Annotated in this window: 55 protein-coding genes and 1 other RNA gene (1 of these 56 only partly in view); 26 read left to right on the top strand and 30 right to left on the bottom strand. The window is 61.2% G+C overall.

Going from position 1 to position 55974, the window contains the following annotated elements:
* On the bottom strand, positions 1-64 hold the 5' end (the start) of the coding sequence (locus OEZ49_RS18685; protein ID WP_263389719.1) for a DUF2182 domain-containing protein. It extends 707 nt beyond the left edge of the window; only the first 64 of its 771 coding nucleotides appear in the window; the start codon lies at positions 62-64; the stop codon falls past the left edge of the window.
* A 126-nt stretch (positions 65-190) separates the two neighbouring features.
* On the opposite strand from OEZ49_RS18685, the gene OEZ49_RS18680 reads away from it, so the two are divergent.
* The 6 genes from OEZ49_RS18680 (at position 191) to OEZ49_RS18655 (ending at position 4611) form a co-directional block, all read left to right on the top strand.
* Positions 191-937, top strand: coding sequence for a FadR/GntR family transcriptional regulator (locus OEZ49_RS18680; protein ID WP_263389718.1), 747 nt, complete (start codon positions 191-193; stop codon positions 935-937).
* Positions 938-992: 55 nt separating this feature from the next.
* Positions 993-1342: a transfer-messenger RNA gene (gene ssrA, locus OEZ49_RS18675) on the top strand.
* Between the two features lie 73 nt (positions 1343-1415).
* On the top strand, positions 1416-1877 hold the full coding sequence (locus OEZ49_RS18670) for an ester cyclase (RefSeq protein WP_263389717.1): 462 nt from the start codon (positions 1416-1418) through the stop codon (positions 1875-1877).
* A gap of 140 nt (positions 1878-2017) precedes the next feature.
* Complete coding sequence (locus OEZ49_RS18665; RefSeq protein WP_263389716.1) at positions 2018-2833, top strand: sulfurtransferase/chromate resistance protein; 816 nt, start codon at positions 2018-2020, stop codon at positions 2831-2833.
* Positions 2830-4077: a chromate efflux transporter gene (gene chrA, locus OEZ49_RS18660; RefSeq protein ID WP_263389715.1), complete on the top strand. Its 1248-nt coding sequence runs from the start codon at positions 2830-2832 to the stop codon at positions 4075-4077. Before OEZ49_RS18665 ends, chrA begins: the two co-directional genes overlap by 4 nt.
* An 81-nt stretch (positions 4078-4158) precedes the next feature.
* Complete coding sequence (locus OEZ49_RS18655; protein ID WP_263389714.1) at positions 4159-4611, top strand: SspB family protein; 453 nt, start codon at positions 4159-4161, stop codon at positions 4609-4611.
* Positions 4612-4671: 60 nt separating this feature from the next.
* On the opposite strand, the gene OEZ49_RS18650 is transcribed toward OEZ49_RS18655, so the two are convergent.
* Entirely contained in the window at positions 4672-5235 is a 564-nt protein-coding gene (locus OEZ49_RS18650) for a hypothetical protein (RefSeq protein WP_263389713.1), read from the bottom strand.
* A gap of 178 nt (positions 5236-5413) precedes the next feature.
* Here OEZ49_RS18650 and fumC point away from each other — a divergent pair, with 178 nt between their 5' ends.
* From fumC to OEZ49_RS18620, 6 genes are all read left to right on the top strand, one after another.
* On the top strand, positions 5414-6808 hold the full coding sequence (gene fumC, locus OEZ49_RS18645; protein ID WP_263389712.1) for a class II fumarate hydratase: 1395 nt from the start codon (positions 5414-5416) through the stop codon (positions 6806-6808).
* Positions 6808-6984: a DUF4169 family protein gene (locus OEZ49_RS18640; protein ID WP_263389711.1), complete on the top strand. Its 177-nt coding sequence runs from the start codon at positions 6808-6810 to the stop codon at positions 6982-6984. Before fumC ends, OEZ49_RS18640 begins: the two co-directional genes overlap by 1 nt.
* Complete coding sequence (locus OEZ49_RS18635; protein ID WP_263389710.1) at positions 6981-7202, top strand: ribbon-helix-helix domain-containing protein; 222 nt, start codon at positions 6981-6983, stop codon at positions 7200-7202. Before OEZ49_RS18640 ends, OEZ49_RS18635 begins: the two co-directional genes overlap by 4 nt.
* Before the next feature lie 66 nt (positions 7203-7268).
* The gene (locus OEZ49_RS18630; RefSeq protein ID WP_263389709.1) at positions 7269-7844 is read left to right on the top strand and encodes a TetR/AcrR family transcriptional regulator; all 576 of its coding nucleotides are present in this window, start codon (positions 7269-7271) and stop codon (positions 7842-7844) included.
* A gap of 12 nt (positions 7845-7856) precedes the next feature.
* Positions 7857-8156 (top strand): YciI family protein, encoded by a 300-nt coding sequence (locus OEZ49_RS18625; RefSeq protein WP_164132523.1) that lies wholly within the window; start codon positions 7857-7859, stop codon positions 8154-8156.
* Positions 8153-8761, top strand: a complete 609-nt coding sequence (locus tag OEZ49_RS18620; protein ID WP_263389708.1) for a DNA-3-methyladenine glycosylase I — start codon at positions 8153-8155, stop codon at positions 8759-8761. Before OEZ49_RS18625 ends, OEZ49_RS18620 begins: the two co-directional genes overlap by 4 nt.
* A 45-nt stretch (positions 8762-8806) precedes the next feature.
* On the opposite strand, the gene OEZ49_RS18615 is transcribed toward OEZ49_RS18620, so the two are convergent.
* From OEZ49_RS18615 to OEZ49_RS18600, 4 genes are all read right to left on the bottom strand, one after another.
* Positions 8807-9688 (bottom strand): fructose bisphosphate aldolase, encoded by an 882-nt coding sequence (locus OEZ49_RS18615; RefSeq protein ID WP_263389707.1) that lies wholly within the window; start codon positions 9686-9688, stop codon positions 8807-8809.
* 68 nt (positions 9689-9756) lie between these two features.
* Positions 9757-11109 carry a cytochrome P450 gene (locus OEZ49_RS18610; RefSeq protein WP_263389706.1) on the bottom strand — a complete coding sequence of 451 codons (1353 nt, stop codon included), beginning with the start codon at positions 11107-11109 and terminating at the stop codon, positions 9757-9759.
* On the bottom strand, positions 11106-12338 hold the full coding sequence (locus tag OEZ49_RS18605) for a hypothetical protein (protein ID WP_263389705.1): 1233 nt from the start codon (positions 12336-12338) through the stop codon (positions 11106-11108). Before OEZ49_RS18605 ends, OEZ49_RS18610 begins: the two co-directional genes overlap by 4 nt.
* Before the next feature lie 156 nt (positions 12339-12494).
* Positions 12495-13247 (bottom strand): cytochrome c biogenesis CcdA family protein, encoded by a 753-nt coding sequence (locus tag OEZ49_RS18600; protein WP_263389735.1) that lies wholly within the window; start codon positions 13245-13247, stop codon positions 12495-12497.
* A 125-nt stretch (positions 13248-13372) separates the two neighbouring features.
* On the opposite strand from OEZ49_RS18600, the gene OEZ49_RS18595 reads away from it, so the two are divergent.
* A complete protein-coding gene (locus OEZ49_RS18595) occupies positions 13373-13606 on the top strand; it encodes a sulfurtransferase TusA family protein (RefSeq protein ID WP_263389734.1) in 234 nt (77 codons plus the stop codon).
* Positions 13607-13641: 35 nt separating this feature from the next.
* Here OEZ49_RS18595 and OEZ49_RS18590 read toward each other — a convergent pair whose 3' ends face one another.
* Positions 13642-16533: an Rne/Rng family ribonuclease gene (locus tag OEZ49_RS18590; protein WP_263389733.1), complete on the bottom strand. Its 2892-nt coding sequence runs from the start codon at positions 16531-16533 to the stop codon at positions 13642-13644.
* 455 nt (positions 16534-16988) lie between these two features.
* Here OEZ49_RS18590 and OEZ49_RS18585 point away from each other — a divergent pair, with 455 nt between their 5' ends.
* Positions 16989-17741 (top strand): alpha/beta fold hydrolase, encoded by a 753-nt coding sequence (locus OEZ49_RS18585; RefSeq protein WP_263389704.1) that lies wholly within the window; start codon positions 16989-16991, stop codon positions 17739-17741.
* Here the strand turns inward: OEZ49_RS18585 and OEZ49_RS18580 are convergent.
* From OEZ49_RS18580 to purC, 6 genes are all read right to left on the bottom strand, one after another.
* Positions 17732-19066 (bottom strand): sigma-54-dependent transcriptional regulator, encoded by a 1335-nt coding sequence (locus tag OEZ49_RS18580; RefSeq protein WP_263389703.1) that lies wholly within the window; start codon positions 19064-19066, stop codon positions 17732-17734. The genes OEZ49_RS18585 and OEZ49_RS18580 overlap by 10 nt on opposite strands.
* 13 nt (positions 19067-19079) lie before the next feature.
* The gene (locus OEZ49_RS18575) at positions 19080-20852 is read right to left on the bottom strand and encodes a sensor histidine kinase (RefSeq protein WP_263389702.1); all 1773 of its coding nucleotides are present in this window, start codon (positions 20850-20852) and stop codon (positions 19080-19082) included.
* 36 nt (positions 20853-20888) lie between these two features.
* Positions 20889-21557, bottom strand: coding sequence for a phosphoribosylformylglycinamidine synthase subunit PurQ (gene purQ / locus OEZ49_RS18570; protein ID WP_263389701.1), 669 nt, complete (start codon positions 21555-21557; stop codon positions 20889-20891).
* A 12-nt stretch (positions 21558-21569) separates the two neighbouring features.
* On the bottom strand, positions 21570-22613 hold the full coding sequence (locus OEZ49_RS18565; RefSeq protein ID WP_263389700.1) for a zinc-dependent alcohol dehydrogenase family protein: 1044 nt from the start codon (positions 22611-22613) through the stop codon (positions 21570-21572).
* 3 nt (positions 22614-22616) lie between these two features.
* Entirely contained in the window at positions 22617-22847 is a 231-nt protein-coding gene (purS, locus tag OEZ49_RS18560; RefSeq protein WP_263389699.1) for a phosphoribosylformylglycinamidine synthase subunit PurS, read from the bottom strand.
* 84 nt (positions 22848-22931) lie between these two features.
* Positions 22932-23690: a phosphoribosylaminoimidazolesuccinocarboxamide synthase gene (purC, locus tag OEZ49_RS18555; RefSeq protein WP_263389698.1), complete on the bottom strand. Its 759-nt coding sequence runs from the start codon at positions 23688-23690 to the stop codon at positions 22932-22934.
* Between the two features lie 160 nt (positions 23691-23850).
* Between purC and OEZ49_RS18550 the strand changes: the two genes are divergently transcribed.
* The gene (locus OEZ49_RS18550) at positions 23851-24171 is read left to right on the top strand and encodes a DUF1476 domain-containing protein (protein ID WP_263389697.1); all 321 of its coding nucleotides are present in this window, start codon (positions 23851-23853) and stop codon (positions 24169-24171) included.
* Positions 24172-24422: 251 nt separating this feature from the next.
* Complete coding sequence (gene bmt, locus OEZ49_RS18545) at positions 24423-25439, top strand: betaine--homocysteine S-methyltransferase (RefSeq protein ID WP_263389732.1); 1017 nt, start codon at positions 24423-24425, stop codon at positions 25437-25439.
* 2 nt (positions 25440-25441) lie between these two features.
* Here bmt and OEZ49_RS18540 read toward each other — a convergent pair whose 3' ends face one another.
* From OEZ49_RS18540 to OEZ49_RS18495, 10 genes are all read right to left on the bottom strand, one after another.
* On the bottom strand, positions 25442-26995 hold the full coding sequence (locus OEZ49_RS18540; protein WP_263389696.1) for a S1 family peptidase: 1554 nt from the start codon (positions 26993-26995) through the stop codon (positions 25442-25444).
* A gap of 49 nt (positions 26996-27044) precedes the next feature.
* Entirely contained in the window at positions 27045-27821 is a 777-nt protein-coding gene (locus OEZ49_RS18535) for an enoyl-CoA hydratase-related protein (protein WP_263389731.1), read from the bottom strand.
* A gap of 76 nt (positions 27822-27897) precedes the next feature.
* Positions 27898-28350: a cytochrome c-type biogenesis protein gene (locus OEZ49_RS18530; RefSeq protein WP_263389695.1), complete on the bottom strand. Its 453-nt coding sequence runs from the start codon at positions 28348-28350 to the stop codon at positions 27898-27900.
* Complete coding sequence (locus tag OEZ49_RS18525) at positions 28347-30311, bottom strand: heme lyase CcmF/NrfE family subunit (protein WP_263389694.1); 1965 nt, start codon at positions 30309-30311, stop codon at positions 28347-28349. The genes OEZ49_RS18530 and OEZ49_RS18525 overlap by 4 nt, the downstream gene beginning before the upstream one ends.
* 75 nt (positions 30312-30386) lie before the next feature.
* Entirely contained in the window at positions 30387-30965 is a 579-nt protein-coding gene (locus tag OEZ49_RS18520) for a holin family protein (protein WP_263389693.1), read from the bottom strand.
* Positions 30956-31567, bottom strand: coding sequence for a holin-associated N-acetylmuramidase (locus OEZ49_RS18515; RefSeq protein WP_263389692.1), 612 nt, complete (start codon positions 31565-31567; stop codon positions 30956-30958). Before OEZ49_RS18515 ends, OEZ49_RS18520 begins: the two co-directional genes overlap by 10 nt.
* Positions 31568-31700: 133 nt before the next feature.
* A complete protein-coding gene (gene ccmE / locus OEZ49_RS18510; RefSeq protein ID WP_263389691.1) occupies positions 31701-32144 on the bottom strand; it encodes a cytochrome c maturation protein CcmE in 444 nt (147 codons plus the stop codon).
* Positions 32145-32317: 173 nt separating this feature from the next.
* Positions 32318-33127 carry a glutamate racemase gene (locus OEZ49_RS18505; protein ID WP_263389690.1) on the bottom strand — a complete coding sequence of 270 codons (810 nt, stop codon included), beginning with the start codon at positions 33125-33127 and terminating at the stop codon, positions 32318-32320.
* A 9-nt stretch (positions 33128-33136) separates the two neighbouring features.
* A complete protein-coding gene (locus OEZ49_RS18500) occupies positions 33137-34015 on the bottom strand; it encodes a lysophospholipid acyltransferase family protein (protein WP_263389689.1) in 879 nt (292 codons plus the stop codon).
* Positions 34016-34094: 79 nt separating this feature from the next.
* Positions 34095-37514, bottom strand: coding sequence for an indolepyruvate ferredoxin oxidoreductase family protein (locus OEZ49_RS18495; RefSeq protein ID WP_263389688.1), 3420 nt, complete (start codon positions 37512-37514; stop codon positions 34095-34097).
* Positions 37515-37685: 171 nt separating this feature from the next.
* On the opposite strand from OEZ49_RS18495, the gene OEZ49_RS18490 reads away from it, so the two are divergent.
* The 5 genes from OEZ49_RS18490 (at position 37686) to grxD (ending at position 44308) form a co-directional block, all read left to right on the top strand.
* On the top strand, positions 37686-38591 hold the full coding sequence (locus OEZ49_RS18490; protein WP_263389687.1) for a LysR family transcriptional regulator: 906 nt from the start codon (positions 37686-37688) through the stop codon (positions 38589-38591).
* 280 nt (positions 38592-38871) lie between these two features.
* Entirely contained in the window at positions 38872-41133 is a 2262-nt protein-coding gene (locus tag OEZ49_RS18485; protein ID WP_263389686.1) for a mechanosensitive ion channel family protein, read from the top strand.
* A gap of 207 nt (positions 41134-41340) precedes the next feature.
* Positions 41341-43500: a phosphoribosylformylglycinamidine synthase subunit PurL gene (purL, locus tag OEZ49_RS18480; RefSeq protein ID WP_263389685.1), complete on the top strand. Its 2160-nt coding sequence runs from the start codon at positions 41341-41343 to the stop codon at positions 43498-43500.
* Positions 43501-43607: 107 nt separating this feature from the next.
* Positions 43608-43844, top strand: coding sequence for a BolA/IbaG family iron-sulfur metabolism protein (locus OEZ49_RS18475; protein ID WP_164132548.1), 237 nt, complete (start codon positions 43608-43610; stop codon positions 43842-43844).
* Between the two features lie 101 nt (positions 43845-43945).
* Entirely contained in the window at positions 43946-44308 is a 363-nt protein-coding gene (gene grxD / locus OEZ49_RS18470; RefSeq protein WP_263389684.1) for a Grx4 family monothiol glutaredoxin, read from the top strand.
* 141 nt (positions 44309-44449) lie between these two features.
* On the opposite strand, the gene OEZ49_RS18465 is transcribed toward grxD, so the two are convergent.
* Positions 44450-44845 carry a cell division protein ZapA gene (locus tag OEZ49_RS18465; protein ID WP_263389683.1) on the bottom strand — a complete coding sequence of 132 codons (396 nt, stop codon included), beginning with the start codon at positions 44843-44845 and terminating at the stop codon, positions 44450-44452.
* Positions 44845-45702, bottom strand: a complete 858-nt coding sequence (locus tag OEZ49_RS18460; RefSeq protein WP_263389682.1) for a hypothetical protein — start codon at positions 45700-45702, stop codon at positions 44845-44847. The genes OEZ49_RS18465 and OEZ49_RS18460 overlap by 1 nt, the downstream gene beginning before the upstream one ends.
* A 252-nt stretch (positions 45703-45954) precedes the next feature.
* Here OEZ49_RS18460 and tkt point away from each other — a divergent pair, with 252 nt between their 5' ends.
* Positions 45955-47976, top strand: a complete 2022-nt coding sequence (gene tkt / locus OEZ49_RS18455) for a transketolase (protein ID WP_263389681.1) — start codon at positions 45955-45957, stop codon at positions 47974-47976.
* Positions 47977-48030: 54 nt separating this feature from the next.
* On the opposite strand, the gene OEZ49_RS18450 is transcribed toward tkt, so the two are convergent.
* A complete protein-coding gene (locus OEZ49_RS18450; RefSeq protein WP_263389680.1) occupies positions 48031-49002 on the bottom strand; it encodes a DUF808 domain-containing protein in 972 nt (323 codons plus the stop codon).
* Positions 49003-49186: 184 nt separating this feature from the next.
* On the opposite strand from OEZ49_RS18450, the gene gap reads away from it, so the two are divergent.
* On the top strand, positions 49187-50188 hold the full coding sequence (gap, locus tag OEZ49_RS18445; protein WP_164132554.1) for a type I glyceraldehyde-3-phosphate dehydrogenase: 1002 nt from the start codon (positions 49187-49189) through the stop codon (positions 50186-50188).
* A gap of 75 nt (positions 50189-50263) precedes the next feature.
* A complete protein-coding gene (locus OEZ49_RS18440) occupies positions 50264-50407 on the top strand; it encodes a hypothetical protein (protein WP_263389679.1) in 144 nt (47 codons plus the stop codon).
* A 17-nt stretch (positions 50408-50424) separates the two neighbouring features.
* Here OEZ49_RS18440 and coaD read toward each other — a convergent pair whose 3' ends face one another.
* From coaD to OEZ49_RS18425, 3 genes are all read right to left on the bottom strand, one after another.
* Complete coding sequence (coaD, locus tag OEZ49_RS18435) at positions 50425-50922, bottom strand: pantetheine-phosphate adenylyltransferase (protein ID WP_263389678.1); 498 nt, start codon at positions 50920-50922, stop codon at positions 50425-50427.
* A gap of 93 nt (positions 50923-51015) precedes the next feature.
* Complete coding sequence (locus tag OEZ49_RS18430; protein WP_164132556.1) at positions 51016-51450, bottom strand: CBS domain-containing protein; 435 nt, start codon at positions 51448-51450, stop codon at positions 51016-51018.
* 61 nt (positions 51451-51511) lie between these two features.
* The gene (locus tag OEZ49_RS18425; RefSeq protein ID WP_263389677.1) at positions 51512-52414 is read right to left on the bottom strand and encodes a LysR family transcriptional regulator; all 903 of its coding nucleotides are present in this window, start codon (positions 52412-52414) and stop codon (positions 51512-51514) included.
* Positions 52415-52519: 105 nt separating this feature from the next.
* On the opposite strand from OEZ49_RS18425, the gene OEZ49_RS18420 reads away from it, so the two are divergent.
* On the top strand, positions 52520-54019 hold the full coding sequence (locus OEZ49_RS18420; protein WP_263389676.1) for a CoA-acylating methylmalonate-semialdehyde dehydrogenase: 1500 nt from the start codon (positions 52520-52522) through the stop codon (positions 54017-54019).
* 87 nt (positions 54020-54106) lie between these two features.
* Here the strand turns inward: OEZ49_RS18420 and OEZ49_RS18415 are convergent, their stop codons facing one another.
* Positions 54107-54805 carry a VPLPA-CTERM sorting domain-containing protein gene (locus OEZ49_RS18415; protein WP_263389675.1) on the bottom strand — a complete coding sequence of 233 codons (699 nt, stop codon included), beginning with the start codon at positions 54803-54805 and terminating at the stop codon, positions 54107-54109.
* Between the two features lie 501 nt (positions 54806-55306).
* On the opposite strand from OEZ49_RS18415, the gene OEZ49_RS18410 reads away from it, so the two are divergent.
* Complete coding sequence (locus tag OEZ49_RS18410) at positions 55307-55903, top strand: L,D-transpeptidase (protein ID WP_263389674.1); 597 nt, start codon at positions 55307-55309, stop codon at positions 55901-55903.
* Positions 55904-55974 lie beyond the last annotated feature (71 nt).

Below are 55974 nucleotides of genomic sequence, written 5' to 3'. Positions count from 1 at the left end.
CGAACAGGAGGATCCAGTGCCCCCCTGTCATCGACCTGATCCGTTCGGCAACGATGGCCTTCATTCCGCACTCCAGCTATCAGCTTATGCGACTCACGCGTTGACACTTAAATGTCAGACTTTTAAATGTCAGACAAATAAAATGTTCCAACCCCGAAGATCCGCCAAACCAGGACCCCAGGAACGTGCCATGAAAATCGACCCCAACAGTTCCGCCGATCTCTCGGCTCAGATTGCCCAGGCGATCAAGGATGCCATCGTCGAAGGCCGGTTGATCGTGGACGAGCGCCTGCCGTCTGAGGCGGAACTGGCTGACCAGTTCCAGGTCTCACGCCCCACCGTGCGCGAAGCGCTGAAACGCTTGGCGGCGCAATCGCTGATCCGCACCCAGCGCGGTGCGTTTGGCGGGGCCTTTGTCAACCGGATCAGCTTCGAGGATGCCTATTCCCAACAGATCACCACCTCGACCCTGCTCTTGTCGATGAACGCGGTCAGTTTCGATACCGCTTGCGAGGCACGCTTTGCGCTGGAGCGCGCCTGTGCTCCGTTGTCGGCGCGGCGACGCACGCCGGATCACCTGGCCACCATGCGAGCCGAGATCGTGCGTCAGAGCCAGCCGGGGTTGAGCGACGAAACTTTTTGCGCCTCGGACGTGACATTTCACAGGGCATTGGTGGATGGCGCCGGAAACCCGGTGCTGTCCTACCAACTGGCCGGAGCCGTCGAGGCCATGCAGCCGCTGATGAACATGATCACCTTCACCGCCCGCTCGCGCGAGGTGATCGTGGGGCTGCATACGCGCATTGCCGACGCGATCGAGGCCCGCGATGCCGCGGCCGCCGACGCGGCCCTGGTCGAACTGACCACCTATACGATGACACTCAAGGACAGCGTGATGGCCGCACGCGCTGCGGCACGTGAAACCCTGGGCGGCTGACATCGGCCCATTCAGATCAAGCCGCAAGCACGAATTCCGTCCCGGCAGGTCGGGATCCCGTTGCACTTGCGCACCAAGCGATTATATTCGTCGTGTTCCCTCGGGGACTATGGACATAAACGCGCTCGTAATAAGCGGATCGGACCCGGGGGCGGTACCCGGCGGCTCCACCAGATACCCTCGTTGGGGGACAATGGGGCCGAAATAGGATCGACGGACGTCTAAAGGAGTTTGCTTTGTCTCGGCGGGGTACCACCGTTATCGGTCCGTAAAGCATAATTGCCAACGACAATCGTGCTCCGGTTGCTCTGGCTGCGTAAGCAGTCCGAAAAACCGAAACTTAAGCCCTTGCGCCTAGCAGCGTAAGGCGGGGTTCGCAGGTACCTGGCAACAGAAACCTGCATTTTCCTTTCATATGTTTGTACTTTTTTTGCTGCTTGTGCCGCTTTTGTTCAGCTTTCATTCACCATTGCCCCCAATGCTGTACCTGACAGCGATGGAGGATCAGATGGACAAATCCGAGTTGTTGAAAGAATGGTATTCCCAGGTTTGGGAGCAAGGAAATATCGACGCGATTGATGAGTTTTTTGCGGCCGACACGATGGCCGACGGGCTGATCCCAGAGATGCAGGTAGGGGCTGACGATTTCAGGGATTTTGTTTCCGCCTTCAAGTATCATCTGGGCGAGATCCGCGTGGATATCCCAAAGATTATCGAGAACGGCGATTGGGCCAGTGCAATCTTGCATGTGCACACGTCAAGGGCCGACAACGGAGCGCCAATCGAGGTCACGGGTCAGGTCATGGTCCGGTACAAGGACAACAAGATCGTCGAAGCCTACAATCAGTTCGACCTGATCTCGCTGTTCGAGCAACTTGGCCAGATGCCGGCCGACACGTTGCCAATCTGCATGACGGGTCAGCGCCTCGAATGGGCCTGATCTGTTGCGGCGACGCCTGACTGGTGCATTGACACCCCCTGCCCTGTTGCACTAGCGATAGGGTCATGGGGTCGCTTGCGAACGCCCCGTGAGGCTCCGGCCCAAGTTTCGCATGTATCCTTTGACGAGAGGAGCATGCCATGGCTGCGCCAAATGAAATCACTGTACCCCAGTTGCTACGCCTGATCGGCACACCGAATTGCCCGGTTCTGGTGGATATCTCGATCGACGCGGATTTCGCAGACGATCCGTTCCTGATCCCCGGCGCCTTTCGCCATCCACACACCGACTATGACGGGCTCGTCGCGCGTCTGGCCGGGCGGCGTTGCATCGTCATCTGTCAACAGGGCTTCAAGCTTAGCCAAGGATTGGTGGCTCGCCTTCGAAACGACGGGCACCTGGCCGAATACCTTCAGGGCGGCAACCATGGCTGGCGCGGGAACCCGGACGCCCCCTGCATTCCCGCGACAGCGATCCCCGCATCGGTTCAGGGTGCCACGCTCTGGGTCACTCGCCACCGACCCAAGATCGACCGAATTGCATGCCCCTGGCTGATCCGGCGTTTCGTGGACCCCTCGGCAAGGTTTCTTTTCGTTTCACCCGACCAGGTCCAGGGCGTCGCCGAGTGGTACGGTGCGACACCTTTCGACGTGGAAAACGTCTTCTGGTCACATCGGGACGACAAATGCACCTTCGACACCATGCTTGATGAATTCGGTTTGCGAACCGAGGCGCTTGACCGGCTGTCCGTGGTTGTACGCGCAGCCGACACCGAACGGCATCAGATTGCGCCACAGGCGGCGGGGCTGCTGGCGATTTCAGTTGGTTTGTCGCGCCAATTCCGCGACGATCATGACCAACTGGCCGCCGGCATGGTGCTCTATGACGCGCTCTACCGATGGGCGCGCGATGGGCATGGCGAAGGCCACGACTGGCCTGAGGGCCGCAGATCATGACACCTTCGCGGTCGGAACTTGTCCGGGTTTTTGGGAGAATCGGGCTGCTGTCCTTTGGCGGGCCAGCGGCCCAGATCGCCCTCATGCACAGGGAGTTGGTCGAAACCCGCCTCTGGCTGGATGAAACGACATTCCTCCGCGCGCTTTCTCTGTGCATGTTACTGCCCGGCCCCGAAGCCATGCAGTTGGCCACCTATGCGGGCTGGCGACTGCGGGGGGTGCCAGGCGGCCTGATCTCGGGAGGTTTGTTCGTCTTACCCGGTGCGTTGGTGATCTCCGCTCTTGTGGCGCTCTATGTCTTGTTTGGCGATTTACCGCTGGCTCATGCGGGCTTTCTGGGGATCAAGGCCGCGGTTATAGCCATCGTTGTGCAAGCATTGCGCAAACTCAGTTCCAAGACACTGACAAACCGTTCAGCCTGGGTGATTGCCGGTCTCTCCTTTATCGCAATTTTTGCGTTTGCCCTGCCGTTCCCCCTGATTGTCTGCGCCGCTGGCTTCTGGGGATACCTATGTGCCAAACCGGCCGATGCTCCCCTTCCCCGATCCAAGTGGCAATACCCGGCGCCCGGAACGATGATCCCCTGGCTGGTGCTCTGGCTTACCCCCATTTTCGGACTACATTTCCTTGGGCCGACCCTGCTCGCGGACCTCGGCTGGTTATTCGTCAAGCTTGCGGTGGTCACATTCGGCGGCGCCTACGCGGTCTTGGCCTATATGACGCAGACAGTCGTTGAACATCATCAATGGATTTCGACCACACAGATGATCGACGCCCTGGGTCTGGCAGAGACCACACCCGGGCCATTGATTCTGGTAACGCAGTTCGTTGCAATGCTGGCCGGCTATATGGCCGGTGGTCCGGCAATGGCCCTGGCCGCCGGTGTGGTCGCGCTTTGGGCAACGTTTATTCCCTGTTTCCTTTGGATCTTTTCGACGGCACCCATCCTGGACCAAGTCGCCGGTCGCCCCAGACTCGCGGCCGCACTCAAAGCAATTACATCCGCCGTGGTCGGAGTGATCCTGAACCTCTCCTTATGGTTCGGAATGCATGTCCTTTTCGGAGAGGTCGCTTTCTTAAGCCTTGGACCAGTGGCTTTCTGGTCTCCCGTCTGGGCCAGTTTCGACCTCTTGGCGGCATCCTTGTCTGCGTTTGCAGCGACCTTGGTATTCGTCCTGAACCTCGGGATTGGGGTGACCCTGGCGCTCATGATTGCAGCTGGCATGGCCAGCTATTTCTTCTGACCGAAAATAGCCGCGTGCAATCTCTTTTGTTTCCGTCCGAATCTTTTATGCTGAAGCTCAATTTCGAATTGGGGACACAACATGTCGCGAGGCATCGACTACGGAAATCTGATGCATACCGCCATGCGCGGGCTGATCAAAACAGTCCTAGGCGACGTGGAACACAAGGGGCTCCCCGGAGCTCATCATTTTTTTATCACCTTCGACACCAGACATCCCGATGTCGGTCTCGCTGATTGGCTTTCAGATCGATATCCCGGCGAGATGACGATCGTAGTGCAACATTGGTACGAAAACCTCCATGTTGACGACGATGGGTTTTCCATCACGCTGAACTTCGGTGACACGCCTGAGCCGCTTTACATCCCCTTCGACGCCATCAAGACCTTTGTCGATCCGTCCGTTGAGTTCGGTTTGCGCTTTGAAAGCCCGGACGCAGATGAAACAGACGATGTGGATGAAGACGAAGAGGACGACGAAGAGCGGCATTCGGATGCGGAAGTCGTTTCCCTGGACAGCTTCCGCAAGCACTGATACCGGGACCTGTTCGGAATAGGTTTAGGTTTGGCTGGACTCTACCAGTCGGTGCTGTGGTTACTGCTTTTGCAGAAAAGTCTCGACAGAGCGCTCCATCACGCCATTCTTTAGCCGAGAAAACTCCAGCATCAATCCGCCATCGACCAAAGTCCGGTCGAATTGCTGCATCTCGTATCCGCCGTCGTCTGACACGAAGAGCGAATAGACCGTCATGGTATCGCCAACGATCCGTCCCCAAACATAGGGTTCGCCTTTCATCGGGTCGAGTTGGACCACATGACCAAAGACGTTCCGCGTCATCGCTGCTGAATAAATGCCCTCTCTGGCGCTGGGAAGAAAATCGACTGAATAGTCGCTCTCCTTTATCCTGCCGTCAGGTTTCTGGATCGTCGTCGACCAACTGACGTTGAATCCATCCTTAGTTTCTTGAATAGAGACGCTCATATCTCGCGGTTCGGTACTGCCATCGGCCCGGATAAGGTCCGCATTTCCTTCGTATTCGCCCACGAACTGCTCAATATCTGCTGCGCTGACCGGATTAGTCAAAAGCAAAACAGACAAAAATAAGAACGAAAACAGCCATATCGCACGGGACGGAAGGCTAAGGATCGCGATACGCATTGAGGCCTCCAATGACTGACTTGTGTTGTTCATATTACCCGGCTGCGCGCAGGTAACAACGCATGAGTCTTCTATGGCTGATAAAAACTATGTTCTGATCGGAAACGGAGGCCCAATCCCTCTTGCACCGACGGGGCGACCGGTCAAATCTGAGGCCAACCGGTGAGTGGAGGCATACATGGCAGGAACACGCATAGAAACTGACAGTTTTGGCCCACTCGACGTACCTGCCGACAAGTATTGGGGGGCGCAGACCCAGCGCTCGATCCAGAATTTCCCCATCGGGTGGGAGCGTCAGCCCGTCGCCATCGTCCGCGCGCTGGGCGTAGTAAAAAAGGCCTGCGCCCTGCGCAACCGCGAAACCGGCGCGCTGGTCACGGAGCTGGCCGACGCGATAATTGCCGCCGCCGAAGAGGTGATCGCGGGCAAGCTGGACGATCACTTCCCGCTGGTGGTCTGGCAAACCGGTTCGGGGACCCAATCGAACATGAATGCCAACGAGGTGATCGCCAACCGTGCCATCGAACTCTTGGGCGGCCAGCTAGGCAGCAAGGCCCCGGTGCACCCCAACGACCACGTGAACATGGGGCAATCCTCGAACGACACCTTTCCCACCGCGATGCATGTGGCGGTGGCGATGACCGCGCGCGACGTGCTGCTGCCCGGGCTGCGCGCCCTGCTGGCGGGGCTGGAGCAGAAGGCCGAGGAATTCCGCGATATCATCAAGATCGGCCGCACCCATACGCAGGACGCGACGCCGCTGACCCTGGGACAGGAGTTTTCGGGCTATGCCCACCAGACCCGTATGGGGCTGGCCCGGGTCGAAGCCGCCCTGCCTGGCATCTATGAACTGGCTCAGGGCGGCACCGCCGTGGGCACCGGCCTGAACACACGCGAAGGCTGGGCCGAGGCGGTGGCCGCCAACATGGCCCGGATCACCGGCCTGCCGCTGGTCAGTGCGCCCAACAAGTTCGAGGCGTTGGCCGCCCATGACGCGATGGTGTTCCTCTCCGGCGCGCTGGCAACGGTGGCGGGCAGTTGCTACAAGATCGCAAACGATATCCGCTTTCTGGGTTCTGGCCCCCGCTCGGGCCTGGGGGAACTGATCCTGCCCGAAAACGAACCGGGCAGTTCGATCATGCCGGGCAAGGTCAACCCGACCCAGGCCGAGGCGCTGACGCAGGTCGCCGCCCATGTGATGGGCAATGACGCGGCGATCAAGTTCGCAGGCTCGCAGGGGCATTTCGAACTCAATGTCTATAACCCCATGATGGCCTATAACCTGTTGCAATCCATGCAGCTTCTGGGCGATTCGGCGGACAGTTTCACACAGCGGATGCTGCTTGGCATCCGCGCCAACACCGCCCGGATCGACCAGTTGATGCGCGAAAGCCTCATGCTGGTCACCGCGCTGGCGCCGACCATCGGCTATGACAACGCCACCACGGTCGCAAAGACCGCGCACAAGAACGGCACCACCCTGCGCGAAGAAGCGGTGCGGCTGGGCTTTGTCGACGGTGAGACCTTTGACCGGGTGGTACGCCCCGAACAGATGATCGGGCCGCGCGACTGATGGGAAAGCCGGTCAACCTCAACCAGTTCCGCAAACAGAAGGTGCGCGCCGAGAAAAAGGCGCGCGCGGACGAGAACGCGGTGAAGTTCGGCCGCAGCAAGGCCGACAAACAGCTGGAGCGCGCCCGCGCCGACAAGGCCCGGCGCGATCATGACGGCCACGAGGTCGAGGAATGAGCGGCCGCCCCGTCAAACGTTCGCTGACGCTGCGAGGGCACCGCACCTCGGTCTCGCTCGAGGATCCGTTCTGGCGGGCCTTTCGCGCGATCGCAAAGGAGAAAGATATACCAGTCAATGTTCTGGCGGGCGATATTGATGCCGCGCGCGACCCCGAGACCGGCCTCGCCTCGGCCATCCGCGTGTATGTTCTGGGCTGGTATCAGAGCAGGCGGTGAACCCGGGTTGACAGCACTAGGACGCCTGACCTACAAACTCTAGGACACGCATCCTAGAGGTTGGATATGGTACAGGCACAGACTCGCGACCAGATCGTCGCCGCCGCCGATGACCTGTTCTACCGGCAGGGATTCGCGCAGACCTCGTTTGCCGATATCGCAGCGGCTGTGGGCATCTCGCGCGGCAATTTCTATTATCACTTCAGAACCAAGGACGAGATCCTGACCGAGGTGATCCAGTTGCGATTGGCCCGCACCGCGCAGATGCTGGCGGAATGGCAGGGCGACGGTGACACCCCCCGTGCCCGCATCGCCAGTTTCATCGACCTGATGATCATGAGCCGGGCCAAGATCACCCGTTACGGCTGTCCCGTGGGCTCGCTCTGCACCGAACTCAGCAAGCTTGACCATGCCGCGCAGGGGCAGGCCAACGGGCTGTTCACCCTTTTCCGCGACTGGTTGCAGCGCCAGTTCGCCGAGGCGGGTCTTGGTGCGGAGGCGTCCGCACTGGCGATGCATCTGCTGGCCCGCAGCCAGGGCGCTGCGACCCTGGCGCAGAGCTTTCACGACGAGGGGTTCCTTCGCACCGAGGTGGCGGAGATGCACCGCTGGCTGGATGACACACTTTCCCGAACAACTTGAGGACACAAAGAGATGTTTCTGATCTTGCTGAAATTCTCCACCAACAAAGCCCGGGCGCCCGAATTCATGGCCAACCATGTCGATTGGCTGAAACAGGGATTTGATGATGGTGTCTTTGACCTTGCGGGCAGTCTTCAACCTCAGCTAGGCGGCGGCATCCTCGCGCGGTCCGCCTCGCGCGCCGAGGTTGAGGCCCGCGTCGCCGCGGACCCCTTTGTGGTCGAGGATGTGGTGACCGCCGAGGTCCTGGAGCTTACGCCGTCGCGCGCCAGCGCCGATTTCACCTTCCTGCTGCCCGAGGCTGCCGTATGAGCGGCACTGTCCCTGGCCCCGACGGCCAGCCGCGCTGCCGCTGGTGTCAGGCGGCGCCGGAATTCTTCGACTATCACGACCGCGAATGGGGCTATCCGGTGGATGACGACCGGCGCCTCTTCGAGAAGCTCTGCCTTGAAAGCTTTCAGTCCGGCCTCAGCTGGCGCACCATCCTGGCCAAGCGCGAGAATTTCCGCGCCGCGTTCGACGGGTTCGACTGGACCCGCATCGCTGTCTATAACGACACGGATGTTGCCCGCCTGCTGGGCGATGCCGGTATCATCCGCCATCGCGGCAAGATCGAGGCGGTGATCAACAATGCCCGTCGTATGGATGATCTGCTGGCTGAGCATGGTAGCCTAGCCGCCTATGTCTGGTCCTACGAACCCAAGCCCGAGGACCTGCCCGAGCCGCAGACTGCCAGCATCATCCCCGCCTCGACCGCGATGTCGAAAGATCTGAAAAAACGCGGCTGGAAATTTGTTGGCCCCACCACGGTCTTTGCCTTCATGCAGGCGATGGGGTTGGTCAACGACCACGCGCGGGGCTGCGCCATGCGCGACAAGGCGGCGCGGCTGCGGGCCGAATTCACGCTGCCCAAATGAAAACGGGCCGCGATATCGCGGCCCGGTTCCCGATCTGCGCCCGATTTACAGCGAGGCGCGATAGATCTTGTCGATATTGCCGCCTAGGGCTGCGTTGAACTCGGCATCCGACTGCCGTTTCGACAGACCCTCGGTCAGCGCACGCGAGAACGAGGCAATCATCTTGCCGTTCCGGCTGAGCAGATCGCAGGCCTGATCGGTGGAATAGCCACCCGACAGCGCCACCACTCGCACCACACGGGGATGATCGGCTAGAGCGTCATAAAGATTGGCGGTGCTGGGAATGGTCAGTTTCAGCATCACATCCTGCCCATCGGCCAGCGTGTCGAGATGCTTCAGAATTTCCTCCTTCAGCATCTCTTCGGCCTGCGCCTTGGTGGTCGAGTGAATGCTCACCTCGGGTTCGACGATCGGCACCATGCCGGCGGCGACGACTTCGCGTGCGACGTCGAACTGCTGCGCCACCACGGCGGCAATGCCTTCGGCATTGGCCTCGTGGATGACCGAGCGTTCCTTGGTGCCGAACACGCCTTCGGCCTTGGCCAGGGTCGCGGCCAGGCCTGGGATCGGCTTCATCAGCTGCACGCCATTGGCCTCGTCTTCGAGACCCTTGTCAATCTTGAGGAAGGGCACCACACCTTTGACGTTCCACAGGTAATCGGCCACGCCACGACCCTCGATGCTCTCGCCCAGGGTGCGTTCGAACAGGATCGCGCCGATCACCTTCTTGCTGGTGAAATCGTCGGCCAGGATGATCCGGGCGCGCATGCGCTGGATCTCGGCGAACATCTCTTCCTCGGATCCGTATTGCGCCGCGTCCACACCATAAAGCGCCAGCGCCTTTGGGGTCGAGCCGCCGCTCTGATCCAGGGCCGCAATGAAGCCCGCGCCATTTGCCATCTGTTCGCGCATTTGTGCCTTGGACATATGTCTTTCCCGTCTAAATGATTCCGCTTGGCACCGCATACAGTATGGCAAACGCGGATGGTAGGATGTTAGCGCTCAACCACGCGCAGCCAGATGCCATCCGCGGCCCGCACGGTCAGATGCGCCACCGGAACCGGCTCGCGCCCCGCGATCCGCTCGAACCGGAACCGCCGCAGCAGCATCGACAGGATCAGCGGCCCCTCGACCATGGCAAACCCCGCCCCGGTGCAGACGCGCGCGCCCGCCGAAAACGGCATATAGGCGCTGCGCTGGCAGGTCTTGCCATTCTCGGTCTGCCAGCGGGCCGGGTCGAAGTCGTCGGGCCGCTCCCACAGGCGCTCATGCCGGTGCAGGTGCCAGGGGCTGAGCACGATCTGCGCGCCCCTAGGCACATCGCGGTCGCGGAACCGCTCGGGGCAAGTCGTTTCGCGCACCATCATCGGCACGGGCGGGTACAGGCGCAGCGCCTCGCGGAACACATCGCGGCTGAGGCGCAGTTTCGACATTACGCTGAAGTCCGGCGCACGGTCCAGCGCCCTCGCCTCTTCGGCCAGCCTGTCCTGCCAGTCAGGATAAAGCGCCATCAGGTACAGCGTCCAGGCCAGCGCCGAGGCGCTGGTTTCGTGCCCGGCCAGGAAAAAGATCGCCACCTGATCGACCATCTCGTCGGTGTCGAACCGGTCGCCTGTCTGCGGGTCGGTGGTGGTCATGATCTTGGTGGCCAGGTCATCGGGCGCGGTGCCGGCGCGGATCTCCTCCATCCGGGTATTGGTCAACTGCCGGATCAGCCCCCGGATTACCGCCGCGTTCCGCCGGGTTTCGCGCGAATGGAACCGGGGCACCCAGCGCGGCACCGGCACAAAGGCCGCAAGGTTCAACAGCGGCTGCGCCCGCTGATAGGCCCGGAACCGGGTGAACACCTGCGCCGCCACCTCATGTTCGATCGGGATCGAGAACAGGGTGCGAAAGATCACATCCGCCGCCGCGTGGCTGGTGACCTCTTCGATCTCGGACTCCCGCCCGGCCTGCGCCGCCAGCCGGTTCACCGCCGCCTCGGAGGCCGCCCACATGGCAGGAAAGGTATCGCGCAGGCGCCCGCCTTCGAATGCCGGGTCGATGATGCGCCGCTGGCGCTTCCAGGTCTCGCCATTGGTCAGAAAGACCGAATTACCCAACAGCGGCCGCAACCCCTCGCTGATGCGGTTCGACTTGGGGAAATCATCGGGACGCCCCTTCAGCACCGTGTCCACCAGATCGGGCTGGTTCACCAGATACGAGCGAAAGAAGGGCGTGCGGAACTCGGCCATCCAGGCGCGGTACAGCCGCGCGGGCTGCGCCGACAACAGGTCCTGGCGGAACAGTTTGAGATAGCGCCAGAGCGAAACCTTGTCCGGGCGCGCGGGGGGTTTGGGCGGGATCATGGGGCGCCCATATCGGTATATTTGCTCACCGCCCGGTCGATCCGCGATTTCGACGGCGCCCGGTCGCGATAGCGCGCGGCCAGCGTCTGCGGCCCGGCGGTGATGCGGAAATAGTCATAGTCCCCCACCTGATCGAAGGCGCAGAGATACTGGAAATGCAGCCGGAAGAAACGCCAGCGCAGCTCGGCCCAGCGGGCCGGGCTGAGCGTCTGGGTAAAGGCCGCCGACAGCACCAGCGGCCAGCGCTTGCCCGTCGCTGGGGCAACCCCGCTGACCGCCACCGGATCACACAGCGCGAAGGCACAGCCATCACCCGGCGCCGAGACATCGACCCAAGACAGCTCGTCGCGCGCGCAGAGATAGTGCAGATCGGCGCGCAGCCGCTGCGCCTCGGGCAGGAACGACACCATCGGCACCACCTGCCCCAATGTCAGAAACCCCAGCGCCGGACCGTCCGCGGGCACCCTGCCCGCGCGGATCAGATCGGCCAGCACCGACACGCCCACATGCGCGCCCGAGGAATGGCCCACCACCAGCACCTCGTCGGCCTCCCCCGAAAGGGCCTCGGCGATCCGGTCGGCGAAATCGCCGATCCGCGCCTCCAGCTCGGGCGGATTGGCGCCGCGCCAGCGCGCCGAATAGGCATAGTCATGCATCAGGTAATAGGCAAAGAAGGTGCCGTCCTTGACCCGGAACCAGCGCAGCAGGTAGACCGCCGCGCCCGCGCCCGCGCCCATCCCGGCCAGCGCGGCAAGCGGCCATCCGGTCAACCCACCCAGCCGCCAACCCAGCCAGACCAGCAAGAGCGCCGCCAACAGCTGCGCCAGCAGCATCCCCACCGGGTAAAGCGCCGCAATCACCGGCCCCTTCCGCAGCCGCATCAGCCGCCAGAGCACGCCCGAAGCGATATAGGTCCAGGCGGTGCGCGCCAGCTGCGCATAGGTGGCCGGGATCGAGTTCGACATGCTGCCGCGCACGATATCCGACCAGACCAGCACCTCGACATCCGCCTCAACCGCCTCCCCCTCCTGTTCAGAGCTGACATGCCAGCCATAAGGGCCCTTGGTGGTCTTGGGCTTGAGCGTGACGGAATAGCCCGAGATCCGCGTCTGCTCGGCGCTTTCCTTGCGATATAGCTCGCGATAACGGCGGGGATGAATCGGGTCGTAGCCGGGGATATAGAACACCCGGCGTCGGCGCACCTGACCTGCGGATGGGACACTGCTCATGGCTCGACCTCTTTGGGCCAAACCTAGCGCATCACTGGGACAAGATTAAGCCCAAGCAATGACAATCCTTCTGCTTCTTGCTGGCTGAAGATACTCTCGGGTGGCGTCGGGCCAAGGGCCCGGCGGCGGGGGGAGTAGACAGCGCCCCGGACCTGATTAGCCCAGCACCGCCATTGCCGGGAAGGTCTCCAACAACCACCAGCTGAACTGAGTGAACAGGCCGGTAACCAGCATGATGCCGACAAACAGCAACAGCCCGCCCATCACCTTTTCGATCAGCCCCATATACGGCTTGACCCGGTTCATAAGCGCCATCGAGCGGCTGAGGAACATGGCCGCCAGCAGGAAGGGAACCCCCAGCCCCGCCGCGTAGACACCCAGCAACAGCGTGCCCCGCGCCACCGAGGCCTCGGACGCCGCCAGCGACAGGATCGCACCCAACTGCGGCCCGATACAAGGTGTCCAGCCAAAGGCAAACGCCAGCCCCAGCACATAGGCCCCAAACACCGACCCCCCCGCGTCACCGGTCTGCATCCGCGCTTCACGATCCAGCAGCGGAATGCGAAAGACGCTCAGAAAGTGCAGGCCGAACACAATGACCACCACGCCCGAGGCCTTAGCGAACAGCTCCTGATTGGACAGCACAAAGGCGCCAAAGGCCGAAGCCGTGAACCCCAACAGCAGAAAGACGGTCGACAGACCCAGCACAAAGAACAGCGCCGCCAGCGTCGCCTTGCGCCGGGCGGCGGCCTGGTCCTGGATCTCGCCCAGGCTCACCCCGCTCATATAGGCCAGATAGGGCGGCACGATGGGCAGCACACAGGGGCTGAGAAAGCTGACGATCCCGCCAAGGAGCGCCACGAACATGGCGGGTAAAAGCCCCGCGTCGATGATCTCTATTCCAAACATGTCCTGCACATAGGTGATCGTGGGAGCCACGTCACGGGGCCATGCGGTCACATCCTCGTGGCCCTGTTGTAGCAATGTCGCGCCGGGCGCTGGACAGGCGCGCGGCCCGGGCGTATCTGCGGGGCATGACCAACGATTTCGAGACCCTCGACGCGCTGGGGCTGCTGTGCCCTCTGCCCGTGCTCAAGGCCCGCAAGCGGCTGAAGTCCATGGCGCCCGGCGCGGTGCTGCGGCTGCTGGCCGACGATCCGGCGGCGGTTGTGGACGTGCCCCATTTCTGTGCCGAGGCGGGCCATGCGCTGATCGGCCAAGAGGACGCCGCCGATCACCAGATTTACCTGATCCGCCGCACAAAATGAAAAAGGCGGGTTTCGAGGAGCCCGCCTTTCCATTCTTATTGACCCAGCGACCACCACCCGCGCCGTTTGGGTTTCGGCGGGCTCTCGGGTTCAATATCTGCCTCGGCCACAACCAGTTCTGGCTCAGCCTGTTCCTCTTGTGCCACGACCGGAACTACCGGAGCTGCGGGGATACCTTCGTCTGGCCTGACCGAATCTGCCTCAATGGCTTCGGCGGAAGCAGCGACGGCTTCATGTGCTGGTGCCGCTTCGACATTTGCAGCAACGTGTTCAGTTGTTTCTACAGCGGCGTCGACCATCGGCTGTTCGGCGGCTTCAGCATCACCCGCAACGGCTTCGGCCACGGCAGCTTCGACCACGGCGTTTTCTTCGACACCCACGGTTTCCGAGGATGCCCCGTCTGTCACGCTGGCCTTAGCGGTATCCGTATCAGCCTCCGCCTTCTTGCTGCGACTGCTACTGCGCGGTTTGCGCGGCTTGGCGGTTTTTTTCGCGGGCTCGGGCACGGCCTCTGATTCGACCTCGGTCTCGCCTACAGCCTCAACAACCACCACTTCCGTTACCGCCTCTTCAATGGTGCCTTCGGCCTTGGCCGGTTTCTTGCGGCTGCGGGTGCGCTTGCGCGGTGCCTTAGTCGCGCTCTCCGCCTGGGCATCCTCTGCCTCGGTCGCGGTTAAAACCACGGCCTCCGATTCAACCGTATCGTCTACGGCTTCGGCCGCGCCTTCATCGCCGGTTTCATCATCGCTATCGGCCTCACGTGTGCTGTCCTCACCGCTATTGCCACCACTCTTGCGCCGACGCCGCCGACGACGTTTACGCTTGGGCTTGCCTTCACCGTCCCCGTCGCCTGGGATTTCGGTGCGCACCTCGTCGGTCTCGTCTTCTTCCTCGGCGACCTCGTCGGCATCGACCTGTTCCATCAGACGAGTATCGACCGAAACCACCGGTGCCTGCACCTGAGGTACCGCTCGCGTCGCAGTCTTGAACTTCTCAAGTTGGAAATCCGGGCTTACCAGATGCGGATCGCCTTCAATACGCACGGACATGCCATAGCGTGCCTCGATCTGCGCGATATGTTCCCGTTTCTGGTTCATCAGGTAGTTGGCAATGCCCACTGGGCAACGAACCAGCACCTCGCGCGAACGGCGGCGCGTACCTTCCTCCTCGATCTGGCGCAGGATGCTCAGCGCCATGTTGTCATCCGAGCGGATCAGGCCAGTGCCGTGGCACGAGGGGCACGGCTGGGTGGTAGCCTCGATCATGCCGGGGCGTAGGCGCTGGCGGCTCATTTCGAGCAGGCCAAAGCCCGAGATCCGGCCCACCTGTATACGGGCGCGGTCGGATTTCAGCTTGTCCTTCAGACGCTTTTCGACGGCGGCGTTGTTCTTGCGTTCGTCCATGTCGATGAAGTCGATCACGATCAGGCCGGCCAGGTCGCGCAGGCGCAGCTGACGGGCCACCTCTTCGGCGGCCTCGAGGTTGGTCTTGAGCGCAGTTTCCTCGATCGAGCCTTCCTTGGTGGCGCGGCCAGAGTTCACGTCGATCGCCACCAGCGCCTCGGTCACGCCGATCACGATATAGCCGCCGGATTTCAGCTGCACCGTCGGGTTGAACATCGAGTTCAGATAGCTTTCCACCTGGAAGCGCGCGAACAGCGGCAGCTGGTCCTCGTACCGCTGCACGTTCTTGGCGTGGCTGGGCATGATCATCTTCATGAAGTCCTTGGCGATGCGGTAGCCACCTTCGCCCTCGACCAGAACCTCGTCGATGTCACGGTTGTAAAGGTCGCGGATCGAGCGTTTGATCAGGTCGCCCTCTTCATAGATCTTGGCGGGCGCGATGGATTTCAGCGTAAGCTCTCGGATCTGCTCCCACATGCGCTGAAGGTATTCGTAGTCGCGCTTGATCTCGGCCTTGGTGCGCTTGGCGCCGGCAGTGCGCACGATCAGTCCGGCACCCTGAGGCACGTCTATCTCGGCGGCGATCTCTTTCAGCTTCTTGCGATCGACTGCATTGGTGATTTTACGACTAATTCCGCCCCCACGCGCCGTGTTTGGCATCAGCACACAGTAGCGGCCTGCCAGAGACAGGTACGTGGTCAGCGCAGCGCCCTTGTTGCCGCGTTCTTCCTTAACCACCTGCACCAGCATGACCTGGCGTACCTTGACCACTTCCTGGATCTTGTACTTGCGCGGACGCGGCTTGCGCGTCGGACGCAGGTCTTCGGCGTCATCTTCTTCGGCAATGGATTCGATGCTGTCGTCTTTCGACGCCGCGTCCGAAGGCAACTGTTCTTCTTTGTCTTCAAGATCCGAAGTGTCGTCATCTTCGGCATCATCGTCGTCGGTATCTGATGCCGCCACTTGGGCAGCATCAGCCCTTGTTACAGACTCTTCGGGTTCTTCGACAGGTGTCTCGGGGACACGTTCCATTGGCGAAAGAGCCTCGGGAAAATCGGCCTCTTCCCCATCATCCGCGAGCAGATCAATGGTCTCCATACCACTGATTTCCGTCTCGGTTACTTCCAGGACTTCTATCGGATCGTCCAATTTTGCGGCAGCGGCCTTGCTGCGCGAGCGGGAGCGGCTGCGCTTGGGCTTTTCATCATCCTCATCCCGCGCCCGCTGTGCCTCGGCGAACGCCCGTTCTTCTTCCATCAGGGCCTGTCGATCGGCGACGGGGATCTGATAATAGTCAGGATGAATTTCAGAGAACGCGAGGAAGCCGTGACGGTTCCCGCCATAGTCAACAAAAGCAGCCTGAAGCGAGGGCTCAACGCGCGTTACTTTTGCCAGATATATATTGCCAGCTAGCTGGCGTTTGTTTTCAGACTCAAAATCGAACTCTTCGACCTTGTTTCCTTCAACCACCACGACCCGGGTCTCTTCCGAGTGGGTGGCATCGATAAGCATCTTCTTTGCCATGTGTCCTTGATGCACCCGGTCATAAGTATACGCCCGGGCGGCCTTACGGTTGCCAAGCGAACAACTTCTGAGGGGTGTCTTGTCTGGGCGATAAGCAACCGCGCGCGGCAAGGTACGGCCGAGAGGCCCCCTGCTGGTCCATTGACTCTTCGCGCGCGCGTCATCGCGGTTCTTCTCCGACAGGCCGGAATATTCCAGACCCGCCCGTTAATTCCCGTCACCCGATTTCTGGGCGAAGGTATTTGCACGCCCCTTCACGGGGCCAATCGGTCTGCTTTGTCTCCGGGATCTGTGCCAACGGGGGCAGAGCAGCGAAACTCTCAGGGTGCGGGCCCATGGGAAAAAAACGCCCGGCCCGTCTGACCACAATAAAAGCAGAGCTGTGGAAAAGACAATGGGCAAAGTGCAGCTTTGCCTTTTGGGCGGGCTTGACCCCACCCAAGCCTGCGTGATCCATGGTCGACATGAACCGCCGATCGGTGATTCTTACCGGGGCCACCACGCTGGCCCTTCCGCGTCTACTCTGCGCCGACGCGCCGGTCACGGTCGTCTTGGTACATGGGGCCTGGGTCGGCAACTGGTACTGGCAGTCGGTAGAGGCGCGGCTGAACGCCCGCGGAATCGCTAGCCGCGCCCCGGATCTACCGGCAACAGATGCCGCAATCGGAGTTAACACTCTGGCGGATCGCCTGGCACAGACTATCGAAGCTGTCGGATCGGCGGTTGTTATGGTGGCTCATAGTGCCGCAGTGCGCATTGCAACCGCGGCCTGGGACAGGGCCCGTAGCTCTGTCAGATCGGTCGTCATGATCGAGGGCCCACTCCCACTTGCCCCGCCGCCTGAGGTTATCCCGGCCGATACCCGTACACTGGAGTATCTCATCGTCAAGGCGCCAGGCATTGTCGACGCCGGTTTATGGCCCGCGCCAGCGGCGCTGCGCGCACGATATGGAGACCGGGTTCGGCCGCAAAGTCTGGCAAGCCTGACGAGCGAGGTCATTTTGAAGAACGGCCCCCTGCCCCCTGAACCCACGCGTTACGCGGTGTCGATGACCGACAGCCCGCTGGCCGGTCTGGCGCGAAAAGCCCAAGGGGTGCCGGGATGGGGCCATGTGACACTATCAGGCACCCATGATGTAGCCGGCAGCGCCCCGGATGCGCTCACCGACCTCATTGCAGCCGTCGCCGATGGCGCTAGTCAGAGGTAATCCGACCTCTGTAACCCGTATTTGGCCATCTTCTCGTTGAGCGTCCGGCGCGGCAGGCACAGTTCGTCCATCACCGCCGCGATCGAGCCCTTGTGCCGCCGCATCGTGTTGTCGATTAGCATCCGCTCGAATGCCTCGACATATTCCTTGAGCGGCTTGCCCTCAGTGGTCATCACCGGCTGCATATCCTCGTGATCGGACATCAGAAGCGAGGCGATGGTTCCGGAACCACGCCGCGCCTGCAACACCGCGCGTTCGGCGATGTTGATCAGTTGACGCACGTTGCCCGGCCAGGGCGCCTGCAACAGTTGCGCCGCCTCCTGCGCGCTGACCTGCGGCGCGACGCAGCCGTATTCCTCGGCGAACTGCTCGCTGAGCCGGGTGAACAGCGTCAGGATATCCTCGCCCCGCTGGCGCAGTGGCGGCATGGTCAGGCGCAAAGCGGCAAGACGATAGAACAGATCCGGGCGCAGCACGTCTTCGCTGGTTTTTCCCGCTTCCTGCAGGTTCGAAATCGCGATGATCCGTGTCTCGGCGGGAGTGCCCTGCTCATTCATCACCGACAAGAGCTTGGCCTGAAGCGTATCGCTCAGAGACTCCACATCTTCTAGCACCAGCGTTCCACCGCGCGCCTCCTCAATCGCCGGCAATTGGGCATCCTCTGGAAGCATGGGACCAAACAGCCGCTTTGCCAGCGCATCCTCTTCCAGGGCGGCACAGGAAACGAGAACGAATTTCTTGCCTGCGCGGCTGCCAACCGCGTGCAGCGCGTGGGCCACCAGCGTCTTGCCGGTCCCGGTTTCTCCGTCGATCAGAACATGGCCATCAGCCTGCCCCAAATCCAGGATATCCTCGCGCAGACGCTCCATCACGGGGCTGGTGCCGATCAGCTTTTTGATGATCTGGGACCCATCGCTCAACTCTCTCCGAAGCGCCCGGTTGTCCAGCGTCAGCCTGCGGGCATTGCTCGCACGCTTGGCAAGGTCCGACATGCGATCTGGGTTGAACGGCTTTTCCAGGAAATCGAACGCTCCCACGCGCATCGCCTCGACCGCCATTGGAACATCGCCATGACCCGTGATCATGATCACCGGCAGCGAGCTGTCTGCGCCCATGAGCTTTCTCAGGAATTGCATCCCATCCATGCCGGGCATCTTGATATCCGAAATCACGATACCCGGGTAATCAGGGCCGAGGATCTTCAACGCCTCTTCCGCGCTGGCAAAGGTTTCGGTGTCGTATCCCGACAGAGCCAACCACTGGCTGATCGACTGGCGCATGTCCTGTTCGTCGTCAACAATCGCAATTTTCATGGCCTGAGCCATCCGCGTTACCTCGTCATTCTGCGGCCTCGAGACCGTCTTCCAGGATCGGGAGCTGCATTTCAAAGACCGCCCCCCCGTGTTGCCCGTTGCGCGCCGTCAGACGCCCTCCGAGGTCGTTGACGATCCCCGAGGAGATTGCAAGCCCCAGACCGACTCCGTCGCCTGGCTGCTTGGTCGTGTAGAAGGGTTCGAAAATATTCTCGAAATCCGTAATACCATCGCCATTGTCACGTACTGTCAGGGTCGCCGTTTCACCGGCGGCCAGAATGATCTCAACCTCGGGATTACGGACCGATTTGGTGGCATCCAGTGCGTTCCGCAAGAGGTTCACCATAACCTGTTCGATGCGCATGCGATCCCCCATCACAAGAACCGGACGGTCCGGCAGAATCTGGGTGATCTGAACCTGTCTCTGACGAAGCTGCGGCTCCATCATCGACAGCGATGTGGTCAGCGCCTCGCCCATGTTTATTGGTGAAAAAGCTTCTTGTCCCTTGCGTGCATACGACTTCAGCTGCCTGGTAATTGCGCCCATGCGTTCAATCAGGTCGTCGATGCGTCCAAAGCTGGCCAGTGCCTCCTCCGGCCTATTGCGCCGCAACAAGAGACGGGCGCCCGCCAAATAGGTTTTCATTGCCGCCAGCGGCTGGTTCAATTCGTGGCTGACTGCCGCCGACATCTCGCCCAAGGCGGCGAGTTTCGAGCTTTGCGCCAGGGTCTGCTCTGCCACTTCAAGGGTCTTTTGCACCCGCTCGCGTTCGGCGATTTCCCGCTGTAACCGTGCGTTAAGCGCGCGGAGCTCCGCCGACTCCCGTTGAAACAGGGCCATACGGAAGGCTGTGCGGCGACTCAGCGCGTAGAAGCTAAGTGCGAGAAGAATCGCAAAGCCCATGATTTCCAGAGCCAGAACACCGTTCACCCGCTCCCGGATCGACGAGTAGGTAGAGAAAGACGTCATCTGCCAACCCCGAAATGGAATGCGGCTGTCCATCCGCATCACGGCTTCGCCGCGCAGATAGGCGTCGGCGGGGAGCGCCGTCCAGTCTGCCGTCACCCGTATCGCACGTTCGATGGCATTCTCCGGCGTCTGGCGACTAAGTGCTTCGGCTTCCTGCAAACCCCGCCAGCGGGGTTCGGTGGACAGGATGATTGTTCCTTCGGTGTTGGTTACGAACACCGCATCCGAGATCCCGGACCAAGCACGTTCGAATTTTTGTAAGTCCACTTCGACAACGATGACACCCAGGACTTCGGAACTGTCTTCGATCCTTCGGGAATAGGTGAACCGGTACCCCCCTGCCTCGTGTTGATATGGCGTGAAGACCGTTGCGTTCGAACGCACCGGATCCACAAAATAGGCGGCGGACCGATGCGTCTCTCCCAACCGGTTGCGGTCAGTGGCGGCAACCACGCGCCCATCTCGGTCCAACAGCATCAGAGAAGCGGCACCGATCTCCTCAACAAAGGAAATAAGACGCTGTGTCGACTGCGAGTAATTGCTGGATTGCAGCGCAGAGATCAGCGTCGGATCTCGCGCCAGCAGCTGTGGCACGATGGCGTTGCGGCGCAACTCGCTGAGCAGGTTGCCTGAATAGAGCGCAAGTCGCAGTTCGGCCCGATTTCGGGTGCTTTCCGTGAAACGGTCGGTCAGCAGCCGGTTAGTGACCCAAACCGTAGCCGTGGCGGACACCAGCAGAAACACCAAAGCAAGCCGAACCCGCCAGCTGAGCTGACCGGAGCGGATCCAGCTGGTGTTGTCACCATTTGGACGAAGCGGCTTGTTCATGTGCCCAAGCTACGCCCCTGAGGGGCGCTTCTCAAGTCATGCAGGCGCGAGCACACCGGCCAATGCGCGGAAGAGCGCCGCTCCGTCCGTGCCGCCGTGGCCGGCATCCGCCGCCCGTTCGGGGTGTGGCATCATCCCCAGCACCCGGCGGTTTTCGGACAGGATACCGGCGATATCCCCGCACGAGCCATTGGGGTTCTCGGCATAGGTGAACGCGACGCGATCCTGATCGCGCAACATCGCCAACGTCTTGTCATCGGCATAATAGTTGCCGTCATGATGCGCGATCGGAATACCGATCACGTCGCCCGCATTGTAGCCTTGGGTGAATACACTGTCCGAAGTCGCGACTTTCAGACCGACAGTCTTGCAGATGTATTTCAGGCCAGCATTGCGCAACAACGCGCCGGGCAGGATGCCTGTCTCGGTCAGGATCTGAAAACCATTGCAGACACCCATGGCATAACCGCCGCGTTCAGTATGCTCGACAACGGCCTTACAGATCGGCGATTGGGCCGCGATCGCACCGCAGCGCAGATAGTCGCCATAGCTGAAACCTCCGGGCACACCGACGATATCGAGCCCCGCCGGAAGGCTGGCATCCTTGTGCCACACCATGGTGACATCGAATCCGGCCTGTTCAAAGGCCACGGCCAGGTCCCGGTCACAGTTCGATCCGGGGAAAACGACAACAGCAGCGCGCATGAGCGGGACCTCCTAGGTCTGAAAATCGGTGATGACCGCAACTCCCGGCGGGGCGGGACGGTCAAAGGCGGCAAGCTCATCGCTTGCCTGGGACAAGGCGATTGTACGGGTCACCAGCGGCGACAGGTCCAGATGACCACCGTCAATTAGCGAGAGAAGCGAGGGATAGCGCCAGGCGGGCATGCCCCGGGTTCCCTGCAGGGTCAACTGACCGGAGTAGAGCACATCCATCGGCAAGGTCATCGCGGTATGCTCGCCCGCCGGCATGCCGATCATCACCAGGCGACCCAGCTTGCGCAGCGCGCGCATGGCGCCGGTCATGGTGGTTTCGACCCCCAAAGCCTCGACCGCGACATGGGCGCCGCCGCCGGTCAGGTCGCGCACGGCCTGCGCGGCGTCGACGTCGGCCGCGTTGATCACGACATCCGCGCCCAGAGAGCTGGCATAGGCAAGTTTTTCGGGGACCACATCGACCATCGCGACACGTGCACCAAGTGCGCGGCCCAGAAGCAATGCCGAAATCCCGACACCGCCCGCACCAAAGACCGCCAGCCATTCGCCCGGGCGCAGTTCGGCCCGCCCCACAAGCGCCTGCCAGGCGGTGGTGACGCGGCACCCGAGACCCGCGGCGACATGGGGTGGCAAGCCGTCGGGCAGCGCCGTCAGGTTTGTATCGGCAAAGGGAACCGCGATGAACTCGGCAAAGGCGCCGTCGCGGGTAAACCCCGGCACCTGCTGATGGGCGCAGATCGTCTGATGCCCGGCCGCGCAGTCGCCGCAGCGACCACAGGCCAGGATGAAGGGCGCGATGACTCGGTCCCCCACGCGCCAGCGCGTGACCTCGGCACCCGCGGCGACAACTTCGCCGCAGAACTCATGCCCCGGCACCATCGGCAATGCCACGTCGGGATCCGAACCCGTCCAGGCATGCCAGTCCGACCGGCAGACGCCACAAGCCAGTACGCGCAACACAACCTCTCCCTTGCCGGGCGTCGGGTCGGGAAGCGTGGTCAGCGCCAGCGGCTGGCGCCATGCGGTCAGCTGCGCGGCGCGCATCGGTCAGACCAGCTCGATCTCGTAACGTTCGATGACGGTATTGGCGAGAAGCTTCTCGCACATTTCGGCCACGTCGGCCTCGGTTGCGCCGTCTGCCAGTTCAAGGTCAATCACCTTTCCCTGCCGTACACCCGTCACCTTCTCGAACCCCATCGCCCCCAAAGCGTGGCGCACCGCCTCGCCCTGCGGATCGAGAACCCCGTTCTTGAGCATCACATGCACGCGTGCCTTCATCTCGTCCTATTCCCCGGTCTTGCGTGCCGGACGATCCGCCCGGCGAATGAAAGGTAGAACCAGCCCGGATCCCGGGCGGTGATTTCAATTGATCAGCGTAGGCTTGACCACATTCGAGGTCTTGGGGATCACGCCCAGCCTGCGCGCCACTTCGGAATAGGCATCCGTCAGGCTGCCCAGATCGCGGCGGAACACATCCTTGTCCAACTTCTGTCCGGTTTCGATATCCCACAACCGGCAGCTGTCAGGGCTGATCTCGTCGGCGACGATCAGGCGGGGATAGTCGTTTTCATAAACCCGGCCGATCTCGATCTTGAAGTCGATCAGCTTGATGCCAACACCGTACATCAGACCGGACATGTAATCGTTTACGCGCAGCGCCAGGCTGAGGATATCGTCCATGTCCTGCTGGCCGGCCCAGCCAAAGGCCGCGATATGCTCCTCGGTCACCAGCGGGTCGCCCAGTTCGTCGTTCTTGAAACAGTACTCGACGATCGGACGCGGCAGCTGGGTGCCTTCTTCGATTCCCAGGCGCTTGGACATGGAGCCCGCGGCAAAGTTGCGCACGATGATTTCCAGCGGAATGATCTCGCAGGCACGCACCAGCTGCTCGCGCATGTTGAGACGGCGAATGAAATGGGTCGGCACACCGATCTGGTTCAGACCGGTCATGAAAAACTCGCTGAGGCGGTTGTTCAATACACCCTTGCCTTCGATCACATCCTTCTTCTGGGCGTTGAAGGCGGTGGCGTCATCCTTGAAATACTGGACGATGGTACCCGGCTCGGGGCCTTCGTAGAGGATCTTGGCCTTGCCCTCGTAAATCTTGTTGCGACGCGCCATGTGCGACCTTTCCAGGCTGGGACGGGGGAATGAGTCCCCCCTCATGGCGCCCTCATAAGGCAAGCGCCGCAGTGTCGCAAGCATACCACTGCCTCTTGCGGTTCCGGCGGTCGGGCGGCATATCAGAAAAGAACGACACTTCATGCAGGGGACGCAACCCATGACCACCTTCGACGATCGCGAACACGCATTCGAAGCCAAATTCGCTCATGACGAGGAAATGCAGTTCAAGGCGCAGGCCCGCTGCAACAAGATGCTGGGCCTTTGGGCTGCGGGCCTGTTGGGCAAGTCCGAGGCGGAAGCTGCGGAATATGCCAAGTCCGTGGTCCTGGCTGATTTCGAGGAAGCCGGTCACGAAGACGTGGTGCGCAAGGTTGCGCAGGATCTCGATGGCGTTGTGGATGCAGATACCGTGCGGGCCAAGATGGCCGAGCTTCTGCCGGCAGCCAAAGCCGAGATCATGAGCGAAGCAGGCAACTGAGCCGCTGCCCACGACCGAGCAAATGAAAACCTGCGAACAGGCGTTCGCGGGTTTTCCTTTGTCGCGAACGGTGGGGACGCGCCGACGAAACCGCATCGCGCTCGCGCCAAAAATGGCGCCTCTTGAACGCAGGACTGAACCCGCTTCATCATTATGTTGAGAAGTTTGCGTTTGCCTCTTTCACGCATTCGTGACACAGGTTCCTGTCTGATCGCGCCGCGTCGGCGCCGTGGAAATGGAACTTGAACGACATGACCAACGCCTTTTCTGCAATGCTCACCAGCCATGATGTGATCCTCGCCGACGGGGCCACCGGTACAAACCTGTTCAAGATGGGTTTGCAATCGGGCGACGCGCCCGAACTGTGGAACACAACGGAACAGGACAAGATCCGCGCGCTATACAAGGGCTCTGTCGATGCAGGCAGCGACTTGTTCCTGACCAACACTTTTGGCGGCACGGCGGCGCGGCTCAAACTGCACGATGCGCAGGGGCGTGTGCGCGAACTGAACCGGGCAGGAGCGGAACTGGGCCGCGAGATGGCGGACAAGGCCAACCGCAAGGTGATCGTGGCGGGTTCGGTCGGCCCCACCGGCGAGATCATGCAGCCGGTCGGCAACCTGAGCCATGCCGCGGCAGTCGAGATGTTTCATGAGCAGGCCGAAGGTTTGAAAGAAGGCGGTGTCGATGTCCTGTGGCTGGAAACTATTTCCGCCCCCGAGGAATACCGCGCCGCGGCCGAGGCCTTTGCGCTGGCGGACATGCCCTGGTGCGGCACGATGAGTTTTGACACCGCCGGACGCACGATGATGGGCGTCACCTCGGCCGATATGGTCCAACTGGTCGAAAGCCTGCCCAATCCGCCGCTGGCCTTTGGTGCGAATTGCGGCACCGGGGCGTCAGACATCCTGCGCACCGTACTGGGATTCGCGGCTCAAGGGACCGAGCGGCCGATCATTTCCAAGGGTAACGCGGGCATCCCAAAATATGTCGATGGCCATATTCACTATGATGGCACCCCGGAGTTGATGGCGGTCTACGCCACCATGGCACGCGATGCCGGGGCCAAGATCATCGGCGGCTGTTGCGGCACCATGCCAGAGCATCTGGTCAAGATGCGGGCCGCGCTTGATTCAACCCCGCGCGGCGAGCGGCCCACGCTGGAGCAGATTGTCGAAGCGCTGGGCGCCTTCACCTCCGCCTCGGACGGCACCGGCGATGATGGTGGCGAACGCCGCGCCCGTGGCGGACGCCGCCGCCGCGCCTGAGCCTATTGGGAGGGCGCTGCCAACAGCGCCCTCACCTCGGCCGCCGGCACGCCGAGGTTTGATCCGCCGAAGTCCGGCAAGATGGCCGTGTTGACCGCCACCACCTGCCCTTGCAGGTTCAGGACCGGCCCTCCGCTGCCGCCATGCGTGGTTTCGGCGTCATAAACGACCGAGGCCTGAGTGATCTGCCCGACGATCCCCCGGCTCGACAACGGCCACATCAGACCTGCGGCCGCCAGTTGCTCGGCCACTTCCCAGAACCCTGTCCGTCCGGAGAGACGCATTTCCTCGACAAATTGCTCGCCCGAACGTGCCAGCATCGACATCAATCCGGTAGGATAGCCCATCACCAGCACTTCCTGACCCGGCACCGGCAGCGTTCCGGCCAAGTCTAGCCCATCGGGCAAGGACGATGTGTCAGCAGGCACCACCAGGGCCAAGTCCGCATTGTCGCTGAGCACGAGTATGGAAAGATCGATCGCGTCGGGTCGACCGGGGATATAGCCGATAAATCGGGTCAGCACCGGCTCCAACGTATCACCACCAAACTGAAGAGCCGAATTCTGCTCCCAAGGGGCGGCGACATGCCGGTTGGTCACAATCACTCCTGCCCCGCGCAGGACAAAGCCGGTCCCGGTCACTTGGGCCTCGGCAACCGGGCCCTCGCCGTCCGGCGAAAGCACAGGCTGGCCATTGGGGTAGATCAACCGATTGCCGTCCCGGCCCAGGACATGCCGCAGCATCTGTCCGGTCTCCCGCACCCGCAGCCCATATCCACCTTGCAGGAACACCACAGATCCGGTTGCCAGAGAGACGACCCGCGTCCCGGCGTTGGATTGATCCTCGAGCGTGTCGATCCGTTCGGCGTTCAGGCGCAGGCGAACCCCGATCTCGTCCTGAAGCGCGTTCAGATCACCGGGCCGGATCGCCTCGCGCTGGGCTTTTTCCAGGGCCGAGGCCAAAGCATCGACCTGAAGGCGCCCGCCTTCGATCTGCTCCTGCAAGGCTCGACCCGAAACGTACTGCCACCCAGCCGATATCGCGAGGACGCCAAGCGTGATCAGAACTCCGATGCGGAACAGGATTGACGGGCTGCAGAGAACCCGGCTCAGCGTCATTCCAGCGGCCCGAGACAGTCGGCGCAAGAGCGGGCGCCTGCTGGTCCGCAGATAGCTTGCGGCGTCGCCCAGGATATCGTTCAGAGAGATTTGCCGGTGGTGCTGGGCATCGTAGATGCGAATGCGCGAAAGGGGTCCGTGTTCCTCGAACTCTACAACGTCGCCCTGGCTCAGGTCGACGGCCTCGACCTGCTGTCGGTTGACCCAGATCCGCGCCCCGGGCGCCGCGACCAGATGAAATCCATTCTTTTGCCTCAGAATGCGGGCAACGACCTGTCCCGAGACCCGGATATCGCCCGCGGCCAGCGCGCGTAAGATGCCGTCGTTATCCAGCATGATGTCGACCGCATCCGAGGTGATCCAGGAATACAGCCCCCGATTGAGCCCTGTCAGATGTTCAAGGACGGCAGCATCCGGATGTTGGGTTGGGGCACTCATGCTGACATGATGCCGCCTCAGGCCCCTGTCTTGTCAACTCGGCGTTTTTTCACCGGCCTTCAAACTTTGCTGCACGCTTCTCCATGAAGGCGACCACGCCTTCCTGAAAGTCACGCGTGCGTCCGCACTCGCCCTGCAAATGTGCCTCAGAGGCCAGCTGATCCGGCAGCGACTTGCCAAAGCTCGACCGGATCGCCTTTTTGATATTGGCAAACGCGGCAGTCGGCCCTTCGGCCAGATAGGCCGCTCGCTTGCGCCAATGGGTGTCGAATTCGTCATCGGCGACCGCCTCCCAGATCATGCCCAGGCTTTCGGCCTGACGCGCTGTGATCTTGTCGGCAAACAGCGCCGCACCCATCGCCTTGGCCAGTCCCATCTGGCGCGGCAGGAACCAGGTGCCACCTGCATCGGGCATCAGGCCGATCCGGGCAAAGGCTTGCAGGAAATAGGCACTTTCCGTTGCTATCACCACGTCTGCGCACAGTGCCAGATTGGCCCCGGCCCCCGCCGCCGGGCCGTTGACCGCAGCAATGGTCGGCACCGGGCAATCATAGATGGCCTCCAACATGGGGTTATATTCGTCGCGCAGGGTCCGCTCGAGATCGATCTTGCCGGAACTGGCCGCATCGCCCAGGTCCTGACCGGTGCAAAATGCACGCCCCGCGCCCGTCAACACGACCGCACGTGCCTCTTTTGCAGCTGCCCGCATCGCAAAGGTGATCTCGGCCCGCATCCGGCCGGTCAGGGCGTTCATCTTGTCCGGACGGTTCATCGTCAAAACCGCAAGGCGGTCGGTGATGTCCAGTGTGATCGTGTCGTATTCCATTTCCATGGCCCTCGGTCGCAGGTTCAATGGACGCAAGCTGGCGCATGTCGGACCAATGGAAAAGGGGAACCGCGCGTCACTCGTCGAGAATACGACGCAGACGCTCCTGCTCTTCCGTATTCAGCGCAGCTTCGGCCGAGGTGGTCGCCGTCGACCTGTTCCGCACGAATGCCCAGCCCATCGCCGCGGCGGTCACCAACATGAGAGGTCCGGCCAGCCACAACATCCAGTTCGCACCGGATGTCGTGGGTTTCAGAAGGACATATTCGCCATAGCGATCGACGATATAGTCAATGGCCTGCGTGTCGCTATCCCCGGCCACCAGACGCTCGCGCAGCAGGATGCGCAGGTCACGGGCAAGATCAGCATTCGATTCGTCGATGCTTTCGTTGCGGCAAACCAGACAGCGCAACTCCTTGCTCAGTTCCCTCGCCCGCGATTCCAGTACCGGGTCATCCAGCACTTCGTCAGGCTGAACTGCCCAGAGCGGCGCAGCCAGGAGCATCAGGATCAGGATCAGCCGTTTCATTCCGCCGGAACCCCACCTGCCGGAGCATTTCGCGCGCCGGCGGCCACCCTGAAGCGCCGGTCACTAAGGCTGAGAAGACCACCAATTGCCATCAACAGCGACCCGGCCCAGATCCAGTTGGCAAAGGGTTTGATATAGGTCCGCATGGTCCAACCGCCGTCATCCTGACGGTCGCCGATCACGACATAGACATCCCGCAGGAACCGATAGTCAATTGCCGCCTCGGTCGTGGGCATCCGGGCCACCGGGTACTCGCGCTTCTCGGGGTTCAGTACCGCCACCTGGTGGCCATCCTTCTCCAGCCGGACGGTGGCCATTGTCGAGAAATAGTTGGGCCCGGGTACCCGCTCGACCGCGTCCAGCGTCAGGGTAAACCCGCCCACCTCGAACGGCTCGCCGATGCGGGCAACGCGGATATCCTCCACTTCCCAGGCCAATAGCCCGGCAATGGCGAACATCGTGACACCCAATCCGGTATGCGCGACCGCCTTGCCCCAATCCGCTCGCGGCAGGCGCAGAATCCTGGTAAAATTGCCCGTCCGCCCTGTCCGGCTCCACAGGTCTATTATCGCTCCGAAAGTGATCCAAGTCCCCAGGAACAGACCTACAGGACCCAACGCACTACGCCCCGACTGCATGGTCCAGACCAGCATGGCCAGTGCCAGTGCCAGGAAGAAGGCAAACCGCAAGCTGTAAGCCGCGCGCGCCAGCTTGCCACGCTTCCACGGCAAGATGGCGCCCAGAGGCAGCGCCAGACCCAGAACCACCATGAAGGGCGTGAAGGCCGCGTCGAAGAATGGCGCACCAACCGACAACTTACGGTCAAAGAACATCTCGGCAACGATTGGCCAGAGCGTTCCGAAGAACACCACAAACGATCCGACCGCTAGCAGGATATTGTTCAACACGAGCGCGCTTTCGCGGCTGACAACCGAGAAAACCCCTTTGGCCTCCATTACCTGCGCGCGCGCCGCAAAAAGCGTCAATGCGCCGCCGGTGAAGATCCCAAGGATGGCCAGGATAAAAACCCCGCGCTCGGGGTCGTTGGCAAAGGCATGCACGCTGGTCAACAGGCCCGAACGCACGATGAACGTACCGATCAGCGAGAAGCCAAAGGCCAGGATCGCCAACAGGATAGTCCAGCTTTTCAGCGCCTCGCGCTTCTCTACCACGATGGCCGAATGCAAAAGCGCAGCCGCCAGCAGCCAAGGCATGAAAGAGGCATTTTCGACCGGATCCCAGAACCAGAATCCGCCCCAGCCTAGCTCGTAGTAAGCCCACCACGATCCAAGCGCGATACCTATTGTCAGGAAAATCCAGGCTGCGAGCGTCCATGGCCGCACCCAACGGCCCCAAGAAGCATCAACCCGCCCTTCGATCAAGGCAGCCACGGCAAAAGAAAACGCCATGCTCAGGCCCACATAGCCAAGGTAGAGAAAGGGAGGATGGAATGCGAGGCCCGGATCCTGCAACAGAGGGTTCAGGTCCTGCCCGTCAAAGGGCGGCACTGACAGCCGTAGGAATGGATTCGATGTAAAGAGGATGAAGGCAAAAAACGCCACCGCAATGGCCGATTGTACCGCCAGTACCCGGGCCTTTAGCGCAGGCGGCAAACCGCCGCCGAACCAGGCCGCCATGGCACCAAAGAGGGTGACAATCAGCACCCACAGCAGCATCGAACCTTCGTGGTTGCCCCAGGTGCCGCTGATCTTGTAAAGCATCGGTTTCGCCGAATGGCTATTCAGAGTGACCACGCGAAGCGAAAAATCCGAAGTCACAAATGCCCAGACCAGCGCGGCAAATGCAAATGCCGTCAACAGGAACTGTATTCCCGCGGCCGGTTCAGCGACCGCCATCCACGAAGTCCAGCGTTTCTGAGCACCAACCATCGGCACAACCATCTGTACGATGGCGACCATGAAGGCGAGGATGAGGGCGAAGTGACCGAGTTCTGTAACCATGGGCCGAGATATAGACCTCGGCCCAGGTACAGCCAATCCCTTTCGCCGGGATTTGCAGCGCATAGTGTCGCGCCGTCAGGCCCTTTTCATACGACGCCAGTCCTCCAGGGCACGGTTGACCTCGGGGGTGGTTGCCGCCAGCGCCATTTCCGCGTCAGTACCGGCATCGGCCGCACCTGGGCTATCAAAGCGCAACGCCCGCAATGCTCGGATGTTCTCCACCGCCTGCGGGACACGGGCCATGGTGCTTGCCAGGTCACGCTGGAAATCCTGCGCTTTGGTCTGATGCCGGGCCCCAAAGTAGAACGACACGACGACACCCAACAACCACCAAAGCGGTTCCGGCACCAGAGCAAGGCCCTGCATCCGCTCGGCAAACCAGATCGGGTCGGTCATTGCCGCGACGAACAGGCCCAGCGTCCCCATGGCCAGCGCCGGGCGCGGCAGCCGGTTCAGCCCATCCATGATCCGGTCGAACCCGCCCCGCCGGGACACGGTAAACTCCGCCGCAAACTGGTCCAGCGCGCCCATCTGCACATCGCGCGCCCGTGCGGCCCCGGCCTCTGCATTCTCGCGAAATACTTCGGCGGTCTCGCGCACCACATTACGTCCGCCACCGAACAACAGCTCGATCAACCCACCGATCAGACCCATCCCGATACCCTCCGCTGAAACTCGGCTTCGCTCATGTGATAGGTCGGCGAGATGAACTCCTCAGCCCGGATGATCCAGCCGCCCTTGCCCCCTTTGCGGCTGCGAGCGTACTTGCGGCTGGCCGGGCGCCGGTCGGCTAGACGGAAGTAATAGTTCCGCCGCGCCACCCCATAGGCATCGCGCAGCGCCTCGGGACGCGGCACCGCCGCGTCCTGCGCCGCGCGCAGGGTCTGCGGCCCGATTGCGCCATCCACCGACACCTCATAGCCCATGTCTCGCAAGAGCCGTTGCAGGATCTTCACAGCATTGCCGCCCGCGTTCACGTACATGTCGAACAGCGACGCCTTCACTGCCTCGGGCATGTCGCCGATCCGCGGGCGGGCATAGTAGTGGGTCAGGAAAATCTCTACCGCCTGCTCCCGGCTCAGCGCCCGCACATCCGCCACATCCACGGCGCCGTCACCAGTCACATCCAGGCCCAACCGCCGCATCGTGTGGATAGTCACCCCAAAATTAGTCGCCCCGCCCGGGTCATCGGGATCGTTCATGAACCCACCTTCACGCGCCACGATCTCCTGGGCGATCTGTCGTACCGTCTGCATTGGCCTCGACCTCCATCAGAACCGCGCTGATGAGGCGACAAAAGAGTTAAGCCTGCGAAACACCAAAGGGCGCCGCTTGCGCAACGCCCCTGTCTTCACTTCGCTTCAAAATACTCCCGCCGGAGGCGCGCGTTCAGCTTTCCGGCGCCTGATACACGCCCTGCTCCTTGAGCGCGTCCATAACCTCTTTCGGCATATAGGTTTCGTCATGTTTGGCAAGGATTTCCGAGGCTTCAAAGACACCGTTCACGTAGCGCCCGGTCCCGATCATGCCCTGATTCTCCCCAAACAAATCCGGCAGCACGCCGGTAAACACGACTGGCACGCTCTCGCCGCCATCCGTCACAGAGAACCGCACCGTTTCGCCCTGCCCACGGATCAAGGTACCTTCCTCGACCAGCCCCCCAAGGCGAAACACCTCTGTTTCCGCAGGTGGTTCAGCGATCACCTGGCTAGGCGCCCGAAAGAAGTTGATGCCATCCCGCATGGCATAACCGATCAAGCCGGTCGCCAGGACCAAGGCCACGGTGGCCACGGCGATAACCTGAATGCGGCGTTGTTTCTTGAGCGATTTCATAGCGTCCTCACCAGAAAGAGTGGGCCATCGTCAGACCGGTTGTATGTCGTTCAGCTAACATCGAACGGGTGCAGTACAAAGACTTGCGACTGCTACCTTTTGTCAGCGGCCATGGTTACACGAAAACACTGGTCCCCAATAGGCGTCGAAGCCACCGACCGCCTTGACCGAAGTCAGGCGGCCTGAAACTCGATCTTGCGCCGCAGGAACTGGGTTGCCCGGCTGCCAACTGTCGCGGGTTTGCCCGTCGTCAGATAGCCGCCCTTACCAGCACCCAACATGTTGGGATGGCGTTGCAGGTAGTCGGCCAGGCTTGCCGCCACCAGATCGCCCTGACTGTATACGGTCACCTCGGGTCCTAGCGCGTCCTGAAAAGCCTCGGCCATCAACGGATAATGTGTGCACCCAAGAATGGCCGCCTGTGGACTGGGCATCTTGCGTTTCAGCGCGTCCACATGGCTACGCACCAGCGCCTCGGCCAGTATCAGGTCGCCCTCTTCGATGGCATCGACCACACCGCCACAGGCCTGCGCCTCGACATCCACACCGATGGCGCGAAAGGCCAGTTCGCGCTGGAACGCGCGGCTCGCCACGGTGGCGGGCGTTGCAAACAGGGCGACGTTCTTGACCTCGACCTCGCGCGGGGGGCTGTTGTCGCCCCATTGCCGCTCGGTCAGCGCTTCGATCAGCGGCACGAACACGCCAAGCACCCGCTTGCCCGGTGGAACACCCTCTTCCTGCATCCGGCGCAGCGCTGCGGCGCTGGCGGTGTTGCAGGCCAGGATCACCAGGTCGCAGCCCCGGTTCCACAGGTCGTGCACCGCTGTGCGCGTCAGCTGAAAGATATCTTCGGGCGTGCGCACCCCATAAGGCGCATGGGCGCTGTCAGCGTAGTAGAGGAACTCTACATCCGGCAACCGTTTCTGCGCCGCTTCCAGCACGGTCAGGCCACCCAGACCCGAATCGAAAATCCCTACTGCCATCTTTACCCTTCAGGCGCGATGCCGTTCCTCGAATTCATAGCCGTAGTCAAAAGACTTGAGCGGCGTCGGAGACAGCTCATACGTCGCCTTGCGCAGAAAATCCATCATCTTGCGCGTGTCCCGTGCCAAGGGGTCCAGTATGTCGCGGCCGATGGGCTGGCCCACCACCACCCGCACCGGCGTATCCACCCGCTTGCGGAATTCCTTGATCAACAGGCCCATGCGCAGGGTCGAATGCAGGTGGCTGGCGATCTGGAACAGGCGGCTGGTATGACCGTCAAAGAAGACCGGCACCACCACCGCATCGGATTTTGCCACCATCCGGGCCGTAAACCCGCGCCAGCCCGGATCCATCGGATGCGAGAACGGGTGCAACCCGGTCGAGACGGTACCGCCGGGAAAGATACCGATCGCGCCGCCCTGCCCCAGATAGCTTAGCGCCTGACGACGGGTATCGAGGTTCAGCTGCACCGCCTCGCGGGTGTCGTCGAACGAGATCGGCAGGATGATCCGGTTGATGTCCTCGGCCTTTCGGAAAACCCGGTTTGCCATGATGCGGAAATCGCCCCGTGTCTGCGCCAGGACATGCCCCATCATCAGCCCATCGAGGATGCCGTAAGGGTGATTGGCGATCAGGATCAGCGGGCCGTCCTGCGGGATGTTGCTCAGCGCACCGCCCACCACATCCAGCGTCAAGCCGTATCGCTCGACGATCACCGTCCAGAAATCGCGGCCCCGGGCGACTTCCTGCTCGTATCCTTGCGCGCGTCGGATCAGGCTCAGGCGCCCGGTGGTGTTCTCCATCAGGCGGATCACCGCCCGACCTCCCCTGGTCGCGGCGGAATGGGCATAGCTGATATCGCGGGCGATATGGCGCTCTGCGGTCATGAACGGCTCCGAAAAAACTGCCCCTGAAATAGGGGCAGTCCTGGATTTTGCATAGAACCTGTAACAGTCAGATGACGCGTTATTCCGCCGCTTTTGCCATCGACGGGCCACCTTGGCGGATTACCGCCAAGAGCTCTTCGCGCCGTTTGGCAGCCTTGGCTTCGTTCGCCTGCTTGACCAGACCGAATCCGCGGATCTCCAGAGGCAACCGTGCCAGCGCCACGATGGCATCGCGGGTGCGGCTGTCGAGTTTCGGCAGCACCTCGCGCATGTCCTTCTCGTATTGCCGGATCAGCGCCCGCTCCATCTTGCGCTCGGTGGAATAGCCAAACAGATCGAGCGGCGTGCCGCGCAGCCCCTTCATCCGCGCCAACAGCTTGAAGAGCCCCAGCCAGCGCTCGGAAAACTCGCGCTTTTTCGGACGCCCATCCGCATCCCTTCCACCCAGGATCGGCGGTGCCAGATGCAGGGTCAGCTTCAGATCGCCATCGAATTCGGCGGCGGCCTTGTCACGGCTGTCCAGAAGCAGACGCGCCACCTCGTATTCGTCCTTGTAGGACAACAGCTTGTGATAGCCCTCGGCCACCGCCGCACGCAGATCGCCGTCCTCGATCCCGTCGATCAGCTTGCGATAGCGCTTGGCCAGACGCGCTCCCTGATAGGCGGTCAGATGTTCGGCGCGATAGGCAATCTTGTCCTCGAGCGATTTCGGCAGCTCGACCACGCCGGGACGGATCAGGCGCGCGGCCTCATCTGCGTGCAGCACTGCCCAGCGGCCGATGTCAAAGGCGCGCTTGTTGCGCTCGACTGCGGCACCGTTCATCTCGATCGCCTGCATGATGGCCTCGTGGCTGACTGGCAGCAGCCCGCGCTGCCAGGCGGCGCCGAACACCATCATGTTGGAATAGATCGAATCGCCCATCACCGCGCGCGCCAGCTCTGAGGCATCGAACAGGTCCAGCCGCTCTTTCAGCCGCGCCTCAAGCGCAAGGCTCAGCCGGTCGGCGGGGATGGTGAAATCGGTGTTTCGTGTAAAATCGCCGGTGATGATCTCGTGGCTGTTGACCACAGCGCCTGTGGTGCCGGTGCGTGTCAGGCCCAGCGTCTTGGCCCCGGCGCTGACCACAAGGTCACCACCGATCAGCGCATGCGCCTCGCCGGTGGCGACGCGGATGGCACTGATATCCTCGGGCCGGTTGGCGATGCGGCAATGGATGTGCACGGCGCCGCCCTTTTGCGCCAGCCCCGCCATTTCCATCATGCCCGCGCCCTTGCCGTCGATCTGCGCAGCCTGCGCCAGCACAGCCCCGATGGTCACGACGCCAGTGCCGCCGACACCGGTGATCACCACGTTATGGGTGCCAGCGATGGCGGGCAGCTCCGGCATCGGCAGATGCGGCAGGTCGATCTCGGCGGTGGCCTCCTTGCGGATCTTGGCCCCCTGCACCGTCACGAAGGACGGGCAGAACCCCTTGACGCAGGAGAAGTCCTTGTTGCACGAGGACTGGTCGATCGCCCGCTTGCGGCCCAGTTCGGTTTCCTTGGGCACGATCGAGACACAGTTCGACTGAACCCCGCAATCGCCGCAGCCCTCACAGATATCGGTGTTGATGAACACCCGCTTGTCCGGGTCGGGGAAGGTGCCACGCTTGCGCCGGCGGCGTTTCTCGGCGGCGCAGGTCTGGATATAGACGATGGCGCTGACGCCCTCGATCTCGCGGAAGCGCTTTTGCACCTGCATCAGCTCGGCGCGCTCATGGAACGGAATGCCCGAGGGGAACTGCGAGCGGTCCACATCCTCCTTGTCGTCATAGACAACGGCGAGCTCCTTGATGCCCATCGCCTTCAGCTCGGCCACGATGCGCGGCGCGGTCAGATCGCCTTCGTTCTCCTGCCCGCCGGTCATTGCGACCGCGTCGTTGAACAGGATCTTGTAGGTGATGTTGGTGCCAGCCGCCAAGGCGGCGCGGATCGCCTGCACGCCGGAATGGTTATAGGTGCCATCGCCCAGGTTCTGGAACACGTGTTTGGTGTTGGAAAACGGCGCCTCGCCGATCCAGTTGGCCCCTTCGCCGCCCATATGGGTGAACCCTTGGGTGTTCCGGTCCATCCACTGAACCATATAGTGACAGCCGATCCCGGCATAGGCCCGGCTGCCATCTGGCACCTTGGTCGAGCTGTTATGCGGGCAGCCCGAACAGAAATACGGCAGGCGCGACGCGATCTCCTGCGCGTTGTCATTGCGCCGCGCATCGGCCAGTGCATTCAGGCCGGCTCGGATCCCATCGGTCTCGCGCCCCTCTTCGATAAAGATCGCGCCCAGTTTCTCGGCGATCAGGATCGGGTCCAGCGCACCACGGGTCGGGAACAGCTCATCCCGGTGCATACCGCCCGCACCACCCTTGTACCAACCATACACGCGGCGGCCCTGACGGTCGTCAAAGATCGCCTCTTTTACCTGCACCTCGATCAGCTTGCGTTTTTCCTCAACGATCACCACCAGGTCGAGATCTTCGGCCCAGTCGTGGAAACTCTGCATGTCCAGCGGAAAGGTCTGGCCGATTTTGTAGGTGGTGATGCCCAGACGCTCGGCCTCGTTCTCGTCGATGTTCAAGAGCGACATGGCGTGTACAAGGTCGAGCCAGTTCTTGCCCGCCGCGGCGATGCCGATCTTGGCGCCAGGCTTGCCCCAGACCCGCCTGTCCATCCGGTTGGCGCGGCTGAACGCCTCGGCGGCAAAGCGTTTATAGTCGATGATCCGCCCCTCTTGCAGATGCGGCGTGTCGCCCAAACGGATGTTCAACCCGCCTTCAGGCATGTCGAACTCGGGCGTTACCAACTGCATCCGGTCGGGACGGCCATCCACGACCGAGGTCACCTCGATCGTATCCTTCATGGTCTTGAGGCCAACCCAGAGACCAGAGAACCGGCTCAGGGCATAACCATAGATGCCGTAGTCCAGAATCTCCTGTACACCTGCCGGGCTGACAACGGGCATGTACATGTCCACCAGCGCCCATTCCGACTGATGCAGCACAGTCGAGCTTTCGCCGGTATGGTCGTCTCCCATCGCCATCAGCACGCCGCCATGCCTGGCGGTACCGGCCATATTGGCGTGGCGCATCACGTCGCCTGAGCGGTCGACGCCCGGCCCCTTGCCGTACCAAAGACCAAAGACGCCATCATACTTGCCATCGCCGCGCAGCCCCGCCTGCTGGCTGCCCCACAGCGCGGTGGCCGCCAGATCCTCGTTCAACCCGAACTGAAAGGTGACGTCAGCGGCACTGAGCTGCTTTTTTGCCCGACTCATCTGCAAATCGACCGCGCCCAGCGGCGAACCACGATAGCCGGTGACCAGACCAGCCGTGTTCAAACCGGCGGCAGTATCGCGCGCCTTCTGCATCAACATAAGGCGAACGAGGGCCTGGGTGCCGTTCAGCAGCACCGGGCTCTTCTCCAGATCGAACTTGTCATTTAGCGTAAGTTTGGGTTGGCTCATCAGACGTCTCCCCTGCGCCGGACCGGCTTGTCATTGGTGCCCAAATATAGGTCACAATCGCTGACCTGTATAGGTGATTTTTTCACCACCAAGCGCAGTTGTACTCCGTTCCTTGTGGAAATTGTCATGTGTTTCATATAGGTGATCGGGCGCATAAAGAAAGTTGCGGATATGGACTGGGACAAGCTTCGGATATTTCACGCAGTTGCCGATGCGGGCAGTCTGACACATGCAGGCGACAAGCTGAATCTCTCGCAATCGGCGGTCAGTAGACAGATCCGCGGACTCGAGGAATCGCTAAACGCGACCCTTTTTCATCGTCACGCGCGCGGCCTGATTCTAACCGAGCAGGGAGAATTGTTGTTCGACGCCACCAAATCCATGGCCAAGCGCCTGGACGCTGCCGCCGCTCGTATCCGTGACAGCGAAGAGGAAGTGTTCGGCGAGTTGCGCGTCACCACAACGTTTGGCTTTGGCACGCTCTGGCTGGCGCCCCGGTTGACCGCGCTCTATCAGAAGTATCCCGACCTTAAGGTCGATCTGATGCTCGAGGAACGGGTGCTTGATCTACCCATGCGCGAGGCTGATGTCGCCATTCGCATGAAAGAACCCAGTCAGGCCGATCTGATTCGCAAGCGACTGATGACCGTCGAGATGAAGCTCTACGCGACCCGTGCCTATCTTGACTCGGCCGGCACCCCCCAGGACATCAGCGATATCAGCGACCATCGGCTGATCTGCCAGAACATCAGTGCCCAACAAGTCGGCGCTAGCGCCGTACTGGCCCAACATCTGCTGGCCTACAACCCGTCTTCACTGTTGACGGTGAACAACTATTTCGGCGTGCTTCAGGGCGTGTTGCACAATTTGGGGATAGGTGTATTGCCCGACTATGTGACCCAGGATTTCCCGAACCTCATTCACGTCCTGCCCGATATCAAATCGGCGCAGGTGCCGGTCTATCTGGCCTATCCCGAGGAACTGCGCCATTCCCAGCGCGTTGCTGCCTTCCGTGACTTTGTTCAGGAAGAGATCATTGCCCATCGCAAACAACTGAAAGAACTGGGGATTGTATAACGACCCCAAAGCCATGCAATCATTGCATAACGGAAATGCTGCACCTGCGACATAAAAGTTCTTGAAGAAGACGTCTGTGCCTCCTAAATCAGCACTCGAAGGCGATGATGCTTAGACGCTCATCAACTTCATACCTCCCTGTTGGACTACGGCCGAGCTTAGTGCTCGGCCTCTTTTTTTGCTAAATCAGCAGCAGGCGCCTCTTAATACCCGGCAAAATTGTTTGTGTTCGCGCATACCCGCGGTAAAACAAGGCATTATCTATGGACGAGGGCAATTTATGAAACCGCTATTCAAGGTGCTGGTCGTCGTGGCCGCCCTGTTCTGCATGTCTGTGCCATTGGCGGCTCAAGTCCCGATCCCGTCAGGTGCACCCGCCTCGAGCACTCCAACTGTTCCAGACAATCTGACACCTGACCAGGTCGACGATCTGGTGGCAAGGCTCTCCGACGATCAGGTTCGTGCCCTGCTGCTGGAACGGCTGGACGCGGTGGCGCAGTCCGCACAGGAGGATTCCGAACCGCGCAAGGGACCTGTTGCCCGGATCGGCGACGCCGCCAAGTCGCTGGCCGCCTCGTGGCTGGATGCCTTGCGCAAGGTGCCCCTTCTGGTGACGAAACAGGCCGAGGCGCTGTCGAATTTCGCAACCACTTTGGGCGGCGCGGGCATGGCCACGCTGTTCGGCTTTACGCTGCTCGCCCTTGCCATTGGTTATGCGGCCGAAAAACTTGCAGTCTTTGTGACCCGCTCTTGGATCAAGGCCGATCCAGCAAGTGCGTCCGACGATCTGCGCGGCGCGGTGAGTTTCCTCTTTCGCCGCTTCTGCCGCGAGGTTCTCGGGCTAGTCGTCTTCTACTATACGCTGGTCTTTGTCGGCCGCCGCCTGCTGGAACCCGAGCAGATCGCCTATGCGGCACCTTTCGTGCTCTATCTGATCTGGCTGCCGCGTCTGGGGGCCGCGATCTCGCGCTTTGTTCTGGCTCCTAACCGCCCCGACCTACGGCTGGTGAACGCCAATGACCATTGGGCGAACTATCTGCACCGCAACCAGATCGGCCTTTTCCTGCTGATCGGCTTTACCCTGTTCATCGTCACCTTCAACAATCTGAACGGCGTGGCGATGGGCGATATGCGGCTGGGTTTCTGGCTGAACGCTTCGATCCATATCTATATCGCTCTCATCGCCTGGACAGCGCGCAGCGGACTGACGGATATGATGCGCGGCAACGATCCCGACCGCACCGAATTCGACGAAAAAGTCGCAACCTACTATCCCTATTTCGCCATCGCGGTCTCGGCGGCCGTCTGGTTGATCGTGGAGTATTTCGTGGCGATCCGCGACATGGCGGTGCTGGTCAATGTGGGCGCGGGAGCACACTACGTGACCATGTTCTGGCTGCTGATGGCTCCGGCCATCGACACGCTGATCCGGGGGCTCGTGCGGCATCTGCAACCGCCGCTCATCGGCACCGGCCCCATAGCTGAGCAGGCCTATCGCTCCACCAAGCGCAGCTATATCCGCATCGGCCGCGTGGTGGCGGGCATCTTTGTCGTCCTGATGATCGCCAATGCCTGGGAGATCGACCTGCGGCAGGTGGCGGGCGCGGGCTCCGATGCAGGTGGTGCCGTCATCCAGTTCCTGATCATCATTGCCATCGGCTATATTCTGGACGAGGTCATCTCGCTCTGGATCAACCGCCGTCTGGCGAAGGAACAGACAGCTATCGAGCAGAGCCCGGACGAGGAAGCAGGCGAAGGCGGCGGCGCCGGAGGCTCGCGGCTGGTGACCGTTCTGCCCCTGTTGCGCGTCACGGCGCAGGTTGCCATCGCAGTGATCTTCGCCCTTCTTGCTCTCGGGGCGCTTGGCCTCGACATCACTCCGCTGCTGGCCGGTGCCGGGATCCTCGGCCTTGCTATCGGCTTTGGCGCGCAAAAACTGGTTGCCGACATTGTCGGCGGCATTTTCTTCCTGATCGACGATGCATTCCGCGTGGGTGAATATGTCGATGTCGGAGGCACTACAGGTACGGTTGAGAAAATCTCGATCCGTTCGATGCAGCTGCGCCATCACCGTGGACCAGTCCACACGATCCCCTATGGCGAGATCGCCAAGCTGACAAACTACAGCCGGGACTGGGTAATCATGAAGCTCAAGTTCACCGTGCCTTTCGACACCGATCCCAACAAGGTGAAGAAGATCTTCAAGAAGATCGGCGCCGAGATGATGGAGGATCCAACCCACAAGGAAGGTTTCCTGCAACCCTTCAAGTCACAGGGCGTATTCGATTTCGACGATGTCGGCATGATCATCCGGGGCAAGTTCATGGCCAAGCCCGGCAAGCAGTTCACCCTGCGCAAGGAAATCTTCAACCGGGTGAAAACCGAATTCAAGGCGAACGGCATTGAATTCGCCCGTCGCGAAGTCCGTGTCGCCATTCCCGGTCTGGACGAAGCCGACCATCTGACGCCGGACCAGAAATCGGCGGTTGCAGCCGCTGCGGCACAAGCCGCCAATGAGCAATCTCAACAAGGCGGCGAATAACCATTTCCGTGCAAAACTATCGGAACACCTAGACCCCGCCGCATCCGTGGCGGGGTACTTTCATTCTAATCCTTCCATATCCGGTTTCGGGCTGCCCATCCGCAAGAGCGTTACCCTCTCCGGCAATCTGCGCCCTCTTGCCCCTTTCCCCCGGCGCGGCCTTGCCCTAAAAGGCGCGCAACATCGGCCAGCTTGGGAACACCACAGATGCAAGAGCCCGCAATCACTCCGGACCTGATCGCCGCGCACGGGCTGAAGCCCGAGGAATACGACATGATCCTCGAGATCATCGGGCGCGAACCGACCTTTACCGAGCTGGGCATCTTCTCGGCCATGTGGAACGAGCATTGTTCCTACAAATCCTCCAAGAAATGGCTGCGCACCCTTCCCACCAGCGGCCCGCAGGTGATCTGCGGCCCGGGCGAAAACGCGGGCGTTGTCGATATCGGTGACGGACAGGCGGTGGTCTTCAAGATGGAAAGCCACAACCACCCGTCCTATATCGAACCCTATCAGGGCGCCGCCACCGGCGTGGGCGGCATCCTGCGCGACGTCTTTACCATGGGCGCACGGCCCATCGCCTCGATGAACGCGCTCAGCTTTGGCGAGCCGTCCCACCCCAAGACCCGGCGTCTGGTCAATGGTGTGGTCGAGGGCATCGGCGGCTATGGCAACTGTTTCGGCGTGCCATGTGTGGGCGGCGAGGTCCGGTTCCACCCCGCCTATAACGGCAACTGCCTTGTGAACGCGTTTGCCGCGGGTCTGGCCGACAGCGACAAGATCTTCTACTCTGCCGCCTCGGGCATCGGCATGCCGGTGGTCTATCTGGGCGCCAAGACCGGGCGCGACGGCGTCGGCGGCGCCACAATGGCCAGCGCCGAGTTTGACGACACGATCGAGGAAAAGCGCCCCACCGTGCAGGTGGGCGACCCGTTCACTGAAAAGCGCTTGATGGAGGCCTGTCTGGAACTGATGCAGACCGGCGCCGTGATCTCGATCCAGGACATGGGTGCTGCTGGTCTGACCTGTTCGGCGGTCGAGATGGGTGACAAGGGCGGCCTGGGCATCCGGCTGAACCTCGACGCTGTACCGCAGCGCGAAGAGAACATGACCGCCTACGAGATGATGCTCTCGGAATCCCAGGAGCGCATGCTCATGGTGCTGAAGCCCGAGAAAGAGGTCGAGGCCAAGGCGGTATTCGACAAATGGGACCTCGACTTTGCCATCGTGGGTGAAACCATCGCCGAAGACCGGTTCATCATCATGCACAAGGGCGAGGTCCGCGCCGATCTGCCTCTGTCGCCGCTGTCAGGACAAGCGCCTGAATACGACCGCCCCTGGGTCCCTACCCCGGCCGCAGCTCCTGTCGGCGAGGTGCCGCAGATCGACCCGATCGACGCTCTGCGCGCCCTGATCGGCTCGCCAAACTACGGCGGCAAGCAATGGGTCTACGAACAATACGACACCATGGTCATGGCCGACAGTGCCCGCACACCGGGTCTGGGCGCCGGAATCGTGCGCGTGCATGGCACCGACAAGGCGCTGGCCTTCACCAGTGACGTAACGCCGCGATACGTGCGCGCAAACCCGGAGGAAGGCGGCAAACAGGCGGTGGCCGAGGCTTATCGCAACCTGACCGCCGTGGGCGCGCGGCCGCTGGCCTCGACTGACAACCTGAACTTCGGCAATCCCGAAAAGCCGGAAATCATGGGTCAGTTCGTCGGTGCGATCAAGGGAATCGGAGCGGCCTGTGCGGCGCTCGACATGCCCATCGTGTCCGGCAACGTGTCGCTTTATAACGAGACCGACGGCAGCGCGATCCTGCCCACACCGACGATCGGCGCCGTGGGCCTGCTGACCTCGACCGAAGAGATCATCGGTAAGGATGTACGCGAAGGCCATGTCGCATTGCTGATCGGCGAAACCACGGGTCACCTGGGGCAATCCGCCCTGCTGGCCGAGGTGTTCAACCGCGAGGACGGCGACGCGCCTCATGTGGACCTCGAGGCTGAAAAGCGCAACGGCGATTTCATCCGCGCCAACCGCGACCTGATCAAGGCCTGCACGGATCTTGGGGACGGCGGGTTGGCGCTGGCTGCATTCGAACTCGCAGAGGCCGCGGGCGTCGGAGTGCAGCTTGATACGGCCGGCACCGAGATCCTCTTCGGCGAGGACCAAGCGCGCTACCTGGTCGCCTGCAATTTCGACCAGGCCGAAGCCTTGATGACGGCCGCCGCGACGGCGGGCGTGCAGGTCTCCTCCGTCGGTCGATTTGGCGGCGAGACTGTCCGCATCGGCACGTCCGAGGCGCCGCTTGCCGACTTGGCCGCCCTGTTCCGCAGCAGCTTTGCAGCCGCCGTCGCCTGATCCCGGCAGATTGCAAATTGGACGGCGCACCACATTGGTGCGCCGCTCCCTTGCACGTAGGGACGCATCGCTCTACATCTGAGAGCAATACATCTGGAGTTTATCACATGGCTATGGAAGCCCATGAAATCGAAGCGCTGATCCGGGCCAGTTTTCCGCAGGCAAAGATTACCATCACCGACCTTGCGGGCGACGGCAACCATTGGGCGGCGGAAGTTATCGATGAAAGTTTCAAGGGGCAGAGCCGTGTTCAGCAACAACGCGCAGTAAATGCCGCCGTCAGACCCGAGATCGACAGCGGCAAGCTGCATGCACTTGCCCTGACAACCAAGGCACCCGAGTAACGTCCAAAGACTGACTGATACATCGCTTGAACTCAGAGGCGGAAAAATTCAGTTGTTCACATGCCTGACGGTCGACCGTCGGCGAAACAGGAAACGAGACAATGACCGACGCAAAATCCCGCATCGACGAAACCGTCAAAGCCAACGACGTGGTGCTCTACATGAAGGGGACCAAGGAGATGCCGCAATGTGGCTTTTCCTCGCGTGTTGCCGGCGTTCTGAACTACATGGGCGTTGCATTCAAGGACGTCAACGTCCTAGCCGATGACGAAATCCGCCAGGGGATCAAGGACTATTCCGACTGGCCGACCATTCCGCAGCTCTACGTAAAGGGCGAATTCGTCGGCGGTTGCGACATCATCACCGAGATGACCCTCTCCGGTGAACTCGACACATTGTTCGAGGAAAACGGTGTCGTCTATGACAAGGACGCCGCCGACAAGATTCGCGCCGCTAACGCCTGATCCGTTCCGATTGGTTATCGCAGACAAGGTCTTTCAAAGACCTTGTTTTCAGGATTTGATACAAATCCTGTCGAAAAAGGCGCCCCAAAGGGCGCCTTTTTTCAAGATGTTTCAAACGTCTTAGTCAGATCCCGCCGGGCTTTATCCTGCGGCTTTCTCCTCGACCTGGTCCGCCAGCGCCTCCGCGCGCGCGGCGAGTTCGGCCAGCGTATCAGTGACAGAGGGCGGGATGACCGCGATTTCGACTCGTTCGGGTTCCGGGGCCGGCGCATTGCGCAGACTGGCGATCTCCGCTTCGCGTTCGGCAAGCCTGGCTTCGACAACCCTGATCTTGTCCTCGACCGCAGCGGTCTTGTCGGCGAGCATCAGCCCCGCCATCAGCAGCATGCGCGCCTCGGGCATGCGGCCGATCTGATCCGACAGAACTTGCGCCTCGTCGTCGAGCATTTTTGCAGCCGCTTGCAGGTAGCTTTCTTCGCCTTCCTGACAGGATACTTCGAATCCCCGGCCCCCGATGTGGATCGTCACCTCCGGCATCACTCATCTTCTCCTTCTGCCAGGTTGGCCGCGGACAGCAACGGCCCCAGTTTGCTCAGGACCGCATGCACCTCTGATGCGTCCGTCGCCCGTTGGGCCCGCAGCGCCTCCAACTCGGCCAGCATCGCACTGTTGATCAGGTGCGGTTCTCCCACTCCGGCCTCATTGGCCGTTCTCAGTTCGGATACGACCTTTCGCAATTGATCGTTTGCCTTGCGCAGGCGTTGCAGATCTCCGTCGAGCCGCGACATCGCCTCTCCGTGACTGACCCGCTCCGCGCGCAGCATCTCCAACTCGGCCAGCAGCTCGGACAGACGCTCGGAATTGCTCAACTCGGCCTTGAGTGCGGCATTCTCCTCACGCAACTGCTCCAGCAGCTCCGGGTTGACAGTCTGAGACCTGAGCTGTTCCAGTTCAGCCTTGAGCGGCGCGATATCCTCGGCGCTTTCGACCTGGGCGCGAAGTGCCTCGATCTCCCCTTGCATTGCCGCGCGATCTTCCGCCTCTTGCTCGGATGCCGCCGCCTCCAGCTTTGACTGTGCCTCGGACAACGTGCGCCGAGCCTCATCCAGTTCGCTGCGCAAACGGTCCAGTTCGTCCGCGTCTGCCGCCCCGTCGTCTTGCGATGTCAGTGCTTCGATCTCTGCCGCATGCTTTGCCTTGATGGATTTCAGGCGTTCCTCAAGCTGGGCATTGGCAAGCCGCTCATCCTCGAGCTGTGCAACCAGATCGGCATCTGGCTCCACATCTTCTATCGCGGCAACAACCGGTTGCGGTCTTCCAAGACTTTCGACGCCAGCGCTGATCCGCTCCATCGCGGCCGAGATACGGCCCTGTAGTTCCTCAATCTGGCTCATGCCCCTCACCTTCGTGTGACGCGTTTTTTGTTCTCTGCCCGGCTACCGGTCCCGATTTGGTCCGAATCGGGTGCTGGGATGAATAGACGTAGTCTAACCAAATGACACCCTAAATACCCCTATCATTGCTTTCAATCACTTGGAGGCCACTTCTGATCCGTCTCGTCGCCCCATCGGTCCGTTCTGCTTGAACTTTGAGGGGTGAGTGGTATTGAGCGCGCAACTCGCCCGAAAACCAAAGGACAAAGCCTCGTGGACCTGATTGCGCTGCGCACTGCGAACCCCGACCACTGGACCAAGGCCACTGCCATCCGCGCCCTGACGCTGGATGCCATTGTGGCGGCCAATTCCGGCCATTCCGGCATGCCGATGGGCATGGCCGATGTCGCCACCGTGCTGTTCGAAAAGCACCTGAAATTCGACGCCACCAACCCCACCTGGCCCGACCGCGACCGGTTCATCCTGTCGGCGGGTCACGGCTCGATGCTGCTTTATTCGCTGCTCTATCTCACCGGCAACCCCGAGATAACACTGGAGGAGATCAAGAACTTCCGCCAGATGGGCGCCAAGACCGCCGGCCACCCGGAAAACTTCCTGGCCAAGGGGATCGAGACCACCACCGGCCCGCTGGGTCAGGGCATCTCGAACGCCGTGGGCTTTGCCATCGCCGAGGAAATCCAGCGCGCGCAATACGGCAAGAAGGTCGTCGACCATTACACCTATGTGATCGCCGGAGACGGCTGCCTGATGGAGGGCGTCAGCCAGGAGGCCATCGGCCTTGCCGGCCGGTTGGAGCTGAGCAAGCTCGTCGTCCTGTGGGACAACAACAACATCACCATCGACGGTACCGTCGATATCGCCGACCGCACCGACCAGGTCCGCCGCTTTGCCGCCTCGGGCTGGCATGTGATCGAGATCGACGGCCATGACCCGGCCGCCATCGACGCCGCCCTGATCCAGGCCAAGGGCTCGAAAAAACCCACGATGATCGCCTGCAAGACCCATATCGCGCTTGGCCACGCGGCACAGGACACCTCCAAGGGTCATGGCGCGCTGACCGATCAGGGGCAGCTTCTGGCCGCGAAAGAGGCTTATGGCTGGGCGCATGGGCCCTTCGAGGTGCCCGCGGATGTGAAATCCGCCTGGGAGGCCATCGGCAGCCGGGGCGCCGCCGAGCGCGCCGCCTGGCAGGCCCGCTTTGCCGAGCTGAGCGAGCGCAAGCAGGCCGAGTTCACCCGCGCCTATGCGTTCGAGGCGCCCAAGAAGCTGTCGGGCGCAATCCGCGCGCTGAAAAAGCAGGTGTCTGAAGAGCAACCCAAATGGGCCACCCGCAAAAGCTCGGAAGAGGTGCTGAAGGTCGTCAACCCGATCATGACCGAAACCGTCGGCGGCTCGGCCGACCTGACCGGGTCGAACAACACCAAGACCGCCGATCTGGGCATCTTCCTGCCGGAAAACCGCAAGGGTCGCTATATCCACTGGGGTATCCGCGAACATGGCATGGCGGCGGCGATGAACGGCATGGCGCTGCATGGCGGTATCCGCCCCTATGGCGGCACCTTCATGTGCTTCACCGACTATGCGCGCCCGGCGATGCGCCTGGCCGCGCTGATGAAGATCCCGTCGGTCTTTGTGATGACGCATGACTCGATTGGGTTGGGCGAGGATGGTCCGACCCACCAGCCGGTGGAGCATCTGGCGATCAGCCGGGCCACGCCCAACACCTATGTGTTCCGCCCCGCCGATACGGTGGAAACCGCCGAGGCCTGGGAACTGGCGCTGACCTTCCAGCAGAGCCCCTCGGTCCTGTCGCTGACGCGCCAGAACCTGCCGACACTGCGCACCGAGCACAAGACCAAGAACCTGACCGCTCAGGGCGGCTATGTGCTGGCCGAGGCCACCGGCAAGCGTCAGGTGATCCTGATCGCCACCGGCTCCGAAGTCGAGATCGCCATGCAGGCCCGCGCGGCGCTGGAGGCCGAAGGGATTGGCACCCGCGTGGTGTCGATGCCCTGTATGGAACTGTTCGCCGAGCAGGACGAAGCCTATCGCAAGCGGGTTCTGCCTGCCGGTCCAGTCCGAGTGGGCATCGAGGCCGCGATGCGCGCAGGCGGCTGGGATCGCTGGCTGCTGGGTGAGCGCGGGCGCGAGGCCAAGGCGGGCTTCATCGGCATGACCGGCTTCGGTGCCTCCGCTCCGGCCGAAGAACTCTACGAGAAGTTCGGCATCACTGCGGCTGCGACCGTGGCCAAGGCCAAGGAACTGCTGGGCTGAGTTCCACAGTCAATCTGATCGGGAAAGGGCGGCCATGTGCCGCCCTGTTCGTTGTTAATGTGTGTTCTTTTTGCCGGTGACTGCCGACAGCACCGGCGCGATGACTTTTGTCGCCAACGGGATCAACAGAATGCCGAGCGCCAGCCCAAAGACGCCATCCATGGCAGCCTTGGCGATCCATTCCACCGGCCCGATCCACGCCGCAGGAACCAAATGACCCACGGCATAGGCCCAGTCGTGGATCAAATGGCCTAGCCAGTCAAAGCCCAACTCTTCCATGCCATGAATGACGATCGACCCGCCAACCCACAGCATCGCCGCTGTGCCCACCACGGTCAGCAGGTGCATGAAACGCGGCATTCCCCGTACCAGCCCCCTGCCAAAGGCGCGCGTCGCCCCCAGACGTCCGTTTTCCGCCAGAAACAGGCCAAAGTCGTCGGCCTTCACGATCAACGCCACGGATCCGTAGACCGCAATTGTGATGCCGATCCCCGCCACCGCCAAAGTCGCCGCCTCCATCCAGAACCCGCTTTCGGGAATGGCGGCCAGAATGATGGTCATGATCTCGGCCGACAGTATGAAATCGGTCTTGATGGCGCCGGCAGCCTTCTGCTCTTCCAGATGCAGCGGATCGCCCGGTTCGTCCTCCTTGAACACATGGCTGGTGTCGTGCGGCACAAGCGCGTGATAGACCTTCTCCGCGCCCTCAAAGCACAAATAGCCCCCACCTAGCATCAAGAGAGGCGCAATCAGCCAGGGCGCGAAATTCGCCAACAGTAGCGCGGCAGGCAACAGGATCAGCAGCTTGTTGCGGATCGAACCGCGGGCAATCTTCCAGATGATCGGCAATTCGCGCGCGGGCGCGAAACCATGCACATATTTCGGGGTCACCGCCGCATCGTCGATCACCGCGCCCGCCGCCTTGGCGCCCGCCTTGGCTGCCTGTGCCGCCACATCGTCGACCGAGGCCGCCGCGACCTTGGCAATTCCCGCCACATCATCGAGAAGGGCCAGCAATCCACTCATGCCCGCTTCCTTTCATCCTGCCCGCATCTTTGGTCACCCTAGTGTAACGCCTGCTGGCCGCAAGCGTTAGCGCAACCGGGCCAAGTTTGCGCTAACACACTCAAAATAAATCGGTTTTGCCCTTTCTGAGCCGGACAGCGCCGTCTATATGGCGGGACAAATTCACGTCTGTCGGAGTATCGGAATGACCATCAAGGTTGGTATCAACGGATTTGGCCGCATCGGTCGGTGCACCCTGTCGCATATCGCAGCCTCGGGCCGCGACGATATCGAGGTGATCAAGGTCAACGCAACCGGTCCGCTGGAAACCGCCGCCCACCTGATCAAGTACGACAGCGTGCATGGTCGTTTTCCGGGTGAGGTCAGCATCGGCGACGGCACCATGAACCTGGGCCGGGGCGACATGCAAATGTTCTCGACCTATGATCTGAACGAACTGGACTGGTCGGGCTGCGACGTGGTGCTGGAATGCACCGGCAAGTTCAACGATGGCGCCAAGGCCAAGGTGCATTTGGAGCGTGGCGCCAAGAAGGTGCTGCTATCCGCCCCCGGCAAGAACGTGGACAAGACCATCGTGTTCGGCGTCAACGACGACCAGCTAACCGCTGCTGACACCATGATCTCGAACGGGTCCTGCACCACCAACTGCCTGGCGCCGCTGGCCAAGGTGCTGGACGAGGCATTCGGGATCGAGCACGGCATCATGACCACGATCCACGCCTATACCGGCGACCAGCCGACGCTGGACCGCCGCCACAAGGACCTCTATCGCGCCCGTGCCGCCGCGATGTCGATGATCCCTACCTCGACCGGGGCCGCCAAGGCACTGGGTGAGGTGCTGCCGAACCTCAAGGGACGGCTGGACGGATCGGCGATCCGGGTGCCGACGCCCAATGTCTCGGCCGTTGACCTGACTTTCCGCGCCGGGCGCGACGTGACCGCAGAGGAAGTGAACGCTGCCGTGCAGGCCGCCGCCGCTGGTCCGATGAAGGGCGTGCTGGGCTACGAGCCCGCACCGCTGGTCTCGACCGATTTCAATCACACGCCCGAAAGCTCGATCTTTGCCCCCGACCAAACCCGTGTGGTCGAAGGCCGCATGGTGCGCGTGCTGGCGTGGTACGACAACGAATGGGGTTTCTCGGTCCGTATGGCGGATGTTGCCGTGGCCATGGGCAAGCTTGGCTGATTTACGCCGACCCACTTGAGAAGATACGCCCGCTCAGGTTATCTGAGCGGGCGTTTTCGTCGGAGCCGACCTTACATGACCAACCAGATCGCCCTTTGGCTCGGCATCTTTCTCCTGGGCGGGATGATGTTGGATTTTGCGATGTTCGGAACCGAGCACATCCTCTTTCTCGGCAAGAAGCTGTTCGATCTGCTTGAATGGATGGCATTCTGGCGGTGACACCTGCCACCTCGGCGTTACTTCACGGAAAGTCGCTCTTTCAACGCGTCGTTAACCAGCGGTGTCACGAACTTGGACACATCACCACCCAGACGCGCGATTTCCTTGACCAGCTTCGAGGCGATCGCCTGTCGGCGCGCATCGGCCATGAGGAACACTGTCTCGATCTTGTCGTCAAGCGCCCGGTTCATGCCAACCATCTGGAATTCATATTCAAAATCGGCAACAGCGCGCAGGCCCCGGACGATGATCTGAGCCCCGACATCCCGGGCGCAATCAATCAGCAGATTCTCGAAAGGATGGGCCACGATCTCGGTCTCTGTCTCGGCGCTGAGCTTGGCGCACTCGGCTTCGATCATTGCAACCCGCTCCTCCAGATTGAAGAGAGGCCCCTTGTCCCGGTTGATGGCGACACCAATAACCAGCTTGTCCACCAGAGCAGAGGCGCGCCGGATGATGTCGATATGCCCCAGAGTAATCGGGTCGAAGGTTCCGGGATACAATGCAACTCTCATGGCGCCCTCCTGCGCAATATTATTGCTGCGCAAGCAAACATATCTTCGCCGCAGGTGCAAGCATTCCAACCTGCGGCGAAAAAACTTGGCGGATCAGTGCCCCATGATCATGCTTTCAAGGGCATCCTTTTCCATCGCCAGTTCCGACAGCTGCGCCTTGACCACATCGCCAAGAGTGACAATGCCGATCAGCTTGCCTTCTTCGACAACGGGCATGTGCCGGAAACGCCGCTCGGTCATCTGCGTCAGAACGTTCTGGACAGACGAATCGCGGGTGCAGGTCACCAGATCCGCCGTCATGTATTCGCTCACACTTTGCGTCAGGCAGCCACTTCCATTGGCAGCCAATTCACGCACGATGTCACGTTCCGACAAGATGCCAAGAGCAGTGACGCCGTCGTCCGAGACAACGACCGTCCCGATCCGCTTTTCCGCCAATATCGCCGCGGCTTCCGAGACCGTTGCCGATGCCGGGACGGTGACCACCGCGTCACTGGCCTTTGACTTCAGAATGGCCTGAACAAGCATTCGCAACTCCTCCGAAAATATCTTCTCACTTTCCAAAGCGTTGCGTCAAAGGGCGATCCTGTCAAGACGCGCCATGGCCTTCAAGCCGTGCCACCTCGTCGCGGATACCGCGAGAGAGTGCCTCGGCGAACCGGTTCAGACGCTCGCTGCGCTGATCTCCCTGATGGCGCACTAGGTAAAAAGAACGCGTCAGACTGATCCGGTCGGTCAGAATCTGGCGCAGATTGCCGTGAAATGGTAGCGTGAAGTCATGCGCAACGCACACGCCGGATCCGTGAGACGCATGCCGAAGCTGGACTGATACCGAATTCGACGACAGCGCAACACGTTCAACACCGATATCATTTAGATAATCCAGTTCTCGGTCAAAGATCATGTCGGGAATATAGCCGATCATCCGATGGCCCTTAAGGTCCTCGACTTTTTCGATGGGCGCATTGCGCCTTAGATACTGGCGCGCGGCAACCAGGTGCAGCTTGTAATCGGTGATCTTCTGTACCAGCAGATGCCCGGCAGTCGGGGCGCTAACGGTAATCGCCATGTCTGCCTCGCGCCGCGACAGGTTGATGATGCGCGGCAGGGCCAGGATCTGAATATCCAGATCCGGGTTCTCGTCGCTGATCTGCGCACAGACCTGCGGCAGCAGGTAGTTGGCGCTCCCATCCGGTGCACCTATTCGAATCTGGCCAGTCAACCCTTCGGTCGTGCCCGCCAGTGCCTCGGATGCGCTGCGCATCGCAGCCTCGGCCTGTTCCCCATGCGCCAACAGCCGCTCTCCGGCCGCTGTCATGGTGTAGCCCTGTGGCGACTTGGCAAAAAGGGGCGTGTCGTATGCCGCCTCCAACCGGGCAATCCGTCGGCCGACCGTGGCCGGATCTAGTTTCAGCAACCGCCCCGCCCCGGAAAGACTTTCCTCGCGCGCAACGGCCAGAAACACTTTCATATCATCCCAATGCGGTTCCATAGGCCACCCAATACTGCATTCTTGCAAAACGACTTTGAAATCTTGCCCCTTTTCTCGGGATTTCTGCAAGCCTAAAGTGCCGTCAGCCAATCCGGAGGAGATCCCATGCAGGAACTGACCCACTATATCAACGGCGAACATGTCAAAGGCACCTCGGGCCGTTTTGCCGATGTCTTCAACCCCGCCACCGGCGAAGTACAGGCCAAATGCCCGCTCGCCTCGACCGAGGAAATGGCCCGCGCGGTGGAAATCGCCGCCGCCGCCCAGCCCGCCTGGGCCGCCGTCAACCCGCAGCGCCGCGCACGGGTGATGATGAAATTCGTCGACCTTCTGAACCGCGACATGGACAAGCTGGCCGAGGCACTGAGCCGCGAGCATGGCAAGACCCTGCCCGACGCCGCCGGCGACGTGCAGCGCGGGCTGGAAGTGGTGGAATACTGCATCGGCGCCCCGCAGATGCTGAAAGGCGATTTCACCGACAGCGCCGGCCCCGGCATCGACATGTATTCGATGCGTCAGGCCCTGGGTGTCACCGCCGGTATCACGCCGTTCAACTTCCCCGCCATGATCCCGATGTGGATGTTCGCGCCCGCCATCGCCTGCGGCAACGCTTTCATCCTGAAACCGTCCGAGCGTGACCCCTCGGTGCCGCTGATGCTGGCCGAACTGATGGAAGAGGCCGGACTGCCCAAGGGCATCCTGCAGGTGGTAAACGGCGACAAGGAAGCGGTCGACGCGATCCTGTACAACCCGGTGATCCAGTCGGTCGGCTTTGTCGGCTCGACCCCGATCGCCGAGTATATCTATGGCACCGGCTGCGCCCAGGGCAAGCGCGTGCAGTGCTTTGGCGGCGCCAAGAACCACATGATCATCATGCCCGACGCCGATATGGACCAGGCCGCCGACGCGCTGGTGGGTGCAGGTTACGGTGCCGCGGGCGAACGCTGCATGGCCATTTCGGTCGCCGTGCCGGTGGGCGACGAGACCGCCGACCGCCTGATCGAGAAACTGGTGCCCCGCATCGAGAAACTGAAGGTCGGCCCCTATACCGCCGGCAAGGACGTCGATTACGGCCCCGTCGTGACCGCCGCCGCCAAGGAAAACATCCTGCGTCTGGTAAACTCGGGCGTGGAACAGGGCGCCAAGCTGGTGGTCGATGGCCGCGATTTCAGCCTGCAAGGCTACGAAGACGGCTTCTTTGTCGGCCCGCATCTCTTTGACCATGTCACCCCCGACATGGACATCTACAAGAAAGAGATCTTTGGCCCGGTCCTCAGCACCGTGCGCGCCAAGACCTATGAAGAGGCGCTTGGCCTGGCGATGGACCACGAATACGGCAACGGCACCGCGATCTTTACCCGCGACGGCGACGCCGCGCGCGATTTCGCCAACCGGATCAATATCGGCATGGTCGGCGTCAACGTGCCGATCCCGGTGCCGCTGGCCTATCACACTTTTGGCGGCTGGAAGAAATCCGCGTTTGGCGACCTGAACCAGCACGGCCCCGACGCGTTTAAGTTCTATACCCGGACCAAGACCGTCACCGCCCGCTGGCCCTCGGGCATCAAGGAAGGCGGCGAATTCTCGATCCCCGTGATGGAATGATCCGGTCCAAATACCAAATAAGAAAAGGCAAGGGCGCTGGAAACAGCGCCCTTTCTCACTCGTCTCAAGTCAAATAACTTATGCTGGTCAGGCGGCCTTCGTCTTTCGCCGACGCATGGCTCCAAAACCAGCAAGGGCACCGGCCAGCAGCAGACCAGTCGCAGGCAACGGGACTACCGATGGCTCGTAGTTGACCGTGACAGCTTTGAATTTCCAGTCGTCGTAACGCCCGAATGCACCGACGGCCCAGACCTTGCTGAGAATACCAGTCGGGTTAAATTCGCTGAACTTTGCATCGCTTCCCGCATTTGTCGAGTTGCTGATAAAGTCATTTACACCGATGCTGCCATCACCGCTTGAATCATACATCCAGCGAAAGTTCTCGCTGCTGTCATAGTAGCCGAAAATCAGTTCTGCAATACTGACCGACACCGAAAATGTCATAACAATAAAGTCGTACCGTCCGTAACCATCGACCCAATGCGCCTCCCCCGAAGAGTTGGTAACACCGGCACCGCCGAAGTAACGCCCGATACGAGGATCCGATGCGAAGGACGCTGAAGTGATGGTGTTACCAGAAACGCTGATACTGGTAAACGATCCGGCCGCAAAGTTGGCGTCGATCCCACCAGAGCTCAGATTAAAGGACGACGGCAGAAGACTATAGTTCGTCGAGTCGCCTCCACTCAGGTTAAACGTCGCGCTTGTCAACGCCGACGCAGAGCCAGCGGCCAAGGTCAAAGTCGTAGCCACAGCGATCATCTTTGGCTTCGAAAGTTTTTTCATAGATCACCTATTCGTTACGTTTACAGGATCGTCAGATGCACAAGATCCCCCAATTAAGCATTACTATAGAAAACTTTCACATCAGAAGTGACGTTTTGCTTTGAAGTTAAAATTTGAATTTCATTAATTAGCCGACAGAAGAACAAGAAATTTCCGCCTCAAAACCACCCAACACACCAGAAACACTAAGAATTTTCTTCGATTCTCTGGTTATTTCTCAAACTCCTCGCTGTCGAGTTTCCTAAAACTCGTCCAGTGTGAACCTACCGTTTCCGAAACGGAAACATTCAATAAGTTGTAATCTAACTAATAAGTTTTCAAAAGCTAAACAATCCGTCAATAAAGCTCGAATCACAAACTCAAACACCAACGGTCATCGTACTGCTTTTTCCGCAGTTTCACGCCTATTTGACGCACTTGCCTCACTAGGCGCTGGAAACCGAAACAACGCCACACTATCTTGAGCCCAACGCTAAGAAGCAATGAGCAGGTAACCAGCGAATGCAACGAAAAATGACCCGCCGCGCGACCCTGATGGGCTTCGCTGCAACCTTGGCCACACCGACCATCGTCCGCGCGCAATCCACCGATGCTTTTCCAACGAACGAGGAAGTGATCCGCGACCAAGTTGCGGTTCGGCGAAATATCTCGGCCTTTGCCCAGCAGAATTGGCAGAACCATTTTGACACTATCGGAGTTGGCTGCCTGCTGGCTGACATATCCAGCCGGGCCGTACATTACTGGGCACCGGACGGCACCTATAAACTCTACCCCTCCTCGGTGCCGATGACCGAAGAGCTGACCCGGCGCGGCTACACCGAGGTGGTGCGCAAGAAGGTCAACCCCAGCTGGACCCCCACCGCCTCCATGCGCGAGCGCGATCCCACCCTGCCGATCCGAATGGAAGGCGGCGAAGAGGGCAATCCACTCGGCACCCGCGCGATGTACCTGACCTGGCCCGCTTATCTGGTGCATGGTACCCAGGACACCCGCAAGATCGGACGGCAAAGCTCGTCGGGGTGTATCGGGCTCTACAACCAGCATGTCGAGGAACTTTATGAACTGGTGCAGGTCGGCACCCAGGTCCGGCTGCTCTAGGGTCTGTTGAGATTCAGGATTCCCATCTGGTCTAGGTTCTGATTCAAACTCCCAAAAGGGAGGTCTGAATG

The sequence above is a fragment of the Ruegeria marisflavi genome, assembly GCF_025673445.1.
In the GTDB taxonomy this organism is placed as follows: Bacteria; Pseudomonadota; Alphaproteobacteria; order Rhodobacterales; family Rhodobacteraceae; genus Ruegeria_B; species Ruegeria_B marisflavi.
Note: the sequence above shows the minus strand (reverse complement) of the source record. Positions and strands in the feature narration are given on the sequence as shown.

Coding starts and splice junctions, on each gene's coding strand:
- OEZ49_RS18490 (WP_263389687.1), top strand. CDS start 37,686: ATGGACTGGGACAAGCTTCGGATATTTCACGCAGTTGCCGATGCGGGC.
- OEZ49_RS18600 (WP_263389735.1), bottom strand. CDS start 13,247: ATGTTTGGAATAGAGATCATCGACGCGGGGCTTTTACCCGCCATGTTC.
- OEZ49_RS18625 (WP_164132523.1), top strand. CDS start 7,857: ATGTTTCTGATCTTGCTGAAATTCTCCACCAACAAAGCCCGGGCGCCC.
- OEZ49_RS18580 (WP_263389703.1), bottom strand. CDS start 19,066: ATGGCTCAGGCCATGAAAATTGCGATTGTTGACGACGAACAGGACATG.
- purS (WP_263389699.1), bottom strand. CDS start 22,847: ATGAAGGCACGCGTGCATGTGATGCTCAAGAACGGGGTTCTCGATCCG.
- OEZ49_RS18520 (WP_263389693.1), bottom strand. CDS start 30,965: ATGGGTCTGATCGGTGGGTTGATCGAGCTGTTGTTCGGTGGCGGACGT.
- OEZ49_RS18500 (WP_263389689.1), bottom strand. CDS start 34,015: ATGACCGCAGAGCGCCATATCGCCCGCGATATCAGCTATGCCCATTCC.
- OEZ49_RS18615 (WP_263389707.1), bottom strand. CDS start 9,688: ATGTCCAAGGCACAAATGCGCGAACAGATGGCAAATGGCGCGGGCTTC.
- OEZ49_RS18475 (WP_164132548.1), top strand. CDS start 43,608: ATGGCTATGGAAGCCCATGAAATCGAAGCGCTGATCCGGGCCAGTTTT.
- purQ (WP_263389701.1), bottom strand. CDS start 21,557: ATGCGCGCTGCTGTTGTCGTTTTCCCCGGATCGAACTGTGACCGGGAC.
- OEZ49_RS18655 (WP_263389714.1), top strand. CDS start 4,159: ATGTCGCGAGGCATCGACTACGGAAATCTGATGCATACCGCCATGCGC.
- OEZ49_RS18590 (WP_263389733.1), bottom strand. CDS start 16,533: ATGGCAAAGAAGATGCTTATCGATGCCACCCACTCGGAAGAGACCCGG.
- grxD (WP_263389684.1), top strand. CDS start 43,946: ATGACCGACGCAAAATCCCGCATCGACGAAACCGTCAAAGCCAACGAC.
- OEZ49_RS18535 (WP_263389731.1), bottom strand. CDS start 27,821: ATGGAATACGACACGATCACACTGGACATCACCGACCGCCTTGCGGTT.
- coaD (WP_263389678.1), bottom strand. CDS start 50,922: ATGAGAGTTGCATTGTATCCCGGAACCTTCGACCCGATTACTCTGGGG.
- bmt (WP_263389732.1), top strand. CDS start 24,423: ATGACCAACGCCTTTTCTGCAATGCTCACCAGCCATGATGTGATCCTC.
- OEZ49_RS18465 (WP_263389683.1), bottom strand. CDS start 44,845: ATGCCGGAGGTGACGATCCACATCGGGGGCCGGGGATTCGAAGTATCC.
- OEZ49_RS18670 (WP_263389717.1), top strand. CDS start 1,416: ATGCTGTACCTGACAGCGATGGAGGATCAGATGGACAAATCCGAGTTG.
- OEZ49_RS18415 (WP_263389675.1), bottom strand. CDS start 54,805: ATGAAAAAACTTTCGAAGCCAAAGATGATCGCTGTGGCTACGACTTTG.
- purL (WP_263389685.1), top strand. CDS start 41,341: ATGCAAGAGCCCGCAATCACTCCGGACCTGATCGCCGCGCACGGGCTG.
- OEZ49_RS18485 (WP_263389686.1), top strand. CDS start 38,872: ATGAAACCGCTATTCAAGGTGCTGGTCGTCGTGGCCGCCCTGTTCTGC.
- OEZ49_RS18495 (WP_263389688.1), bottom strand. CDS start 37,514: ATGAGCCAACCCAAACTTACGCTAAATGACAAGTTCGATCTGGAGAAG.
- OEZ49_RS18635 (WP_263389710.1), top strand. CDS start 6,981: ATGAGCGGCCGCCCCGTCAAACGTTCGCTGACGCTGCGAGGGCACCGC.
- OEZ49_RS18620 (WP_263389708.1), top strand. CDS start 8,153: ATGAGCGGCACTGTCCCTGGCCCCGACGGCCAGCCGCGCTGCCGCTGG.
- OEZ49_RS18420 (WP_263389676.1), top strand. CDS start 52,520: ATGCAGGAACTGACCCACTATATCAACGGCGAACATGTCAAAGGCACC.
- chrA (WP_263389715.1), top strand. CDS start 2,830: ATGACACCTTCGCGGTCGGAACTTGTCCGGGTTTTTGGGAGAATCGGG.
- gap (WP_164132554.1), top strand. CDS start 49,187: ATGACCATCAAGGTTGGTATCAACGGATTTGGCCGCATCGGTCGGTGC.
- OEZ49_RS18680 (WP_263389718.1), top strand. CDS start 191: ATGAAAATCGACCCCAACAGTTCCGCCGATCTCTCGGCTCAGATTGCC.
- OEZ49_RS18605 (WP_263389705.1), bottom strand. CDS start 12,338: ATGAGCAGTGTCCCATCCGCAGGTCAGGTGCGCCGACGCCGGGTGTTC.
- OEZ49_RS18410 (WP_263389674.1), top strand. CDS start 55,307: ATGCAACGAAAAATGACCCGCCGCGCGACCCTGATGGGCTTCGCTGCA.
- OEZ49_RS18575 (WP_263389702.1), bottom strand. CDS start 20,852: ATGAACAAGCCGCTTCGTCCAAATGGTGACAACACCAGCTGGATCCGC.
- OEZ49_RS18430 (WP_164132556.1), bottom strand. CDS start 51,450: ATGCTTGTTCAGGCCATTCTGAAGTCAAAGGCCAGTGACGCGGTGGTC.
- OEZ49_RS18585 (WP_263389704.1), top strand. CDS start 16,989: ATGGTCGACATGAACCGCCGATCGGTGATTCTTACCGGGGCCACCACG.
- OEZ49_RS18665 (WP_263389716.1), top strand. CDS start 2,018: ATGGCTGCGCCAAATGAAATCACTGTACCCCAGTTGCTACGCCTGATC.
- OEZ49_RS18540 (WP_263389696.1), bottom strand. CDS start 26,995: ATGAGTGCCCCAACCCAACATCCGGATGCTGCCGTCCTTGAACATCTG.
- OEZ49_RS18425 (WP_263389677.1), bottom strand. CDS start 52,414: ATGGAACCGCATTGGGATGATATGAAAGTGTTTCTGGCCGTTGCGCGC.
- OEZ49_RS18515 (WP_263389692.1), bottom strand. CDS start 31,567: ATGCAGACGGTACGACAGATCGCCCAGGAGATCGTGGCGCGTGAAGGT.
- OEZ49_RS18550 (WP_263389697.1), top strand. CDS start 23,851: ATGACCACCTTCGACGATCGCGAACACGCATTCGAAGCCAAATTCGCT.
- OEZ49_RS18460 (WP_263389682.1), bottom strand. CDS start 45,702: ATGAGCCAGATTGAGGAACTACAGGGCCGTATCTCGGCCGCGATGGAG.
- fumC (WP_263389712.1), top strand. CDS start 5,414: ATGGCAGGAACACGCATAGAAACTGACAGTTTTGGCCCACTCGACGTA.
- OEZ49_RS18440 (WP_263389679.1), top strand. CDS start 50,264: ATGACCAACCAGATCGCCCTTTGGCTCGGCATCTTTCTCCTGGGCGGG.
- OEZ49_RS18640 (WP_263389711.1), top strand. CDS start 6,808: ATGGGAAAGCCGGTCAACCTCAACCAGTTCCGCAAACAGAAGGTGCGC.
- OEZ49_RS18525 (WP_263389694.1), bottom strand. CDS start 30,311: ATGGTTACAGAACTCGGTCACTTCGCCCTCATCCTCGCCTTCATGGTC.
- purC (WP_263389698.1), bottom strand. CDS start 23,690: ATGGCGCGTCGCAACAAGATTTACGAGGGCAAGGCCAAGATCCTCTAC.
- OEZ49_RS18505 (WP_263389690.1), bottom strand. CDS start 33,127: ATGGCAGTAGGGATTTTCGATTCGGGTCTGGGTGGCCTGACCGTGCTG.
- OEZ49_RS18530 (WP_263389695.1), bottom strand. CDS start 28,350: ATGAAACGGCTGATCCTGATCCTGATGCTCCTGGCTGCGCCGCTCTGG.
- OEZ49_RS18595 (WP_263389734.1), top strand. CDS start 13,373: ATGACCAACGATTTCGAGACCCTCGACGCGCTGGGGCTGCTGTGCCCT.
- OEZ49_RS18565 (WP_263389700.1), bottom strand. CDS start 22,613: ATGCGCGCCGCGCAGCTGACCGCATGGCGCCAGCCGCTGGCGCTGACC.
- OEZ49_RS18630 (WP_263389709.1), top strand. CDS start 7,269: ATGGTACAGGCACAGACTCGCGACCAGATCGTCGCCGCCGCCGATGAC.
- ccmE (WP_263389691.1), bottom strand. CDS start 32,144: ATGAAATCGCTCAAGAAACAACGCCGCATTCAGGTTATCGCCGTGGCC.
- OEZ49_RS18610 (WP_263389706.1), bottom strand. CDS start 11,109: ATGATCCCGCCCAAACCCCCCGCGCGCCCGGACAAGGTTTCGCTCTGG.
- OEZ49_RS18450 (WP_263389680.1), bottom strand. CDS start 49,002: ATGAGTGGATTGCTGGCCCTTCTCGATGATGTGGCGGGAATTGCCAAG.
- OEZ49_RS18650 (WP_263389713.1), bottom strand. CDS start 5,235: ATGCGTATCGCGATCCTTAGCCTTCCGTCCCGTGCGATATGGCTGTTT.